Genomic DNA, 56,238 nt, shown 5'->3' on the forward strand with positions numbered 1-56,238 from the left:
AAGAGACTCGGAATGCTCATTTACAGCCGTAAACTCCGCTTCCTCGCCTCTTTTTGCCTTGCCTGACCTTCGCTCGGCGACTTTTCGTACAGAACCTAACACCACTGAAGGGAATCCCATGCGCAGGCTCTACATCGACACCGAATTCACCCAACTGGACGTGAGCCGTCGGCTGATCTCCCTGGCGCTGGTCGGCGACGACGGTCGTGAGTTCTACGTGGAGCTGGCCGACACCTGGACGGAAGCGGACTGCTCCGACTTCGTCCGGAAGATCGTGCTGCCGCAACTGGACCCGGATCGCCACGGCATGGGCCGGACCGAGGCCCGAGGGGCGCTGCTGCGCTTCCTGGCCGGCTGCGGCGAGGTGGAGATCATCGGCGACGCCCTGGAATGGGACTGGCCGCTACTCCTCGAACTGCTCGACCCGGTGGGGCTGCCCGACAACGTGTCCGGCTGCCGGCAGGTCGACGACCCGCTCTCCGCACTGCCCGCCGAGGCGGTGCCGCACCACGCGCTGCTCGATGCGCGGTTGATCCGCGATCTGTGTGAGGGTGGGACTTCGTCGTAGGGGATTTCTTCGGTGCGCGCGGCGCACCCTACGCAAACTCGTAGGATGGGTGAGCGTAGCGAAACCCATCGAGTCCGCCCGATGGGTTTCGTCGCAGGCTCTTCCACCCATCCTACGGGTTACGTGCTTTTGTAGGGTGCGCCGTGCGCACCGCGTGGCCGGTTCGGTGTGCAGAAGACTGCCTACCACAGCGCCAGGCTGTAGCTGAGGATCAGCCGGTTCTCGTCCAGGTCGTTGCCGAAGTTCGTCGAGCGCACCGTGGCGTTGCGCCACTTGATGCCGAGGTTCTTCAGCGGGCCGCTTTGCACCACGTAGCCGATGTCGGTGTCGCGTTCCCATTCCTTGCCGTCCGGGCGGCCGGCGCCCAGGTCGATGCCGTCGCCGGACAGGTAGCGGGTCATGAAGGTCAGGCCGGGCACGCCGAGGGCGGCGAAGTCGTAGTCGTAGCGGAGTTGCCAGGAGGTCTCGTCCTGGTTGGCGAAGTCGCCGATCTGCACGAAGTTGACCAGGTAGGCATCGGCGCCGTTGACGTAGGCGAAGCCGGTGTCGCCGCGCATCGCCTGGTAGCCGGCGGCGAAGGCGTGGGCGTCGAGCCTGTAGGTGAACATCGCGCCGAAAGCCTTGTTGTCGACGTTGCTGCCGCCGTCGTCGCTGGAGCGGGCGAAGCGCAGGTCGCTCTTCAGCGACTGGCCGTCGCCGAGCGGCAGGTTGTGTTGCAGGGTCAGATAGTGCTGGCGGTAGAAGTTGTCCAGGCCGCCGTAGGCATAGCCGGTGGTCAACCGCTCGTTCCACTGGTAGCTGGCGCTGGCGAAGTCGAAGCGGTCGCTGGTGGTGTGGCGGGTACGGATGTTCTTGGCGCCGAGGGTGGTGATGGCCATGTCCTCGTGGTCGCTGGAGTCGCGCTGGTTGACCTGGGTGAGGCGCCCGGCGTCGAGGGTCAGGCCGGCGATTTCCCGCGAAGTGAGCTGGCCGCCCCGGAAGGTCTGTGGCAGCAGGCGCGAGTCGTTGGGCATGATCACCGGCAACCTGGGAATCAATGTGCCGACCTTGAGCACGCTGTCGGAGGCGCGCAGCTTGGCGGTCAGGCCGAGGTCGGAGTAGGCGTCCTGGGCGCGCCTCGGCGCTTCGCGGTCGCGCTGCAGCAGGCCGGAGCCGGCGCGGTCGGGGCTGGAATCCAGCTTGACGCCGAGCAGGCCGATGGCGTCGACGCCGACCCCGATGGGGCCGTCGGTGAAGCCGGATTCGTAGCGCAGCAGGAAGCCTTGCGCCCATTCCTCGGCCTTCGACTGGGCGGCGCCGTCCTGGCGGAAGTCGCGGTTGAAGTAGAAGTTGCGCAGCTCCAGGCCGGCCTTGCCGTCGGCGAGGAAGTCCGCCGCCGCCGGAGTAGCCACGGCGAGGCCGCTGGCGGCCAGCAGTAGGTTGCGGGTGAGGGTGGTGCGGTGCATGGATGTGCCTCTTTGTTGTTGTTGTGGAAAAAGGCCTCCCGCGCCGGGCCCGTGGAAGCCCGGCGAAGAAGGTAAAGGAGATGTCAGCGCCCGATCAGCGGCGCGGTGCCCTGGCCGCGCGCAACGGCGCGGCTGGCCGAATAAAAAGCGCGATGCCCAACGGGAGGCACCGCGTCACGCTAAAAGGCTTCAGAACTGTTCGGCGGCCAGGCCGTACAGCGGTGCGCTGCCGGCGCGGATGCTCGCCTCCAGGCTCAGGGTGCGCGGCAGCAGGCGGCGGAAATAGAACTCGGCGGTGGCCAGCTTGGCGCCGTAGAAGTCGCGGTCCTCGTCGAGACGCTGCTGGGCGACCGTCGCCATGCGCGCCCAGACGTAGGCGTAGGCGACGTAGCCGAACAGGTGCAGGTACTCCACCGAGGCGGCGCCGACTTCGTGCGGATCGGCCTTGGCCTGCTCCAGCAGCCAGCCGCTGAGCGCTTCCAGGCGTTCCAGTTCGGTCAGCAGTTCGCTGGCGTATTCGCTCTCGTGGCGGTGGGCGAAGTCGCGTACCTCGGCGGCGAACAGGCGCAACGCGGCGCCGCCATTGGCGACCACCTTGCGGCCGAGCAGGTCGAGGGCCTGGATGCCGTTGGTGCCTTCGTAGATCTGCGCGATGCGCACGTCGCGCACCAGTTGCTCCTGGCCCCATTCGCGGATGTAGCCGTGGCCGCCGAACACCTGCTGGCCGTGCACGCAGCTTTCCAGCCCGCTGTCGGTGAAGAACGCCTTGGCCACCGGGGTGAGCAGGGCGACCAGGGCTTCGGCGTCGTTCTTCTCATCGGCGTCGGCGCTGAACTTGGCCAGGTCGAGCTGCTGGCCGACGTAGCAGGCGAAGGCGCGGCCGCCCTCGGTCATGGCCTTGATGGTCAGCAGCATGCGCCGCACGTCGGGGTGCACGATGATCGGGTCGGCGGCCTTGTCCTTCGCCACCGGGCCGCTCGGCGCGCGGCTCTGGATGCGCTCGCGGGCGTAGGCCACGGCGTTCTGGTAGGACGCCTCGGCGCAGCCGATGCCCTGGATGCCGATGGACAGGCGCTCGTAGTTCATCATGGTGAACATCGCCGCCAGGCCCCGGTTCGGCTCGCCGACCAGGAAGCCGGTGGCGCCGTCGAAGTTCATCACGCAGGTGGCCGAGGCCTTGATGCCCATCTTGTGTTCGATGGACCCGCAGGACACGGCGTTCTTCCCACCCAGCGAACCGTCTGCGTTGACCAGCACCTTGGGCACCAGGAACAGCGAGATGCCCTTCGGCCCGGCCGGCGCGTCGGGCAGCTTGGCCAGCACCAGGTGGACGATGTTCTCGGTGAGGTCCTGCTCGCCGCCGGTGATGAAGATCTTGCTGCCGGTGATGGCGTAGCTGCCGTCGGCCTGCGGCTCGGCCCGGGTGCGGATGATGCCGAGGTCGGTACCAGCGTGGGCCTCGGTCAGGCACATGGAGCCGGCCCAGCGGCCCTCGTACATCGGCGGCAGGTAGGTGTTCTTCAGCTCGTCGCTGGCGTGGGCGTCGATGGCCAGGCAGGCGCCGGAGGACAGCGCCGAGTACAGGGCGAAGCTGGAACCGGCGGCGTAGAGCATTTCCTCGAAGGCCACGGCGAGCATCTTGGGCATGCCCATGCCGCCGCATTCGGGGTTGCCGGAAAGGCCGACCCAGCCTCCCTCGATGTAGGTGGCATAGGCCTCGCGGAAGCCTTTGGGCGTGGTCACCACGCCGGCCTGCCACTGCGCGCCTTCCTCGTCGCCGCTGCGGTTGAGCGGGGCGATCAGTTGCCCGGTGACCTTGGCCGCTTCTTCCAGGATGGCATCGGCGGTGTCGCCGTCCACCGTCCCGGCCAGGGCCGGCAGGCGCGCCCACAGGGCGGGGGCGTCGAAGACCTCGTGGAGGACGAAGCGCATGTCGCGCAGCGGGGCGTTGTACTCGGGCATTGCGGAACCTCGTTGTTATGGTTGGCGAAGGGCGCGGCCCGGTCCGGCGGGCCGCGCCATGCGGTCAATGGCTGCTGGCGGCCGCCGCGCCCAGGCCGGTCTGGGCGCGCACGAACTGGTCCTCGAAGGCGTCGCGTTCGCGAGCGGCGCGGGTACTGGTATCGAGCTTAGACACCACCACGATGACCAGGAACGCCAGCGGCATGGAGAACAGCGCCGGGTGGTCGTAGGGGAAGATCGCCTCGGCGTTGCCCAGCACCGTCACCCACACCGCCGGCGACAGGATCACCAGCACGAGGGCGCTGGCCAGGCCGGCGAAGCCGCCCCAGAGCGCGCCACGGGTGGTCAGGTCCTTCCAGTACATGGCCATGATCAGCACCGGGAAGTTGGCCGAGGCGGCGACGCCGAAGGTCAGGCCGACCAGGAAGGCGACGTTCATCTGCTCGAACAGGATGCCGAGGCCGATGGCCACCAGGCCGAGGCCGACGGTGGCGATGCGGGTCACGCGCATCTCGTCGCGCTCGCTGGCGCGGCCCTTCTTCAGCACGGTGGCGTAGAGGTCGTGGGAGATCGCCGAGGCGCCGGCCAGGGCCAGGCCGGCGACCACCGCGAGGATGGTGGCGAAGGCCACGGCGGACAGGAAGCCGAGGAACAGGTTGCCGCCCACCGCCTTGGCCAGGTGCATGGCGACCATGTTGCCGCCGCCGATCAGCGCGCCCGAGGTGTCGCCGCCGACGAAGTACTGCGGGTCGCTGCCGACGATGACGATGGCCGAGAAGCCCAGCACCATCACCATCAGGAAGAAGAAGCCGATGAAGCCGGTGGCGTAGAACACCGACTTGCGCGCTTCCTTGGCGTTGGGGACGGTGAAGAAGCGCATCAGGATGTGCGGCAGGCCGGCGATGCCGAACACCAGGCCGAGGGACATCGACGCGGCGTTGATCGGGTCGGCCAGCATCGAGCCGGGGCCCATGATCGCCTCGCCGATGGCGTGCGCGTCCACCGCGCGGCCGGCGAGGTTTTCCAGGCTGAAGCCGAATTCGCCGAGGGCCATGATCGCCAGGGTAGTGCCGCCGGCGAGCAGCAGCACGGCCTTGATGATCTGCACCCAGGTGGTGGCGATCATCCCGCCGAAGATCACGTAGACCAGCATCAGCGCGCCGACCACCACCACCGCCACCGGGTAGTCGAGGCCGAACAGCAGCTTGATGAGCTGGCCGGCGCCGACCATCTGCACCACCAGGTAGCAGCACACCACGGTCAGCGAGCCGAACGCGGCGAAGGTGCGGATGCGGGTCTGGTCGAGGCGGTAGGAAACGATGTCGGCGAAGGTGAAGCGGCCGAGGTTGCGCAACCGCTCGGCCATCAGGAAGGTGATGATCGGCCAGCCGACGAAGAAGCCGATGGTGTAGATGAAGCCATCGTAGCCTTTGGCGAACACCAGGCTGGAGAGGCCCAGCAGGGTCGCCGCCGACATGTAGTCGCCGGCGATCGCCAGGCCGTTCTGGAAGCCGGTGATGCCGCCGCCGGCGGTGTAGAAGTCGGCGGTGGAGCGGGTCTGGCGGGCGGCCCACCAGGTGATCGCCAGGGTGCCGAGGACGAACACGAAGAACATGCCGATGGCGTGCAGGTTGAGTGGCTGCTTCTCGGCCACCACGGGCGCGGCGACGGCGGCCAGGGGCGAGAGGGCGGCGAGGGCGGGGAGGAGGCGCTTCATGCCTGGCTCTCCTCGACGATTTCCGCGCTCATGGCGTCGAAGCGGGTGTTGGCGCTGCGCACGTACCAGCCGGTGAGCAGCCAGGACAGCACGATGATCGCCGCGCCGACCGGGATGCCGACGCTGAGCTGGCCGCCGTCGCGCAGCGGCGCGTGCAGCCAGCCGGGGGCGAAGGCCACCACCAGCATGTACAGGTAGTAGGTGCCGAGCACCAGGGCGCTCAGCGACCAGGCCAGCCGCGCACGCTGGCGGGCGAGGCGCTGGAACTTCGGGTTGGCGCGGATGCGCCGGCAATCCTGGGCGTGGCGGGTTGGGTCGTTCATGGGTGTGGCCTCCGTTTGTTGTTGTTGTCGATGCCTGGACCGTCGCGTTTCGCGGGCGTGCGACGGCCCTCCGGCCCTCCGGGAAGGGCCGCTGTGGTTCTCTATGCGTGGTGCGGTGCGGGGATCAGAGCGCCTTGGCCATGTCCCTCAATACGTACTTCTGGATCTTGCCGGTGGAGGTCTTCGGCAACTGGGTGAAGACCACCGTGCGCGGCACCTTGAAGCCGGCCAGGTGCTCGCGGCAGAAGCCGATGATGTCCGTCTCGCGGGTTTCCTGGTGGTCGGCCTTGAGGGTGACGAAGGCGCAGGGCGTCTCACCCCATTTCTCGTCCGGGCGCGCCACCACCGCGGCTTCCAGCACCGCCGGGTGGCGATAGAGCACGCCTTCCAGCTCGATGGTGGAGATGTTCTCGCCGCCGGAGATGATGATGTCCTTGAGGCGGTCGCGGATTTCCACGTAGCCGTCCGGGTGGCAGACCGCCAGGTCGCCGGTGTGGAACCAGCCGCCCTCGAAGGCTTCGGCGGTGGCGCTGGGGTTCTTCAGGTAGCCCTTCATCACGGTGTTGCCGCGCATGAAGATCTCGCCGATGGTCTGGCCGTCGCGCGGCACCGGTTCGAGGGTCTTCGGGTCGGCCACCATCACGCCTTCCAGGGTCGGGTAGCGCACGCCCTGGCGCGCCTTGATCTGCGCCCGCTGCTCCAGCGGCAGCTCGTCCCATTCGGCGTGCCAGGCGCACAGGGTCACCGGGCCGTAGACCTCGGTGAGGCCGTAGACGTGGGTGACCTGGATGCCCATTTCCTCCACCGCGCCGATCACCTTGGCCGGCGGCGCGGCGCCGGCGACCATGGCCTTGACCGGGTGGTCGATGGCCGCCTTGGCCGATTCCGGCATGTTCACCAGGGCGTTGAGCACGATGGGCGCGCCGCACAGGTGGGTGACCTGGTGCTCGCGGATCTGGGTGAGGATCTTCGCCGGGTCGACGCGGCGCAGGAACACGTGCACGCCGGCCAGCGCGGTGATGGTCCAGGGGTAGCACCAGCCGTTGCAGTGGAACATCGGCAGGGTCCACAGGTAGACCGGGTGGTTGCCCATCGCCCAGGTCATCTGGTTGCCCAGCGCGTTCAGGTAGGCGCCGCGATGGTGGTAGACCACGCCCTTGGGATTGCCGGTGGTGCCGGAGGTGTAGTTCAGGCTGATCGCCTGCCATTCGTCGTCCGGCCACTGCCAGGCGAACTCCGGGTCGCCCTCGGCGAGCAGCGCCTCGTAGTCGAGATCGCTGACCGCCTGGCCCTCGCCGTACTCGGGGTCGTCGACGTCGATCACCAGCGGCGGGTGGTCGAGCATGCCCACGGCGGCATGGATCACCTCGTGGAACTCGCGGTCGGTGATCAGCGCCTTGGCTTCGCCGTGCTGGAGCATGAAGGCGATGGCCTCGGCGTCCAGGCGCACATTGAGGGTGTTGAGCACCGCGCCGATCATCGGCACGCCGAAGTGCGCTTCCAGCATCGCCGGGATGTTCGGCAGCATCACCGCCACCGTGTCGCCCTTGCCGATGCCACGGCCGGCCAGTGCCGACGCCAGGCGGCGGCAGCGCGCGTAGGTCTCGGCCCAGGTGCGGCGGATCGATCCGTGGATCACGGCGGGGTAGTGGGGGTAAACGCTGGCGGTACGCTCGATGAAGCTGAGCGGGCTCAGGGCGATATGGTTCACGGCGGCAGGGGCAAGGCCCTGTTCGAAGATCGACATGCTGGACACCCGGTGGCTGATTGTTAGCTCTTTGTATTGCCGTCTTCCGGATAGGGGGGCGGAAGACTGGCTAATCGTTCAGGGTGATTTATATACCGTTGTGGTTGTTTTATGGAAGTACTACCTGTGTCTTATCGTATATTTACTATATTTTGATTGGATCTTGGTAGGGTGGATATCATCGATGCCCCCGCCTGGCGCTATGCTTGTTCCCCCTTCGACATGGGAGCCCCGATGACGCCACCTCCGGTCCGCCTGCATACCTGGCTGCGCCTGCAACGCGAGGGCGTGCCCCTGGGCGCCCGTGCCGACGCCCTGTGCCGCGCGCTGCGCGGCTGTGCCGAGGTACGCCAGGCGTTCTACCTGGGCTGGCAGGAAGCGGCGCGCATCTACAGCCACGAAGGTTCCGGCCAGCACTTGCCGCCGGGGCAGGGCGATCCGCTGGAGGCCAGCGACCAGCGCCTGTTCGACTGCCTGGCCGGTGCCGGGCACCTGGGCCTCGACCAGGTGCGCCAGCTCGATTGCTGGCTCTCCGGACGCCTGCGCCGCGCCGCCATCAGCCACGGCCAGGCGTTCGACCTGGCGCTGGAAGAGGGGCGGCCGGGCCTGCTGCTGGTGGAGGTGCACGAAGGCGTTTCGCTCGACTGGCTGGGCTGGGTCCACGAATTGCTCGACACCCTGCTGGCCGTGTCCAGCGGCCTGCAACGCGGCTCGCCGCTGCTCGGCCTCGACCCGCAGCCGAGCCTGCTGCTGGATGCCGAGGCGCGCCCGCTGGAGCTCAACGCCGCGCTGCTGGCGCTGCTCGGCGACCGGCCGCTGGGCGAACTGGCCGGCTACCTGCCGGTCAACCAGCGTTCGCTGGTGCACGCCTGCCTCGACCAGCGGCGCGCCATCGAGAACGTCGAGGCGCAATGCGGCGAGCGCATCCTGGTCTGGACCTTCATCCCCGACCCGCAGGAAAGCCGCGTGCTGGCCCGCTGCCGCGAGGCCACCGAGCAGGTGCTGGCCGAGCGCGAGGCGGCGCGGGCGCGGCGGTTGTACCGGCTGATCACCGAGAACACCACCGACCTGATTTCCCGCCACACCCCGGACGGCCGCTTCCTCGACGCCTCGCCGGCCTCCTGGACGCTGCTCGGCTACTGGCCAGAGGAACTGCGCGGCAGGCCGGCCCAGGGCCTGTTCCACGCCCAGGACCTGGCCCTGCTGGTGCAGCGTGCGAGCGACGCGCTGGAGCAGGACGGCTATCACACCATGACCTTCCGCATCCGCCACCGCGATGGCCATTACCTGTGGTTCGAGACCGCCAGCCGGGCGATCCGCGAGACCTACACCGGCGCGGTGGTCGAGGTGGTCAGCGTGTCGCGCGACATCACCGCGCGGGTGCAGGCCGAGGAGAACCGCCGGCGCCTGGCCGAGGTGGTCGAGGCCAACACCGACCCGGTGCTGTTCCTCGATGCGGACGGGCGCATCACCTACCTCAACCCGGCGGCGCGGCGCACCCTGCTCCTCGACGAGGAACAGCCGCTGCCGGCGCTGGCCGAGCTGTTCTCCGCCGACGAACTGCTGCGCCTGCACGAGGAAGGTCGCCGCGCCGCCGAGAGCTGCGGCGTGTGGACCGCCGACGCGCGCCTGCAACCGCCGGGCGGCGGTGCCTCGGTGCCGGTGTCGCTGGTGCTGCTGGCCCACCACGCGGCCGGTGGCGAGCGCTACTACTCGCTGGTGGCGCGCGACATGACCGAGCGCGAGCTGCGCGAGGCCCAGCAGCGCCGCCACCAGGACGAGCTGGCGCACACCGCGCGGCTGGTGACCCTCGGCGAACTGGCCTCGGGCATCGCCCACGAGATCAACCAGCCGCTCGCCGCGGTGGTCAACTACGCCAGCGCCAGCCAGCGCTACCTGCAGTCGCTGGGGCGTAATCCGCAGGCCGCCGAGCGGGTGGCCCAGGGCCTGGAGCGCATCACCGAGCACGCCAACCACGCCTCGGAAGTGATCAAGCGCCTGCGCGCCTTCCTGCGCAAGGGCCAGCGGCGCATGCAGGCCCTCGACGTCGCCGAGGTGGCCCGCGAGGCGGTGCGCCTGTGCGCCTGGGAGGCCGGCGCCAAACAGGTGGCGATCGTCGAACGCTTGCCGGACAATCTGCCGCCGGTCTACGCCGACCGGGTGCTGCTCGAACAGGTGCTGCTCAACCTGCTGCGCAACGCCATCGACGCCAACGCCGAGGCGCATCCGGGCCAGCCCTCGCAGGTCGAGCTGGAGGCCCGCGCGGGGGAGGGTGGCTGGCTCGACATCGAGGTCCGCGACCAGGGGCCGGGCCTCGGCGATGCCGAGCTGGAAAGGGTGTTCACGCCGTTCTACACCAGCAAGCCGGAGGGCCTGGGGCTCGGCCTGTCGATGAGCCGCAGCATCGTCGAAGGCTTCGGCGGCGCCCTCGACGGCCAGCGCGGGGAGCCCGGCGGCCTGGTGATGCGCTGCCGGTTGCCGGTCCATTGATAACGACAAGATGGGGAATCATTCGATGAATCAGGTGGTGTACGTGGTGGACGACGATCAGGGCATGCTCGACTCCACCGTCTGGCTGCTCGACTCGGTCGGCCTCAAGGCGCTGCCGTTCACCAACGGCCGGGCCTTCCTCGAAGCCTGCGACCCCAGCCTCAACGCCTGTGTCCTGCTCGACGTGCGGATGCCCGGCATGGGCGGCCTGAACGTGCAGGAAGAAATGCGCGCGCGCGGCATCGACCTGCCGATCATCTTCGTCAGTGGTCACGCCGACGTGCCCATCGTCGTCCGCGCCTTCAAGGCCGGTGCCCGCGATTTCATCGAGAAGCCCTACAACGAACAACTGCTGCTCGACAGCGTGCAGCAGGCCCTCGACAGCCAGCAGCAGCGCCGCAGCACCGACGTCGTCGACGCCGACCTGCAACGCCGCCTGGACAGCCTCACCCCGCGCGAGCGCGACGTGCTGCTGCCGCTGGTGCAGGGCTACACCAATCGCGAGATCGCCGAGCAACTGGACATCAGCGTCAAGACCGTCGACCTCTACCGCTCGCGGGTGATGAAGCGCATGCAGGCCGAGCACCTGCCGGACCTCGTCGGCATGGCCATCGCCGCGGGACTCGTGAAGCCGCTGAACCTGCGCGGGTAGGGTGCGCTCCAGCCCTTCGGCACCAACCGCGAGATCGCCGAGCACCTGCCAGCCCTCGTCGGCATGGCCATCGCCGCCGGGCAGGGTGCGCCGTGCGCACCGCTGTGGGCGCGGCGCCGGGCGTTCCGGTCGTGCTCCGTGCGGGCTCCCGGGTAAACGGTGCGCGCGGCGCACCCTACGCTCCGCTCCGGCCCTTCAACACCTTGACCACCTCGGCGACGAACTTCACCACCATCGCCCGTTCTCCTTCCTCCAGGCTCTGGATCATCTCGCTGATGCTCTCCGCCTGGTCGTAGATGTCGGTGGAGCCCGTGCGGAACAGGTCGCTGAGCGAGCAGTCGAGTACGTCGGCTATCTGTTTCAGGCGCGACAGTGTCGGTGAGATCACGCCGTTTTCCATGCGGCTGATGGTCTCCTTCTCCACGCCCATCGCCTCCGCGACCTGTGCCTGAGTCAACCCTTTCGTCTTGCGGCGGACAGCGATCGCGCTGCCTACCTCGTGTGCCAGGCCCCTGCCTTTCATTCGAACAACCTCTTACGTCGATATACATAACGTTTGAGGCCATTCTCCGGGCATATATTTCAGGCAAGAACGACATATGGAGTCATATCAGTTGATTCTAAAAGTCATTGACTTGTTGACTTGCGTCAATGATGGAAATAAAAAGTGGCGTCAATATGCCATTACCTATCATTGACGCGCGGCACCACGCCGCCCTGTCGATGGAATGGCCAGGGTTCCCTTGCGAAGGATGCACATAGATGTTGCCCGACCTGAAAATACGTACAGGCATGCTCGGAGTCCTGGCCCTGCTGACCGCCGCGCTGTTGATCTCGACCCTTACCGGCTGGTGGGGGGCGCGCAGCAGCGATACGCAGATCCAGGGGTTGCACGATATCGGCGTGGAACGCGCGGCGCAGTTGCAGACCGCCTACGTCCGCCTGCTGCGCGCCCGCCTGGGGATGGCCGGCGCCTTCCTGGAGACGCGCGTGGGCGAGGTCGACAAGGCCAGGGTCAGCCTGCGGCGCTCCGAGGAGCTGTTCAACGAGTCGGTCAGGTCCTTCGAGTCCTTCGCCCGGGAGAGCGGGGGAGACGCCTGGCAGGCCCTGGAGCGGGACCTGGGCGAGTCGTTCGGCGCCTATAGGGCGACGCTCGAGGAGCAGATGCGCGCCCTGGAGGAAGGCTCCGAGGCGCGCTACATCGAGGTCAACCTGGCCGCCCGTGCGGCGAACGACACGTTCGAGCAGGCGGTGCAGGCCTTCAACCGGCAGGTGGAGAGCTACACCGGCTCGATCATGACGGACGCCCATGCACGCGCCGAACTGGCCGTGATCGAGGCCGTCCTGCTGTTGGTCGCCACGCTGTTGCTGGCCGCCGGCTGCTGGTGGTTCATCGGCACCCGTGTGCTGGCGCCCCTGCGCGAGGCCGGCCGGCACTTCGAGCGCATCGCCCGGGGCGACCTGAGCGTGGACGTCGAAGTGACTTCCAGCAACGAGATCGGCCAACTGTTCGCCGCCCTTCAGCGCATGCAGGAAAGCCAGCGCGAGACCATCGGCCGGATCACCGGCTCGGCCAACCAGTTGGCCTCGGCGGCCGAGGAACTCAGCGCGGTCACCGAGGAAAGCAACCGTGGCCTGCATCGCCAGCACCAGGAGCTGGAACAGGCCGCCACCGCGGTCAACGAGATGACCGCCGCGGTGGAAGAGGTGGCGCGCAATGCGGTTTCCACCTCGGAAGCCTCCAGCCGCTCCAATCAACTGGCCCAGCAGAGCCGCACGCAGATTCGCGCGACCCTAGACGAGATCGGCGCCATGAGCGACGACATTCAGGCCACCTCGGACCAGGTCCAGGCGCTCGCCGTTCAGGCCCGCGACATCGGTACGGTGCTCGACGTGATCCGCTCGGTGTCCGAGCAGACCAACCTGCTGGCCCTCAATGCCGCCATCGAGGCGGCCCGCGCCGGGGAGGCCGGGCGCGGTTTCGCGGTGGTCGCCGACGAGGTGCGCACCCTGGCCCACCGCACCCAGGAATCGACCCGCGAGATCGAGCAGATGATCGGCGACATCCAGAGCGGCACCGACCAGGCCGTCGCCTCGATGCTCGCCAGCACGCGCCGGGCCCAGACCACGCTCGACGCGACCCAGGTCTCCGGGCAGTCGCTGGAGGAAATCTTCCAGGCCATCAACCTGATCAGCGAACGCAACCTGGTGATCGCCAGCGCGGCCGAGGAACAGGCCCAGGTGGCCCGGGAAGTGGATCGCAACCTGGTGAACATCCGTGACCTGTCCACCAGCGCGGCGGCAGGCGCCAACCAGACCAGCGCGGCGAGCGGGGAGCTGTCGCGCCTGGCGGTGGAATTGAACGGCATGGTGGTACAGTTCAAGCTCTAGCCGGGGCGGCGCGGCGTGTTTTTCCGGGCTGCTCGCGGCAGGCCTCCTGAAGGGCGTCGGTGCGTTCGCGAGCGCTGGAGCCTCGTCCACGTCATCCCCGCGAACGCGGGGACCCAATAAACGAAGGCCGCGACCCGGATGCGATCCGGGGGTGGCATGACGATCCAGGATCAATGGCAGCCGTCGTCCATGTCTACGCCACTCAATCTTTCCGAAGTATTCGTCCAGACGCTGGAGCAGGCGGTCGATGCCGTCGTGGTCATCGACAGCGACAATCGCATCATCCTCTTCAACCGGGCGGCCGAGCAGCTCTGGGGGCTGGTCCGCGAGGAAGTCCTCGGGCTGAACGTCAAGGCGCTGGTGCCCGAGGAACTGCGGGCGGAGCACGATTGCTACATCGAGGCCAATCGGCGCACCGGTGTCAACCGGATCGTCGGCACCAGCCGCGACGTGCCCATCGTGCGCAGGAACGGCGAGCGGCGCTGGGGCTCCATGTCGATCTCGAAGATCGAGGCGGACGGCGGGATTCTCTACACCGCCTTCGTCAAGGACGTCACCCGCCAGCACGAGGAAAGCGAGAAGCTGCACCTGCTGTCCCTGGTGGTCGACCATACCGACAACGCCATCGTCATCACCGACGACCAGTGGCGGACCATCTATACCAACCCGGGCTTCTGCCAGATGTTCGGCCATGCGGCCGAAGACGTGATCGGCCGCACGCCCATATCGGTGATCGCCCCCTATTTCGCCGAGGACGCCCGCGAGGAACTGCACCGGCGTTTGGCCATGGGGCAGCCCTACCACGCCGAGGAGATCGCCTACGCCCGGGACGGCCAGCGCATCTGGTGCAAGTTCGCCACCAACCCGGTGCTCGACCGCGACGGCCGCTTGCTGAGGACCGTCACCGTGCTCACCGACATCACCCACGCGAAGATGCACGAGGTGCTGCAAGGCTGCATGCTCCAGGCCATCGCCCAGGAAGAGCCGCTGGAGAAGCTGATGGAACTGGCCTGTCGGGAGGTCGAGCGCCTCGCCCCCGAGGTGAGCGCATCGGTCCTGCGGGTCGATGACCAGGGATACCTGCGCCCGCTGGCGGCGCCGAGCCTGCCGGCCAGCTACTCCCAGGCCCTCGACGGCCTGCGCGTCGGCCCCGACATTGGCTCCTGCGGCACCGCCGCCTTCCTCGGCGAGGCGGTGCTCTGCTCGGACATCGAGCGGGACCCGCGCTGGGCGGCCTTCAGGTCGCTGGCCCTGCCGCTCGGCCTGCGGGCCTGCTGGTCCGTGCCGATCAAGTCCAGCGACGGCCGGGTACTGGGCACCTTCGCCTTCTACTTCCGCGAGGCGCGCAGCCCCAGCCCGCTGCACCGGCGGCTGGTCGAAGTCATCGTGCATCTCTGCGCGCTGGCCCTGGAGCGCGAGGAATCCCGCTCGCACATCCGCCAACTGGTGTTCTACGACGGCCTGACCGGCCTGCCCAACCGCAGCCTGCTGCACGTCAAGGCCGAGCAGGCACTGGCCGAGGCCGAGCGGCAGGGGACGCCGCTGTCCGTGCTGTTCGTCGACATCGACCGTTTCAAGCAGGTCAACGACTCCCTCGGCCCGACCGCCGGCGACGAGCTGCTGCGGGTGGTCGCCGAGCGGCTTGGCCAGCATCGCCGCCACTCCGACATCGTCAGCCGCCTGTCCGTCGACGAATTCGTGCTGGTCCTGCCGCGTTGCGGCAGCGGGCAGATCACCGATGTGGTCGAGCATCTCAAGGCGACCCTGACGGCGCCCGTCTCCATCGCCGGGACGACGTTCAACCCCTCGGCCAGCATCGGCATCAGCCTGTATCCTGGCGACGGCCAGGATATCGGCACGCTGATCCACCGCGCCGACATGGCCATGTACCAGGCGAAGCACTCCGGGCGGGGCAGCTTCCGCTTCTTCAGCCATGAGATGAACCACCTGGCCCAGGAGCGCCTGGCGCTGGAGAACGCCCTGCGCGAGGCTTTGGCCGATGGCGGCCTGCAACTCTACTACCAGCCGCAGGTCCGCCTGACGGACGGCCGCCTGTATGGCGTGGAAGCGCTGGCGCGCTGGCGGCACTCACGGCTCGGCGATATTTCCCCCGCGCGCTTCATCCCGCTGGCGGAGGAGTGCGGGCTGATCGGCGGCCTGGGCCTGTGGGCATTGCGCGAAGCTTGCCGGCAACTCGCCGACTGGCGCCGGCGGGGCCTGCGCGTGCCGTCGGTGTCGGTCAACCTTTCGCCGACCAACTTCCACGACCCCGGGCTGCCGGCGATGATCGCCCAGACCCTGGAGAGGCACGGGTTGCCGGCCGGCGACCTGACCCTGGAGATCACCGAGGGCGTGCTGATGGACGCCAACCCGAGCACCCTGGAAACCCTCCAGGCGGTGCACGAGCAGGGCGTGCGGCTGTCCATGGACGACTTCGGGACCGGCTATTCGAGCCTCAGCTACCTGCGCCGCCTGCCGATCCGCGAGCTCAAGCTGGATCGCAGCTTCGTCCTGGACCTGGAACACGACGCCACCAACCGGGCGCTCAGCGAGGCGGTCATCCGCCTCGGCGAAAGCCTGCGACTGACCGTGGTGGCCGAGGGTATCGAGACCGAGTCCCAGCATCGCCTGCTGCGGGAACAGGGCTACCACGTGGCGCAGGGCTACCTGTTCTCCCGACCCGTGCCGGCGGCGGAACTGGAGGAATGGCTGGCGACCCGGATGCCGTTGAACGCCGGTGGTTGAATTCCCCCGCCCGGATGCAGTAAGTTCCTTCACATCGTCACGGAGATAGCCATGTCGTCCATTCGCAACCTTTCGCTCCTTGCCCACAGCGCCGTGCTGGCCTGCGCGCGTCCGGCTGCCGCTGGTTATTTCTTTTATGGGTATTGGTTTAGCCACGGGCGCGCCTGATACCCCACAGGCGCCCTAGCAAGCAGGGTCGCCACCAGACAGTTCCCCCAAACCCCCGGTCGGCCACCCGACCGGGGGTTTTGTTTTTCCGGCCGAAAAAGCCGACAGCACGAGGACCGCACCATGTACGCCTATCGCACCTACCACGCCTATGCCCGCTACGACTGGCGATTTAGCAGCCGCGCCGCCGTCCATACGCCATCGACCCGAACACATCGCTAGTGCCGGCGCGTCCTCATCGCGCCGGCCGAGGACACCCAGATCATGAATTCATCCGTTTCCGCCCAGATCGCCACCGCCCATCCCCACGCCGCGCCGGCCAGGCGCAGCGCCCAGCCACTGCCCAGCCCCGCCGTGCTGCGCCAGCGCCTGCCGCTGGCGGCCGAACTCGCCGACAAGGTCCAGGCCGACCGCGCCGCCATCCGTGCCGTGCTCGACGGCAGCGACCCGCGCCTGCTGGTGGTGGTCGGCCCTTGTTCCCTGCACGACCCCGAATCCGCGCTCGACTACGCCCGGCGCCTCGCCGCGCTGGCGCCCGAGGTCGACGACCAGTTGCTGCTGGTGATGCGCGCCTACGTCGAGAAGCCGCGCACCACCGTGGGCTGGAAGGGCCTGCTCTACGATCCGCACCTGGACGGCAGCGGCGACATGGCCGAAGGGCTGGCGCTGTCGCGCCGGCTGATGCTGGACATCCTCGCCCTTGGCCTGCCGCTGGCCAGCGAACTGCTGCAACCGCTGGCCGCCGGCTACTTCGACGACCTGCTCGGCTGGGCGGCGATCGGCGCGCGTACCAGCGAGTCGCAGGTGCACCGCGAACTGGTCAGTGGCCTGGACCTGCCGGTGGGCTTCAAGAACGGCACCGACGGCAGCCTGTCCATCGCCTGCGACGCGATGCGCGCGGCGGCCCACGGCCACCGCCATTTCGGCGTCGACGACCTCGGCCATCCGGCCCTGCTGGAAACCCGTGGCAATCCGGACACCCACCTGGTCCTGCGTGGCGGTCACTGCGGCCCCAACTACCGCCCCGATGACATCGCCACCGCCTGCGTCGCCCTGGAGCGCCAGGGCATCGCCGCGCGGATCATGGTCGATTGCAGCCACGCCAACAGCGGCAAGGATCCGTTGCGCCAGCCCGATGTGCTGGACAGCGTGATCGCCCAGCGCCTGGCCGGCGCCCAGTCGCTGCGCGGCGTGATGCTGGAAAGCCACCTGTTCGACGGCTGCCAGCCGCTGTCCGGCGAACTGCGCTACGGCGTGTCGATCACCGATGGCTGCCTGGGCTGGAGCGGCACCGAACAGGCGCTGCGCCGCGCGGCGGAAGCCTTGCGCGGGTGAGTGGGTGCATGACCTCCAGCCCCGGATGGGCGTAGGCTGGAGGTCTGGCAGACATACACCGGAGGCCGCCATGCGTCATCTGCTTGTCGCCGCCGCATCGCTGATGCTCGGCGCCTGCGCCGCGCCCCTGCCGCAACCCGATCCACGGCAGGCGTGGGTCGAGCTGTACACGCCAGCCGTCAACCTGCTGATGGCCGACCGCCTGGACCGCAAGTACTGGCCCGACGGCCGCTACTTCCAGGTCAGCCCCGGCGCCCACGAACTGGAAGCGCGCTTCCAGTTCGAAGCCGGCCGCGGTGGAATCGGCATGGACCGCGACTCGACCCGGATCACCTGCGATATCCGCGTGCGCTACGACGACTTCGCCGCCGGCCAGCGCTACCGCCTGGAAGCCGACTCCATGGGACTGACCGTGCGCGCCTGGTTGTACGACAGCCAGCGCAATCCGCTGGTGGAGGGAGAGGTGACCCGCTGCGGTCCTTTCTGAGTTGTTGTTTCGTGTGCCTGCGGGTTTCGTGCGTGATGCTGGGTTGAAAAAGAGACTCGGAGGTTGTTTGTGGTCTGGGGCTGTCATTGACCCCGTCCCTCACCCCCAACCCTCTCCCGGAGGGAGAGGGTTGGGGGTGAGGGGCTGAGTGTCGCCACAAGACAAGACAAGACATGGCCTGGCCAGACTCACCCCCTCTTTTTTGCTTTACCAGAACTTCCCCCCGACTCTTCGCACGGAACCTAATCCATCCCATCATCGATAACGATCCCCTGGGCGCGCATTCGCTCGATCAGGCCGGCGCGTTCCTGGGGCAGGTTGAGCATGGTGTCGTGGCGGATCGCGGCGATTTCCTCGGCGGTGTAGGGGCGGTAGTCCGCCGGCATGCTCTTGCCGGCCATGCCGTCCTCGCGCAGCAGCCAGTTGAGCAGGTCGGCCAGTTGCCCGTCGTTCAGGGCCGACTGTGCCATGCCCGGTACGCGGACCAGGAACTCGCGGCCGCCCGGCACCTTGAGGAAGTGACCGACGAAGTCCTTCATCCGCGGCGTGTCGTTGGCGCGCGAGCCTTCGCCGTCGTCCAGGTGGCAGCCGGCGCACTGCAACTGGTAGTTGGTCGCGTTGCTGTAGCCGGCCTGGGCGATGGGCGTCTGTGCTGACTCGTTGCCCGGCGCGGGCCGCTGGTTCGGGTCGGGGATGGCGCGCGCCAGGGCGAGCGGAGCCGCCATGGCGCACACCAGTCCGACGATCAACGGATGACGCATGGCCGCTCCCCCTCGGCTAGACCGCGATGCCGCGGATGATGGCCACGGTGCAGTTGTACATGTGCGACTTGGCGGCCAGGCACCAATTGATGTCGTTGTTGTTGAACGGACGATAGGCCGGTTCCTCGCTGTCGTTGCGGGTGCAGGTGCACTGGCTGCAACTGTGCTTACCGCAGCAGTCGTTGTAGGAAATGATGTAGTCCTTGCCATCGGCCGGGTTGCGGCAGGTGCCGATCCAGGTCACCGAGGACGACTCGGTGCCCGGCGGGCAGGAGGTCACCGAGCCGCCGCAGCAACTGCACAGGAAGCCGTCGATCGAGCAGTAGCGCCAGTAGTCGCAACTGGTCGGATCGCCGGGATCGCCGGCCTTGGCGGGTTCGGCGGCCAGCGCCTTGCTGGTGCGGTCGATCGGCAGCAGCACCGGCAAGGCGGCACCCGCGACCATCAGCGAGCCGATGCGGGCGAGCAGCTTGCGCCGCGAGGTGGTGTCGGCGACGTGGCGGCTGGAGCGCTCGAACAGCAGGTCGAGGAATTTCATGGAAGGCTTCCTTCTGGTCAGTGGGCGTTGTGGACGTGCGGCTGGCGATGCAGGTACTGCTGCAACGTGGCGCTGCCCAGGTGCTCGGTCTCGAACAGGCTGTCGAGGTGCTCGCGGGAATTGACCAGGCCCTTGGCGCGCAGCACCCCGGCCTTGTCGATCAGCGCGGCGTAGGGCAGCTTGCCGATCTGGTAGGTCATGCCGACTTCCGGGCCGACCACGTAGGTGGCGTTCTCCAGCTTGTGCTCGGCGATCAGCGCCTGCTGCGCCTCGGGGTCGCCGTCGCTGACGTACACCACTTCCAGACGCTCGGCCTGCTCCTTGGCGATCGACTTGATCGCCGGCAGCAGCGACTTGCAGATCGGGCAGGTCGGCGAGAGGAAGAACAGCAACTGGGCCTTCTCGCCGGCATAGCCGAAGTTGACCGGACGACCGTTGCGGTCGGCGGCGGTGACCTGGGGAGCGGGCTCGTTGACGGCCACGCCCTTGTCGACCATCAGCGCGCCGGCCGGGGCGATGCGCCCGTGCAGGACGCCGATCTGGCGTACCAGGCCCATGACCACGAAGACCAGTGCCAGCAGCAGGCACCAGAGCAGGATGTTGGAAACGATCAGGCCTTCCATATTTCACCTTCCAATGAGTTTGAGCAGACGGGGAGCGTTGGCCAGCAGGCCATCGGTGGCGACGTAGAGGAGCAGGGCGGCGGCGCTGGCGGCGACCACCACGAAGCCGTCGAACAGGCCGAGCTCGCGTGCCTGCGGCGCCAGGCTGGCAAGAAGCGCGAGGGCGACCAGCACGGCGTTGCGCAGCAGCAGTGACGGACGCAGCGGCTGGGCCTGCTCGGGGCCGGCGCAGCCGCAGTCGATGTCGCGCCGGCCGCGCCAGAGGTTGATGCCGATTGCGGAGGCATAACCGGCCAGCAGCGCCGCCGCGCCCAGTGCCGCCGGATGACGGCTGGCCGGGACCAGCAGCGCCAGGGCGAGCGCCGCCTCCAGCAGTGGGATCAGCCGGGTCGCCGCGCCGAGCAAGGCTTGTGGCAGCAGCCGATAGTCCTCCAACTGGCGGGCGAAGCGCCGGGGCGCACGCAGCTTGTGCGAGGCGGCGCTGGCCAGGATCGCGGCGACCGTGAGGGCGCCGGCAAGGGTGTAGATCGGGTCGGGTTGCATGGCCACCTCGTCAGTGGTTGAGGACCAGGGTCGCGCTCTTGACGAGCTTTTCCATGGTGCCGGTGTGCTTGCCGCTCTTCAGGTCGAAGATCTCCAGGCCGCCCTCGATATTGCTGCCGAGCAGCAACGGCTGGTCGTCGCCGGTGGCGTTCATGCTCCAGATCGGCGTGGGCGCCTCCAGCTCGCCGACCTTCTTGCCGGTAGCGAGATCGAAGGCCCAGATGATCGGGCTCGGGTCTTCCCACTTCATCGGTTCGTGGGCGTCGTGCATCAGCGCATACAGGCGGTTCAGCTTCGGTGCCACCGCCAGCAGTTGCCAGCCGCCCGGCGCCCAGCCGGCCTTCTGCTCCTCGGCGGTGGTCAGCGACCAGCTCGGCAGCACCTTCGGCTCCTTGCCGGAGAAATCCACCGGACGCACGGTGCCGGTGGTGGTGACGAAGTAGTAGGTGTCGCCGACGTGGGTGGCGCGCTCGACCAGCCTTTCCGCGTTCGGGTCGAAGAACGCCGTGCGGCTGCGCGAGGCTTCCTTGCCGGTTTCGTCGAGGGTGATCAGTTGCAGGCTGCCGTCGCCGCACAGCGAGGCGAATCCACGCTTGCCGACCGGGTAGCTGAGCACGCATCCGGGGATGGAGAGTTCGCCGGCGACCGTCTTGCTTTTGCTGTCCACCACGGTGACCGAGGTCGACGGTGTGAAGTTGTAGATGTAGACGAAGCGGTCGTCGCCGCTGGTGCCAAGGCTGTAGCGCTGGGTCAGCGCCAGGGAGCGCTTGTTCGGGATGACCACTTCCCAGATCGGCGCCAGGGTCGAGGTGTCCCAGGCGGTCAGCACGTCGGTGCGAGTGCCGCGTGTGCCGCGCGAGTAGAACAGGTCGGCGCTGTAGAGGATGCGCTGGTCGCGGCTCAGCACCGATGGCGCGGCGAAGCCGGTGCTGATCATGCCCAGGTAGCGCTTCTGGTCGGGATCGACCACCACCACGCGGCCGGCGACGAGGTTTTCGAATTCCACGTCCACCACGTAGGTGCGGTGTGGCTCGGGGGGAAACGGCAAGGTGGTCTGGCCGATGGTCTCCACGGGCAGGTCGGCGAAGGCGTGTCCGGCGAGCGATACGCCAAGTGCCATGACGGCCTGCATGAGAGTCCGGGTTGTTCGCATGGGGTTCTCCTTGTTCTTGGTATGGCGGATCGGCGGACGATTGAAGGACAGGAGCCTCTACGGTGCTGAAAAGCCTGGCCGCCATCTTGTAAGTGGCTGCAAGAAACTTGTACCTGCCTGCCAGAGTGATGGCGCGGCGGGCAATCTGGCAGGCAGAGGCAAATGAATGGCACGCAGATGAAAGAGCGCCTGGAGGCGGCGGCCTTAGCGTCAGCGCTGTGCTCATTCCAGTGCCAATCGGGGAAGTCCTTATGTCCAAGCCGCCGTTGTTTCGCCTCTCCACCCTTGCCCTGCTGATCGGAACCGCCCTGCCGGCGGGTGCCTACGAGCTTTACGCCGATGACGACAGCCACCTGAATGCCAACATCGAAGCGGTGTTCGGCGTGTTCCACAGCCAGGAGAACTACGCCATGAGCGGCCGGTTGGGCGAGGGTTCGTCGTCCTGGCGCGAGGGCTACATCAAGTATGGGCTGAGTTTCGACCAGGGCCTCGGCGGCGCCGGCACCGGCTATGGCGCCTTCGCGCTGCTCAGTTCCGGCTCCTGGGGCGACGGCGACGCCGCCGGCTTCACCGATGGCTCGGAACGCACCACCAAGATCGAGGACGCCTACCTCGGCTGGCGTTCCGGCAGCCTGTTCGAAGCGCTCGGCGAGGACGGCGTGGACCTGTCCTTCGGCCGCCAGAACGTCATGGTCGGCGATGGTTTCCTGATCAACGGCGATGCCCTGAACTTCGGCAATGGCATCGCCGATGGAGAGCTCAACCGGGGCGGCGGCTACTACCTGGCGGCGCGCAAGAGCTTCGACCAGACCGCCATACTGCGCCTCGGCGGCAAGGATGGCTGGCGCGGCGACCTGATGTGGTTGAAGTCCGACAACCGCGCGCAGGCCAGGAGCGAGCTCTACGTCGGCACCCTCGAACACGTCGCCGAGGCCGGCACCGTCGGCCTGACCTACATAGACGTGACCGACGTCGACGAGCAGTACGCCTCGCCGGCCCAGCTCGAACGCGACGGCATGAAGACCTACAGCCTGCGCGGCCAGGGCAACGCCGGCGTGGAAAACCTGTTCCTCTCCGGCGAATACGCCTGGCAGGACACGGAGCACGGCGGCAACGAGAACGCCTGGTACCTGGAGGCCGGCTGGACGTTCGCCGACGTGGCCTGGTCGCCGAGCGTCAACTATCGCTACAGCCGCTTCTCGGAAACCTTCGACCCGCTGTTCTATGGCTTCAGCCGTGGCTACGGCACCTGGTTCCAGGGCGAGGTGGCGGGCAACTACGCCGGGCCGTTCAACGGCAACGCCCGCGTCCACCACATCGGCGTCAGGGCCACGCCGCTGGAGAACCTGAGCGTCGGCGCGCTGTGGTTCGACTTCGACAGCCTCGACCGCGACCTGGGCGACTTCAGCGGCCGCGAGCTGAACCTCTACGCCGAATGGGGCGTTACCGAGAACCTGCTGGTGATGCCGGTGGTCGGCCTCTACCAGCCGAAGAAAAGCGCCGAGGAAGGCGGCGCGCAGCTCGGCACCGACGACCGCAACCTGTACAGCCAGTTGGTGCTCGCCTTCATGTTCTGAGCCTGCGCGGCGGCCCGCGCAGGCCGGTCGCCGTACGCGATGCGCGCGTCCCGCTATCGTTGGCGGGCGCGCGAATGTACCGTTCGAGGTGGAACGACGACTGGAAATACCTATCATCGCGCCTCGGAATCATCGAAGCGGTCCGCCCCATGACAGTTCCCAAGAAGTATCGCAATCGCTACAACCCGGCCAGCGAAGACTTCCACAAGGAAGACTTTCCGTTCTATTGGCTGGCGCGCGTCCATGCCCGCTACACGATGAACATGGAAAAACTGCTGAAGAAGGTCGACCTGGATATTCCCCGCTGGCGCGTCCTCAACATCCTCTACGAGAACCAGGAAGCCAGCATCTCGGAGATCTCCGAGCACGCCATCGCCAAGCTGTCGACCATCACCAGGATCGTCTACCGGATGAAGGACGACGGCCTGGTGGAAACCCGCCAGAGCGCCCAGGATGGCCGCGTCACGCAGGTCTCCATCACCGACGAGGGCCGCCGGGCCTTCATCGCCATGCACGAGGTGACTGAGGGGCTGTTCCACACCGGCTTCAAGGACCTGAGCGAGGCGCAGATCCGCAAGCTCAACCAGACCCTGTCGAAGATATTCGACAATCTTTCCGACACCTGAAGCGGCACCTGCCCATGCCCCCGGGCAGGCGAGTCGCGCTCAACGGCCGCTTGCCGCGCTCCGCGCTTGCCCGCGCAGCGCCTCGGCCCTGTAGGTCTTCGGCGAAAGGCCGTAGTGCTGCTTGAACACCCGGGAGAAGTGCGCCGAATCCGTGAAGCCCCACTTGTAGGCGATGGTGGTGATCGGCAGCGCGTTGCCGCTGGTGTCCTCCAGCTCGCGGGCGCTGCGCTCCAGGCGCTGGCGCTGGATGTAGCGGCAGATGCTGTCGCCGTCGATCTCGAACTGCCGGTAGAGCTTGCGTACCGAGACGTTCAGGCGGGCCGCGAGCTCGGTGGGCGTCGGTGCTTCCGGCAGGGATTCGTTGATCAGCTTTTCCGCCAGCCGCCGCAGCGGGCGGCCGACCTCGGGGAGCTGTTCATCGTTCAGCGACGGTTGCAGCAGCGCGATCAGCGCGTCCTGCAGCGCGGCGCCGTGCTGGCTGTCGGCGGCCGGGCTCATGTCGCCGGTGGCGATCTGTTGCAGCATGCCGCGCAACAGCCGGCCGGTGGGGCTTTCCTGTTCCAGCTTGCCGAAGCGCCGCGCCGAGGCCGGCAGCAGGCGATCCACCGCGTCGCGGCAGAGGTGGATGGAGAGCTGCTTGATCAGCCCCTGGGGGCGCATCTCGAAAGCCTGCACCGAGTCGAGCAGGGCGATGTCGCCGGGTTGCAGCACGAACTGCTGGATGCCGTGGTTGATCGCCATCACGCCCTGGCGCTGCATGACCAGGAAATAGTAGCGATCATCTGCCCGGGCCGGATTGCCGCGCTCCCGGCTGATGGCGATGGCGTTGGTGCTGATGTCGGCGAAGTTCAGGCCGCCCACGTCGCGGTGCTGGATATCGCCTACGAAGGCGTCGCTGTGCCAGGCCCGCTGGGTGACGAAGCGCCCGCAGACGGCCTGGACGGCATGGTTCCAATGGTCGAAATCGTGGAGTGTTTGCACGGTCACGGGGCACCTTGTTTTATTTTTCGATGTTCTTTGGTGCGCAGTTGGGTGGATTCTGCACACGTGGCAAATAACGTGAAAATTCAAGCATTATTTGCGCCAGAATCGCCGCTGGGCCGATGCGCGGTCGCTCGTCTCGCGCAATGCCGCGCCAGCGCCGGCCTGGCCGGAAGGCAGTGCGCTCGCGGGGTTGAGCCGTGCACGGGCTCGCGGGCGCGAGGGAGTGTCGAACGGAAACGGAGCGAGCCGATACGGGGCGCGTATCGGCTCGCGAGGGTGTTTCAGTAGCGGATCATCACCGACTTGAGTTCCGTGTAGTCGTCGATGAAGGCGCTGCCGAACTCGCGCCCGGTCCCCGAAGCCTTGATGCCGCCGAACGGCACCGACGGATCGAGGAAGGTGTGCATGTTGACGTACACCGTGCCGGCCTCGATCTGCGGGATCAGGCGCAGCGCCCGGGACAGGTCGTTGGTCCAGATGCTGGCGGTGAGGCCGAACGGCGAGTCGTTGATGAAGGCGGGCAGTTGTTCCACCTCGTCATAGGGCAGCACGCAGAGGATCGGCCCGAAGGTTTCCTCGTGCAGCAGGCGGTCCTGGGGACTCCTGGCCAGCACCACGGTCGGCTCCACGAAATAGCCGGGCCGCGCCAGCGCCTTGCCGCCGCAGACCACCTGGCTTTCGGCGCCGGCCAGTTGCAGGTACTGCACCACCTTGTCGAACTGCGGCTTGTTGGCCAGGGGGCCGAACTGCACGCTCTCGTCCAGCGGCGAGCCGATGTTCATGCCTTGCAGGGCGGCCGCGAATTTCGCCAGGGTCTCCTCCAGGCGCGAGCGGTGCACGTAGATCCGCTCTGGCGCCGCGCAGACCTGGCCCTGGTGCACGTAGCCGGTCTGGATCAGGCCGGCTACGGCGGCGTCGATGTCCGCATCGGGCAGTAGCGCGGCGGCGTTCTTGCCGCCCAGCTCCAGGGTCACGCGGGTGAGGTTGGCGGCCATGGCGCTCTGGCCGACCTTGAGGCCGGTCGGCACCGAGCCGGTGAACGACACCTTGGCCACGTTCGGGTGTTCGATCAGCTTCGCGCCGACTTCGCCGGTGCCGTTGAGCACGTTCAGCGCCCCGGCGGGAATGCCCGCCTCGATGGCCAGCTCGGCCAGCCGCAACAGGGTCAGCGGGGTGAACTCGCTGGGCTTGAGGACCAGCGTGCAGCCGGTGACCAGTGCCGCGGCGATCTTCCACACGCCGATCATCACCGAGAAGTTCCACGGCACGATGCCGGCCACCACGCCTACCGGTTCGCGCCGGGTGAAGGCGGTGTAGCGCTCGCCCGCCACGGACGGAAACGAGGGACTCATGGTCTCGCCGTTGATCTTGGTCGCCCAGCCCGCGTAGTAGCGCAGGAACGCCGCGCTCTGGCCGACCTCGAACATCCGCGACAGGTGGATGGACTTGCCCGAGCAGAGGGTCTCCAGTTGCGCCAGCTCCTCGCCGTTGGCCTCGATGAGGTCGGCGAGCCGGTTGAGGATCATGCCCCGCTGGTAGGGCGAGGTTTCCGCCCAACTGCCCGTGAAGGACGTGCGCGCCGACGCGATGGCCGCCGCGATGTCGGCTTCGCCGGCACCGGCGACCTGCGCGATGACCTGGCCGTTGGCCGGGTCGATGATCGGGAGGCGTGCGCCGTCGGCGCTGGCGCGGTACTGGCCGTCGATGAAGTGGGCGTGGTCGCGCTGAAGGAACTCACGCACCTGGGGCAGTAGCTGGATTTCGCTCATGGTGACTCCGAGGCAGATGGAAGCGGGCTCGAAAGACGCGGAAACCGTCGCCTTCCGACTGGCGGATCGGCGATGGCCGAAACGCTGATCACGACATGCCCGGGACTGCCCTGGGGAAGCCCTGGCGATGGATCGTCATGGCTCCATTCATAACGGCGCGCGGCGCGAAGGAATTGATCGTGCCGGACAAGTTGTTGTACGTGGTTGCCAGTTCGTGGATCGGGGGCGTCGCCGATGTTGTCTCCCATTCATGGGAGAGGGGCCGGGGGAGGGCAATGGTGGCACGCCCTTCCCGGATTGCATCCGGGCTACCGGGTAGGGTGCGCCGAGTCGTAGGGTGGATGTCGCTTTTCACATCCACCCTACGGGATATGGGCCGCTACGCGCCGATCATCCCGTCGTCTTCCCGGGTGATGGCGATCACCGTCGAGCGTGGCCGCATGCCGGGCTGGTGGTCGGGGAAGCTGGAGCCGCCTTCCTCGCCCGGGTGCTGGATGCCGACGAACATCGTCCTGTGGTCCGGCGAAAACGCCAGGCCGGTGACCTCGCAGCCGACCGGACCGACCATGAAGCGACGTATCTCGCCCGTGCCAGGATCGGCGCACAGCATCTGGTTGTTGCCCATGCCGGCGTAGTCGCCTGCGTTGCTGAACTTGCCATCGGTCAGCACCCAGAGCCGGCCGGCGTCGTCGAAGCCGAGGCCGTCGGGGCTGTTGAACATGTTGTCGGCGTTGATCTGGTGCGAGCCCGCGTTCGGGGTGCCGGGATGGACCACCGGGTTGCCGGCGATGATGTACAGGTCCCATTCGAAGGTGCTGGCGCCGGCATCGTCGCCGGCCTCTCGCCAACGCAGGATCTGGCCGTAGAGGTTGTTCTCGCGCGGGTTGGGGCCGCCGACCGGCTGGCCGTCGCCGCCGCGCTTGCTGTTGTTGGTCAGGGTGCAGTAGACCTGTCCGTCCTTCGGACTCACGGCGATCCATTCCGGGCGGTCCATGCGCGTGGCGCCGACCTGGGTGCCGGCCTGGCGGGCGCGGATCACCACGTCGCCCTGGCTGGCGAAGCCATTCTCGGCGGTCAGGCCGTTCTTGCCGGCGGTCAGTTCCAGCCACTGGCCACGGCCTTTCGGATGGTCCGGGTCGCCGTTGCCATCGTCGAAACGCGCCACGTAGAGCGTGCCGTGATCGAGGATGTCACGGTTGGCCTTGAGATCCCGGGTGTCCAGGCGATCCCGGGTCACGAACTTGTAGATGAACTCGCCGCGCTCGTCGTCGCCCATGTAGACGACTACCCGGCCATCCTTGGTCGTGGCCAGCGCGGCGTTCTCGTGCTTGAAGCGGCCGAGGGCGGTGCGCTTGATCGGCTTGGAGTCGGGATCGAACGGATCGATCTCCGTCACCCAGCCGTGCCGGTTCAGTTCGTTGGGGGTCTTCGACACGTCGAAGCGGGCATCGTGCAAGTGCCAGTAGTTGTCGTTGACACTGGCGTGCTCGACGCTGAAGCGCTTCTGGTCGGGTGTGAATTCTAAGTTGGCGTCGCTGCTGCCGAAGCAGTCGGAGAAGTTCTCCTCGCAGGTCAGGTAGGTCCCCCACAGTGTCTGGCCACTGGAGCAGTTCTGGAACGTGCCGAGGACTTCGACACCCTGCGGATCGGCCTCGGTCTTGAGCAGATCGTTCCCGCGCGCCGGACCGCTGACCGCGATCGGCAGGTTGGCGTGGATGCGACGGTTGTAGGGCGAGCCCTGGACGAAACGCCATTCGCCGCCTTCCCTGCGTACCTCGATCACCGTCACGCCCACGGCGGCCTGCGCCTTGCGCACGTCTTCCAGCGACTGCGGATGCTCGCCGTGCGCCAGCAGATAGGGATAGTTGAGGTACTCGTTGTTGATCGCCATCAGCGCGCGGTTCGCGTCGCCGGGCCAGGGGAAGAAGCTCATGCCGTCGGTGTTGTCGCCGAACTGGGTCAGTTGCTCGGCGGCGGAATGACTGCCATCGCCGCGATAGGGCACGCTGTCGGCATGCAGCGGCTGTCCCCAACTGATCAGCGGACGGAAGCGATAGCCCGGAGGCAGCGTGACGGTGTCGGCGGTCGAAGCGGGTACGTTGGCGAAACCCATCAACGGACTGCCACTGGCGGCGGCAACGCCCTCGGCCAGCGCGCTGCGGCCGAGCAATCCACCGCCGAGAAACAGGGCGGCACCCGCCAGCGCGCCGGCTCCGATGAAACGGCGGCGGGAAAGAACCAGGCGTTCGAGATCGGTCAACTGTTCATCGTGCATCACGGTCGTCCTTGTGTTTTTTAAGGACAGGGATGCTATGGCACGAGGATGATGATTCGATGACAGGCGATGTCGGCGGGGCGACAGCCAAAACTGAAAGGCCCTGCAATGCAGGGCCTCGGGAATTCTGGAGCGGGCGAAGGGAATCGAACCCTCGTCATGAGCTTGGGAAGCTCAGGTAATGCCATTATACGACGCCCGCCTGACGCGGGTGCCTTTGTACCAGAACTGTGCCGGGAATTGAAGCCCGCTCCGAGTAGTCGATGCTCGGGACTGCCGGGCCTGGTTCCGGTCGTTCACATCGCCATCGCCGGTTGCAGGTCGGTGAACGGCAGGCGGTGCTGGCGGCTGGGCGAGGCTTGCAGGAAGCCCAGCAGGGTGTGCTGCATCTGCAGCCAGGCATGCTTGTGCTCCATGTCGAGGAAGTGCCCCGCGTTCTCGATGGTCGCGAACTGGCAGTCGTTGACGTGGCGCGCGAACAGCCGCGCATCCTCGGGGGTGGTGTACTCGTCGCGATCGCCGTTGATGAACAGCAGCGGGATCTCGATGTTGGACAGGCATTCCAGTTGGCAATGGCTGTCGAGGTTGACCACCTTGTGGATGTGCGCGTGCATTTGCCGGTACTCGTGCTCGGCGAGACTGCTGATGTGCCGGTAGTTGTAGCGCTTGAACAACGAGGGCAGGTGCTTGCCGATGGTGTCGTTGACCAGCCGGCCGACGTTTTCGCGGTCGATCGATTGCAGGTAGCGGACCCCTTTGCCCAGGTAGTCGAGCATCGCCTCGTTGAGCAGCGGCGAGAAGGAGCTGATCACTGCCTTCTCGATGCGCTCGGGCTGCTGGGCGAGGGCCAGCAGGGACGCGACGCCACCCCAGGAGAACGACATCAGGTAGTTGACCTGGAAGTGCTCGATCAGCCCGAGGAGGATCTGTGCCTCGTCTTCCTTGGAGATCGGCTGGGCGTGGTGGTTGTACGGCTTCGACTGCCCCGAGTAGGGTTGGTCGTAGAGCACCACGTTGAACTGCTTCTGCAGGTATTTGACCGTCTGCGCGAATGAGGCGGTGGTTGCCAACGAGCCGTTGACCAGGATGATGGTCTTGCGGGCTGTCGGGCAGGAGTAGAACTCAGTGTGTACGTATTGGCTGTGTACATGAACGACAGCGGTTTCTGGCCTCATGTCGTCTTCCTCCTGGCGCAGTTTGGGCATGGCGGACGGGATCTCCGTTCACCGGGCTTCATCGGGGCAGTCAGCTAAGCGCCTGAACGTGACAGCAGGATGTCAGGCTGGAGGAGTTCTTATTGGGATGTGGCCCCAGGGTCAGGATCCGCAAAGGACCTTGCCGGCCGACGCCGTTCGGGCGTGTCGGGAAAGGCTTTGCGCAGGCAGGAATCCAGTTTGCGCCGAAGCGCGGGTAACCGAGGAAACGCTTAGATGGTCGTTGTGACTCTTGGGTCACACTCTGACCTTATGGCCTGATTTAAACAGGCCATCCTTGGGTTCGCAAGAAGCTTCAAGGGTTTTTTAAGGATCAATAAGGAATAAGCCCAGCGCTTTTCCATGTGCCGATTACACTGATTCTGAAGCCGGCAATGCGCCAGCCAGGTTGGTTTCGACTCTCCCCCGGACATGGATTTCAAGATGAGCGCGGATTCCTTCGCAACGGCTGTTCGCTGGACTCGTGGCTGGCCGGTAGTTGGGTTGCCGGGAGGGGGAGGGCGTGCCCGCGCTCCGCACCTGGCGGATGAATCGTCCGGTGCCGGCCCGGACGGAGGGTGTCGGCCATGAACAGCGCCGGTCGCGGTATTTCCCTGCAGGTGCTGATCGCCCTGGCGATCATGCTCAGTACCCTGGTGCTCGGCGGCGCGCTGGCGTGGCAGGGCTATCACGGCATCCAGCAGACCCTGGTCGCCGCCGCCGGCGACACCGCCCAGCAACTCGGCAAGACCATCAACGAGCGTGCGCGACGGTTGATCGACCCGGCGCAGAGTTCCATCCGCCTGCTGGCCTACGACTCGATCTCCGAGGCCGACGATCTGCCGCAGCGTCTCGAACGCCTGCCGCTGCTGGTGGAGAGCCTGGACGCCAACAGGATGCTCAGCGCGGTCTACATCGGCTACCCGAACGGCGAGTTCCTGCTCGTGCGCCGGCTGCGCGATGTCGAGATCCGGGAGCGTCTCGAGGCGCCGGAGAACAGCGAGTTCCTGGTGCAGAGCATGAGCCTCGGCGAGGACGGGGCGATGCTCGGCGAGTGGCGTTTCTACGATAGCGCCCTGACCCTGCTGAAGACCGAGGCGAGGCCCGACTACCGTTTCGATCCGCGCACCCGGCCGTGGTTCAGCGAGGGCATGGAGCGCGAGGACACCGTGCTGACCCGGCCCTACGTGTTCTTCACCACCCGCGAGATCGGCCTGACCCTGGCGCAGCGCACGGTCGACGGTGGGGCGGTGATCGGCATGGATGCCTCGGTGGACGACCTCGGCGGCGAGGTGCAGGACCTGCGCATGACCCCCGGGACCGAGATGGCGGTGGTCGACAGCGAAGGCAGCGTGGTGGCCTACCCGGACCTGCAGCGGGTGATCGTTGCCGAGGGTGAGCAGTTGCGCCTGTCGCGGATCACCGAGCTGGGCGTGGAGAGCCTGGTGCGGATGTTCGCCGAGCCGCCGGCGGGCAACTCGCCGCAGCGTTACCTGGTGGACGGCCAGGAGTGGTACGGGATGCAGACGCCGCTGTCGAGCTTCGCCCAGCAGGACGTGCGGGTGCTGATCGCCGTGCCGGCGGCCGAGCTGCTGGCCGGCGCGCGCCAGGCCCTGTTCGACCAGACGGTCTGGGCGTCGGTGCTGATTGCCCTGTTGCTGCTGATCGGCTGGGCGCTCGGCCAGCGCATCGGGCAGCCGCTGCGCGCCCTGGCCGATCAGGTGCGCGCCCTGGCCGGCTTCGACTTCAGCCGCGAGGTCGGGGTCAGCTCGAAGGTCACCGAGGTGGGCGAGCTCAGCCATGTGCTGCGCCGCATGTCGCGCACCATCCACAACTTCCAGGCGATCACCCTGACGCTCAGCCGCGAGACCCGCCTGGAGAGCATGCTCGGCGGCGTGCTCAACCGACTGGTCGAAGCCACCGGGGTGGATGGCGGGGCGGTCTACCTGCATGACGACGAGGCGGATGCCCTGCGGCTGTCCACCCATTGCGGCGAGAAGGCGTATCCCGAGGTGCTGCACCTGGTGGCGCGCAGCCACGAGGACCTGGCCGCGGCGGTGGCCCAGGCGCTGGAGAGCCAGGCGCACTACCTGGCGGTGGCGCTCAACGACCGCAGCCACGAACTGCTCGGCATCCTGGTCCTGCAACTGGCGCCCGAGCACCGGCAGGAGGGCGAGGTGCAGCAGCCGTTCCGGACGTTCGTCGAGGAACTGTCCGGCGCCGCCGCCGTGGCCATCGAGACGCGCCAGTTGATCGAGGCCCAGCAACGCCTGCTGGATGCGATCATCAAGCTGCTGGCCGACGCCATCGACGCCAAGAGCCCCTACACCGGCGGCCACTGCGAGCGGGTTCCGCAACTCGCCGAGATGCTGCTGGACAAGGCGGTCTCCGCCGAAACCGGGCCCTACGCCGACTTCAGCATGGACGAGGCCGAGCTCTACGAATTCCGCATCGCCGCCTGGCTGCACGATTGCGGCAAGATCACCAGCCCGGAATACGTGGTGGACAAGGCCACCAAGCTGGAGACCCTGTACAACCGCATCCACGAGATCCGTACCCGCTTCGAGGTGCTCTGGCGCGACGCCGAGATCGATTACTGGCAGGGCATCGCCAGCGGTGGCGACCAGGAGTCGCTGCAAATGGCCCTGGAGCGGCGCCGCGCCGAGTTGCAGGAGGAGTTCGCCTTCGTCGCCAACGCCAATATCGGCGGCGAGTTCATGAAGGACGAGGACGTCGATCGGCTGCGGGAGATCGGCAAGCGGCGCTGGTGGCGGCACTTCGACAACCGCATCGGCCTGTCCCACGACGAGGCCGAGCGGCTGGCGGCGGTGCCGCTGGCGCAACTGCCGGTGGAGGAGTCGCTGCTCGCCGACCGCCCCGAACACCTGGTGCCCTGGGGCGACCGCAAGCCGCCGGTGGACAAGGACGATCCGCGCAACGTCTGGGGTTTCGACATGCGCCTGCCGGCCCAGGCCTACAACTACGGCGAGCTGTACAACCTGGGCATCCGTCGCGGCACGCTGAACGAGGAAGAGCGTTTCAAGATCAACGAGCACATCGTGCAGACCATCATCATGCTCAACACCCTGCCGTTGCCGCGCCAGTTCAAGCGCGTGCCGACCATCGCCGGCAACCACCACGAGAAGATGGACGGCACCGGCTACCCACGGCGCCTGCGCAAGGAGGACATGGGCATCGCCGAGCGGGTCATGGCGATCGCCGACATCTTCGAAGCGCTGACCGCCGCCGACCGCCCCTACAAGGCGCCGAAAACGCTTTCCGAATCGGTGCGCATCCTCGGCTTCATGGCCCGCGACCAGCACATCGACGCGGACTTGTTCAGGCTGTTCCTGACTTCCGGGGTGTACCGCGAGTACGGCGAGAAATTCCTGCGCCGCGAGCAGCTCGACGAGGTGGACATCCGGCCTTATCTGGAGATGCTTGGTGGTTCGTGATGGGGCTGAGGTGGGCGTAGACGTAGGGTGGGCTTCAGCCCACCGGGTTGATGGGTTTCTCTTGATAGGCTTTGAGAGGGTGGGACAGTTGCTGACTGTTTGGTGAGTGCGATTGGGATACTCCGCCCCTCACCCCAGCCCTCTCCCGGAGGGAGAGGGCTGGGGTGAGGGAGCGTGCGTTCAGGCTACTACGAGGTTCAGGCGTACCCCGGATTCAATCCAGGAAAAACCATCACTTACTGGCAATCGTCTGCTCAGCCAGCGGGCAGCCCTGGGCGCTGAGGAAGCGGGAGTTCTTCAGCCATTCCTTCTGCGGGTAGTAGGCGAACACGTAGCTGCCGCGCTGCAGGGTGCTGATCAGCTTGCCGGCGATCGCCGGGCGTACCGCCGGGCAGCCCTGGCTGCGGCCGAGACGGCCGAGGCCGGGGACCACCTTGGGGTCGGCGTAGGCGGCGGCGTGCATGACGATGGCGCGCGACATGCTGTTGTCGTTGAAGCCCGGCTCCAGGCCTTCCAGGCGCAGCGAGCGGCCGTGGCGGCCGTGGTAGGTCTGCCCGGTGCTGAACAGGCCGAGGGACGACTGGTAGCTTTCCGGCACGTTGGAGAACGAGGTCGGCACGTCGGCGCCGCTGTTCTTGCCGTGGGTGACCCATTCCTCGAACAGCAGCCTCTTGGCCTTCAGGTCGAACACCCACAGGCGCTTGTCGCGCGAGGGCTTGGAATAGTCGATCACGGTCAGCAACTGGCCGGTGTCGCCCTGGCTGGCGCACTGGTAGGCGGTCAGCGCCAGGCGCAGGGCCGACAGGTTGGCATTCGGCGCCAGCCGCTGGAGTTCCTGGGCGCTGGGCAGCCTCTGGGCATGCGCGGATTGCCAGGCGCAGGTGGCTAGAAAAAGGCCGAAACTGGCCGCACAGAGCCGCAAGGCTCCCCCCAAACGGTCAATCATTCCCCAAACCCCAACGTCATTATGGTTATGAACCAACCGCGGCATTCTGCTTGAATTTTATACAGATTCCGATCATTTCTTGACCGACGGCACTCCGCGCGCCGTCCCTTCCGTGCTGATCACGGTGAGCTGGCCGTCGCCCCGGCTCTCGCGGGTGGAGGCCAGGTCGGTGATCACCAGGGTCGTGCCGACATCCATGATCCGGTGCAGGCGGTTCAGGAAATCCGGGTCGACGCTGATCTGGCCGAGCTGTTCGAGAGGCGTCTGGCCGAACTCCGGATTGCTCAGTTGCACTGCCGACCAGCGCAGCGACGGCGCCGGGGCGAACTCGCTGGCCAGGGGTTTCTGCAACAGCGAGAACACGGCCATGCCGGAGCGTTGTTCGCCGCTCGGCACGAATACCGGCGCGGAGCCGATCAACTGGCCGCCACGGAACACGTAGACGCGCAGGTCGGCGCGGCTGACCAGGATCGACAGCGGGCCCTGGTCGTTGCCGGGATCGTCGAGGTAGGCCTCGCCGCCGATCAGCGGCACGCCTTCGGGTTTGCCGTCCTCGACCAGCGGGGCGATCAGGCCGGGGTGGTTGACTTCCACCGGCGCGCTGTTGACGTCGGAGATGACCACCGTGGTGGAGCTGAAGCCGGTGATGCCGTACAGCGCCTTGGCGAAGTCCGTGGGCAGGCGGATGCAGCCGTGCGAGGCCGGATAGCCCGGCAGGTTGCCGGCGTGCAGGGCGATGCCGTCCCAGGTCAGGCGCTGCATGTAGGGCATCGGCGCGTCGTTGTAGAGGTCGGAGTGGTGGATGGTGCGCTTCTGCAGGATGCTGAACACGCCGGTCGGCGTACCGTGGCCGGGTTTGCCGGTGCTCACGGTGCTGACGCCGATGGCGACGCCGTTGCGGTACACGTAGGCGCGCTGCTCGGTGAGGCTGACCACCACGGTCACCGGGCCGCGTGGCGAAACCTGCGGCATCCAGATGAACTGGCCGGGCTTGAGCGCATCCAGTTGGCGCCTGAGTTCTTCGGTACTGGGCGCCTTGAGCGGCGCGGCGAAGGCGGGGAGGGTGGCCAGCAAGCCCAGGGCGAGGAGCAGGTGTTTCATCGGGGTCGTCCTTGATGGTCTCGTGGGCAGCTTAGACGGGGATTTTCGGGGGCGGCAAACTGGTGGGCAGGAGTGGTTGTCCTGGGTTTTCTGGATCCCCGCGAACGCGGGGACCCAATGAACACAGGGAATCCAGAAAACCGCACGAGGCCTTCAGAACGCAGCGATTTCCTGCGGAGTGAGCAGGCGGTAGCGGCCTTCTTCCAGGTCGCCCAGGTGCAGCGCGCCGATGCGCTCGCGGTGCAGGCGCACGACCTTGTTGCGGAAGTGGCCGAACATTCGCTTGACCTGGTGGTAGCGGCCTTCGTGCAGGGTCAGCCGGGCGCGGTGGCTGCCGAGGATCTGCAACTCGGCGGGGCGGGTGACGATGTCCTCGTAGCGGAAGTGCAGGCCACGGGCGAAGGTTTCCACGTATTCCTCGGCGATCGGCTGCTCGGTCTCGACCAGGTAGACCTTGGGCTTCTCGCTCTGCGGCAGGGTCAGGCGGCGCGACCAGTGGCCGTCGTTGGTGATCAGCACGAGGCCGGTGGTGTTGAGGTCGAGGCGTCCGGCCAGGTGCAGGTCGTGCCTGTCCGGCTCGTCGAGCAGGTCGAGCACGGTGCGGTGTTCGGGATGCTCGGTGGCGCTGACCACTCCGGCCGGCTTGTGCAGCATGAAGTAGCGCGCCGGCTTTCCGGCCTGCAACACCTGCCCGTCCAGCTCGACGCGGTTGAACTCGCGCACTTCCAGGCGGCCGTCGCGCACCGTGGCGCCATCCACCCGCACGTGGCCGGCGGCCAGGGCCAGGCGGGCGTCGCGGCGGTTGCCGTGGGGCAGGTTGCCGAGCAGGCGGTCGAGGCGCATCAGTCGTCCTGCCCGGGCGGCAGCCGTTGCGCGCAGTGCGGACACAGGCAGGCGCGCCGGCGCAGTTCGGGCGGGATGCGTTCCAGCGCCTGGGGATCGATCTCCGCGCTGAAGCACCAGCAGTCCTCGCCGCTGCGGTCGTTGGCGGCGACGCCACAGCGGTTGGACTGGCCGCACAGCGGGCAGCGGGTGGGGTCGAGATCGGTCATCGTGGCGCGGTGATGGTATACGGAACGGCAGTATGTAGGAGCGGCCCATGGCCGCGAAAGGCCGGCGGTCGGCCGGGCGGTCAGTGCCCGGCCGGCTCCACGCAGACCCGGTTGCGCCCGGACTGCTTGGCCCGGTACAGCGCGTGGTCGGCCCGCGAGATCAGGCTGTGCAGGGTGTCGTCGGCGCGCAGCTCGGTGAGGCCGAGGCTGGTCTCGACCTTGAGCTCGGCCTCGGCGAACCGGAAGCTGCTGTCGTTGATCCGCTGGCGAAGCTTCTCGGCCAGTTGATAGGCGGCGTGGTGATCGGTGTTCTTGAGCAGCACGATGAACTCCTCGCCGCCCCAGCGGCAGAGGATGTCGGACTGCCGCAGGCTGTCGCGCAGCCGGCTGGCGAAGCTGCTGAGTACCTGGTCGCCGGCCAGGTGGCCATGGCTGTCGTTGAGCGCCTTGAAGTGGTCGATGTCGATCAGCAACGCGCTGAGCGGTTCCTGGTTGCGCTGTGCCTCGCGCAGGGCCTGGCCGGCCAGCAGGTCGAAGCCGCGCCGGTTGGGCAGGCCGGTGAGCATGTCGGTGGTGGCCAGCGCTTCGATGTCCTGCTGGTAGCGGCGCACCAGCAGGCCGACCAGCGCCAGCACCACCAGGGTGATCAGCAGGCAGATCAGCATGTTCAGGTAGAGGCTCTGGCGGATGCCGGCCAGCGCGCTGCTGTCCTGCTTGTCGACGAACAGGTACCAGTCCAGCTCGGGGATGAAGCGCACGTTGAGGAAGTGGCCGCGGTCGTGTTCCTGGTACTCGTAGGTGCCGCTCTGCGGCTTCGGCAGTTTGCTGAGCAGGTTTTCCAGGCCGTCGATGTCCCGCAGCGACTGGCCGGTCCGCGCGCCGAACGGCCCGCCTTCGGCGCCGGTCAGGGTGATCTTGCCCTCGGTGTCGACGAAGTAGACGTTGCGCTCGTACTTGCGCTGGTACTCGTCGATCAGCTTGACCACTGCGTCGACGGTCAGGCCGACGCCGGTGGCGCCGAGGAAGTTGCCCTCGTAGTCGAGCACCCGGTAGTTGATGAAGAAGGTCAGGCGGTCCTGGTTGGCCATGTCGACGTCGACGTTGATCTCGTAGGGCTCGGCCATGTCGCGCACGCGGAAGTACCAGACGTCTCGCGGCTCGTCTTCCCGCACGGTCTTGAGGACGCCCTTGGCCTGGTAGTAGGTGTGGGTCTTCTCGGAAATGAAGAAGCTGGTGAAGGTGCCGTAGTGCTCCTGGACCTCGCGCAGGTAGCGAGTCATCTGGTCGACGTCGCGTTCGCCGTTCATCACCCAGTCGCGGACGAAGGTGTCGCGGCTCATCATCGAGGAGATCAGCACCGGGCGGACCAGGTCCTTCTGGATTTCCGAATACACGGTGTCCGAGGTCAGCGGCAGCTCGGTCTCGACGATGCTGGCGTGGATGGCGTCGCGCGAGGCGTAATAGCTGGCCAGCGAGGTGGCGAGGAAGCCGCAGATCAGCAGGAGGAACAGCAGCAGGAGCAGGGACAGCTTGGCGTGGTTCAGGGAACGCTGCGGCATGAAGGCATCCACGAGGAATTGTGGCGCAATGCTAGCGTGGCCCGAGTACAAGTGCCATCGCTTGTACGCCGGTACCAGACCAGCGTGATGGGGAAAGGCGGCCGGCGCTATCCGGGCCGGCCGCCGGATGGGCTCAGCGCCCGGCCAGGTAGGCGCGCCAGCCGCCGTGGCCGGTGATGTCCTCGGCGCCTTCCAGCCCATGGGGTTCGCAGATGAAGCCGGTCTCCCAGCGCCCGTCGATGAGCTGCACCTTGCCGAGCCCCAGCGGCGCCGGGATGCCGGTGAGGAACGAGCCCAGCTCGCCGCTCGGTAGCTCCCACACCTCCACTTCGATGGACGCGCCGCCGGTGGCGACGCGCAGCATGCCCGGACGGAAGGGCGGGCCTCCGGCCAGGGCGTAGAGCTTGTAGTCCGGCGAACTGCGCGTCGCCTCCAGCAGGCGGCCGCCGCGCTGGCGGAGTTGCCAGTTCAGCGGCAGGCCGTCCAGGTGGGCGCCACAGACCACCAGGCGGGCCCTGTCGTTGCGGGCGGGGTTGCCCGGCGCGGCGAGCTGCGCCGGGCGTCCGCCGGCCAGCGGCAGGTCGTGCTGGCGTTGCAGGGCGTCGGCCAGGCCGAGCAGGTACTGGTCGGTGAACGCGCGGCCGAACAGGGTCACGCCCCAGGGCAGTCCGTTGTCCATGAAGGCGCTGGGCACGGCGACGGCGGCGTAGTCCAGCAGGTTCATGAAGTTGGTGTAGTAGCCGAGGTCGGAATTGCGCGCCACCGGTTCGGCGTGCAGTTCGGCCAGGGTCACCGGACGCGGGTAGGCCGGGGTCAGCACGCAGTCGAGATCTTCGAGGATGCGGTCGCAGATGGCCTTGAGCGCTTGCAGGCGGTACTGGGCGCGGAAGGTGTCGACGCCGCTGACCTTCGGCGCCTGCTCCAGCACGGCGCGGATCACCGGCAGCACGGCTTCGGGGTTCTCTTCGATCAGCGAGCCGGCGACGCTGTAGCGCTCGGCCACCCAGGGGCCCTGGTAGAGCAGGCGTGCGGCTTCCAGGAACGGTTCGAAGTCGATCGGCACCGCTTCGCCGCCGAGCGCTTCCAGCCGTGCGACGGCCGCGGCGAACAGCGCCGGGCTTTCCGCGCAACCGAGGAACTCCAGTTGCGAGGGCACGCCGAAGCGGAAGCCCTGGCGCGGCGCGCCAAAGGCATCGCCGGCATTCCACAGCGGGTTGGCGCGGCTGTATTCGTCGCGCGGGTCGAGCCGGGCGGTCAGGGCGAGCAACTGGCTGGCTTCGCGAGCGGTGGCGGTGAGGTAGGTGACGCAGTCCAGGGTGCGGCAGGCCGGTACCACCCCGGCGGTGGAGAGCAGGCCCTTGGTGGCCTTGAGGCCGACCAGGTTGTTCAGCGCCGCCGGCACCCGGCCGCTGCCGGCGGTGTCGGTGCCCAGCGCGAAGCTGGCGACGCCGAGTGCCACCGCCAGCGACGAGCCGGAGCTGGAGCCGCCGGCCGGGTAGTCCGGGTGCACGCTGTTGCGGCAGGCGCCGTAGGGCGAGCGGGTGCCGTTGAGGCCGGTGGCGAACTGGTCGAGATTGGCCTTGCCCAGCGGCACCGCGCCCAGGGCGATCAACTGCTCGACCAGGGTGGCGCTGCGTTCGGGCACGTAGGCGTAGGCCGGGCAGGCGGCCGTGGTGGGAATCCCGGCCAGGTCGATGTTGTCCTTGATGGCGAAGGGCACGCCGTACAGCGGCAGGTCCGCCGGGGACTTGCCGTCCAGCGCGGCGAGGTAGGGCTCCAGTTCGTCCAGGCCGAGCAGGTGGATGAACAGGTGGTAGTCCGGGTTCAGCGCGGCGGCCTTGTCACGCAGGGCTGCGATCAACTGGCGCGGGGTGCTGCGGCCTTCGCTGTAGATGGCGCGGATGGTATCCAGGCGCAGATCGAATTGGTGTTGCATGTGTCGTGTCCTCCGTAGGGCGGATCGGGGCTACCCATCCACCATCGATGCCGGGGCATCGCAATTGGGGCGGCCGGCGGTCCGGCGGCCGTTTCAGACTTCTTCCATCACCACCACCCGCTGTCCCGCGCGCACCGGCGAGCCGGGCTGCACGCGCACTTCGCGGACCACGCCGTCGCGCGGCGCGGTGAGGGGGATTTCCATCTTCATGGACTCCAGGATGACCAGTACGTCGCCAGCCTTGACGCTGGCGCCGGCCTCCACCTGCACCTGCCAGAGGTTGCCGGCTATATGGCTTTCGATGGCGTGCTGGCCGGCGCCGAGCGGGGTGTCCTCGCCGAGCTCGGCGGCGACTTCCTCGCTGTCGAAATGCGCCTGGCCGGATTCGATCCAGCGCTGCCGCTCGGCGTCGAAGGCCGCCTGCTGGCGACCACGGAAGGCGGCGATGCCCTCGGCCTCGGCGGCCAGGAAGGCCTGGTAGTCGGCCAGGTGCAGATCGCTGTGCTCGATGCGCAGCGGGTAGCGACCGAGCGGGAAGTCGCGGCGGATGCGTAGCAGTTCCTCCGCGCTCACCGGGTAGAAACGGATCTGGTCGAAGAAGCGCAGCAGCCAGGGCTTGCCGTCGAAAGCCTCGACCGCGCGGTAGCGGTTCCACATCTGCAAGGTGCGGCCGACGAACTGGTAGCCGCCGGGGCCTTCCATGCCGTACACGCACAGGTAGGCGCCACCGATGCCCACCGAGTTTTCCGCCGTCCAGGTGCGCGCCGGGTTGTACTTGGTTGTCACCAGGCGATGGCGCGGGTCCAGCGGCGTGGCCACCGGCGCGCCGAGGTAGACGTCGCCCAGGCCCATCACCAGGTAGCTGGCCTCGAATACCGTGCGGTACACCTCGTCGAGGTCCGGCAGGTCGTTGATGCGGCGGATGAACTCCAGGTTGCTCGGGCACCAGGGCGCGTCCTTGCGCACCGTGGTCATGTATTTCTCGATGGCCAGTTGGCAGGCCGGGTCGTCCCAGGACAGCGGCAGGTGGACGATGCGCGACGGCACCTTGAGGTCGCCGGCGTTGCAGACGTCGTCCCACAGCCCGACGACGGTTTCCAGCAGGCTGGCCAGCGGCAGGGTTTCCGGCCGGTAGTGCACCTGCAGGGAGCGGATGCCGGGGGTGAGGTCGATCACTCCGGCGAGGTTCCTGGCCTCCAGCGCCTGCATCAGCGCGTGGGCGCGGAAGCGCAGCACCAGGTCCAGCTCGGGCTGGCCGATCTCCAGCAGCAGGTGGGTGTCGCCGGAAAGGCGGGCGACCAGGCGGGTGTCGGCCTCTCCTATGTCCAGCACGATGGGAGAGGTGAGCGGTGTAGGAGCGAGCTTGCTCGCGATCGGCGATGCCGAAGGATCGCCAGCAAGCTGGCTCCTACGGGCGGGTAGCCCGGATGCAATCCGGGAGGCGTCCGAGACACCGTCCTTTCCGGTTTGCACGGATAGGCTCCCTCTCCCATTCATGGGAGAGGGCTGGGCGGATTGTTGTGAAACGCCGTCCCTCTCCCCCGACCCCTCTCCCATAAACGGGAGAGGGGAGACAAGCGTGGTTTCGGCCTGGCGTATTTTCGCCAGCTCCCGCGCCATCCCGATATCCACCGGCACGAAGCGCACCTTGTCCCCGGCCTTGAGCTGGCCCAGTTGCCACAGGTCGGCCTCGATCACCGTCACCGGGCAGACGAAGCCGCCCAGGCTGGGGCCGTCCGGGCCGAGGATCACCGGCATATCGCCGGTGAAGTCCACCGCACCGATGGCGTAGGGGTTGTCGTGGATGTTGGACGGATGCAGCCCGGCCTCGCCGCCGCTCTCGCGTACCCATTCCGGTTTCGGGCCGATCAGCCGCACGCCGGTGCGGCTGGAGTTGAAGTGCACTTCCCAGGCGGTGGCGAAGAAGGTGGCGATGTAGTTTTCCGTGAAGTATTCCGGTGCGCCGTGGGGGCCGTAGATCACGCGGATTTCGCGGGTGGCGGGCAGGGTGGTGCGCAGCTCGGCCGGCAGGCTGGCGCTGGCGCTTGCATCGGCGAGGGGCAACAGGTGTAGCACGTCGCCGGCGCGCAGGGCGCGGCCTCCGTGGCCGCCGAACTGGCCGAGGGTGAAGGTGCTTTTCGAGCCCAGGTAGTCCGGCACCTGGATGCCGCCGCGCAGGCACAGGTAGCTGCGCGCGCCAGCGCCCTGGATGGTGCCGAGCGACAGGATGCCACCGGCCTTGACCCGCAGGGCGGTATCCATCGGTTGGTCGATGCCGTCGAGCTGCACCGGCAACGGCGCGCCGGTCACCGCCAGCACCGCGTCGGTGTTGAAGCGCAGGGTCGGACCGCTCATGGTGATTTCCAGCGCGGCGGCGTCTTCCTCGTTGCCCAGCAGGCGATTGCCCAGGCGCAGCGCGCGGTCGTCCATCGGCCCCGAAGGCGGCACGCCGACCGCCCAGTAGCCGAGGCGGCCGGGGTAGTCCTGCACCGTGGTCTGGGTGCCGGCGCCGAGCACTTCGACGGTGTCGGCCCGGTAGACGAGATTCTCCAGGCAGCGGGTCCAGGGCGCGCCGCTGGCGAAGGGGGCGTCGGCGAGGATCTGCCGCAGGTAGTCGCGGTTGGATTCCACCCCGTACAGGACGCTGTCGGCCAGCGCCTGGTCCAGCCCGGCGCTGGCCTGTTCGCGGTCCGGTGCCCAGGCGATCAGCTTGGCGATCATCGGGTCGAAGTAGGGCGGAATCTCGCAGCCGGCCTCGACCCAGGTGTCGATGCGCAGGGCCTTGCCGTCTGCCTCGGGGAACGCCACGGCGGTGAGCAGGCCGGGGCTGGGCTGGAAGTCGCGGCCCGGGTCTTCGGCGTACAGGCGCGCCTGGATGGCATGGCCGCTGGGCTCGAGGTCCTTGGCCAGTTCGGACAGCGGCGGCAGGTCGCCGGCCGCCAGCTCGACCATCCAGCGCACCAGGTCGACGCCCCACACCTGTTCGGTGACGCCATGCTCGACCTGCAGGCGGGTGTTCACTTCGAGGAAGTAGAAGCGCTCGGCCTCGCTGTCGTAGACGAACTCGACGGTGCCGGCGCTGCGGTAGTTCACCGCCCTGGCCAGCTTGATCGCCGCCGCGCAGAGTTCGTTCGCCATGCCGGCCGGCAGGTTCGGCGCCGGGGTTTCCTCCAGCACCTTCTGGTTGCGGCGCTGCACCGAGCAGTCGCGCACGCCGAGGGCGATGACTTCGCCCCGGCCGTCGCCGAACACCTGCACTTCCAGGTGGCGGGCGCGCTGGATGTATTTCTCGATGAACACCCCGGCGTCGCTGAAGTTGTTCTGGCCCAGGCGCTTCACCGCGTCGAAGGCATCGGCCAGCTCGGCGGCATCGCGGCACACGCGCATGCCGATGCCGCCGCCGCCGGCGGTGCTCTTGAGCATCACCGGGTAGCCGACCTGCTCGCCGGCCTCCAGCGCGGCGTCGAGGTTTTCCAGCAGCCCGGTGCCTTCCAGCATCGGCACGCCGTGCTGTTTGGCCAGCGCACGGGCAGTGTGCTTGAGGCCGAACACGCGCAGTTGTTCGGGCGTCGGGCCGACGAAGGCGATGCCGGCCGCTTCGCAGGCTTCGGCGAAGGCGGCGTTCTCGGAGAGGAAGCCGTAGCCGGGGTGGATGGCCTGGGCGCCGCTCTGCTTGGCGACGGCGAGGATCTTGTCGACCACCAGGTAGGTATTGGCCGCCGGGCCGTCGCCCAGGCTGTGCGCTTCGTCGGCCTGCTGGATGTGCAGGCTGGCGGCGTCCGCCTCGGAGTAGACGGTGACGCCGCCTACGCGCAGTTCACGGAGAGTACGCAGGATGCGGCAGGCGATGGCGCCCCGGTTGGCGATCAGGAGTTTGTCGAACATGGAGTCTGCCCCATGCAGTGGCGGGCCGTCCCGCCGCTATTCGGTCCGCACCCCGGTCGTCCGGGGTGGTTGATGCTTTGCTCCCTCTCCCATTTATGGGAGCGGGGGGTGATGCTGCGGCGTAGCCCGGATGCAATCCGGGGCTCCGGCGATCAGCGGCCGGTCAGCCCGCATCGCGAGCAAGCTCGCTCCTACAGGTTCTGCTTTGGCCTGGGATTTTGTTGCAGGCACTGCCCCGCGCGGCTCTGGCACAGCCAGAACAGCCAGCGCCGCAGCGCTTGCAGCGTGTCGCTTGAAGCTTGCGGCTGCTCCCTCAGTCCCATATCAGGATTTCCGCCGGCGTCGGGTTCCAGCCGTTGCACGGGTTGTTGAGCTGCGGGCAATTGGAGATCAGCACGATCACATCCATTTCCGCCTTCAGCTCCACGTACTTGTCCGGCGCGGAGATGCCGTCCTCGAAGGTCAGGCCGCCTTCCGGGGTGACCGGCACGTTCATGAAGAAGTTGATGTTGGCGCCGATGTCGCGCTTCTCCAGGCGGCCGTCGTGCAGGCTGGCGCGCAGGAAGTTGTCGCGGCAACTGTGCATGTAGCGCTTGTCCAGCGCGTAGCGCACGGTGTTGCTCTCCTGGGCGCAGGCGCCGCCGAGGGTGTCGTGGCGGCCGCAGGTGTCGGCGACGATGGTCAGCAGCGGGTTGCCGAGGTTGGAGTAGAGGACGCTGCCGGTGGTCAGGTACACGCGGTTCTGCCGGCGTAGGGTGCGTTGCGGGTCGTAGCGCTCGCGCGGGTTTTTCGCGCTGTAGAACAGGGTGTCGACCGCCTGGTTGCCTTCCAGGTCGAGCAGGCGCACGGTCTGCCCGGCCTTGACCTCGAACAGGAAGGGTTCGCCGGCCGGGATCACATGGCGGTAGGCGGCGGCTTCGGGGTGTTTGTCGCTGGTGGTGAGAGTCATCGGCGATGTTCTCCGGGGGTGTTTGTTCATTGGTTCCCCGCGTTCGTGGGGACCCAATCAATCAAATGAAAAGGCGTTCGGTGTTGTGGAAGCCGCGACCGTTCTCCGGGCGCGAGGTGCGGCAGAGGATGCTGATGCCATCGCTCTCCACCTTGCTCCAGCTCAGCCGGACCGGCTTGGGCGCGTATTCGGGGTTCGGGTCCATCGGGTGTGGCAGGGTGGTGAGCACTACCAGGGTGTCCATCGGCGCGTACAGCTCGACGTAGTCGCCGGCCCTGGAGTTGCCAGGCTCGAAGTGGAAGCAGCCGTCGCTGTCCACGGTCACCTTGCTGAACAGGTTGAGGACCATCAGCAGGTCCTGCAGGTTGAGGTTCCACTTGCCCATTTCCACCAGCAGGTTGTCCGTGCCGTTGCGGAAGAAGCCGTTGCGCAGTTCCTGGTAGCGGCCCTCGCCGTACTTCTCGCGGGTTTCCTCCGCGTTCAGCACGCCGCCGAAGCTGTCGTGCCAGCCGCAGGTGTCGGCGGTGATCGCCGCCAGCACGCGGCCCATGTCCGAGTACAGGCAGTGGCCGGCGGTGAGCCTGGCGGTGTGCTGGCACTTGAGGGTGTCCGGCAGGTTCAGGCGCTCGCTCTTTTCCTCGGCGTTGAGCAGCATCAGGCTGACGTTGGCGCCGCCTTCGAGGTCGGTGAGGCGCAGCAACTGGCCGCGCTTGAGGACGAAGGAGGTGTGGCCGCCGCCGGGGACGGTTTCCTCGTACAGGGTGGGGCGCAGGGCGAGAGAGGCAGTCATGCTCAGGCTCCTTGGATGGCGGGGTTCAGGCTGCCGGTGAGGTGTGCCGGCAGGGCTTCGACGGCGGCGCGCGCGGCGCGGCGGTCGCTGTTCAGGGGGATGTCGTAGGTGATCTGCGCGCCGTAGGCGTTGGGCGCGTGCGGGTCGTGGCGCGGCTTGTCGAACACCAGGATGCGGGTGCCCAGGCTGAAGCCTTCGGAGAGGTCGTGGGTGACCATGAACACGGTCAGCCGGGTTTCCTGCCAGAGCTTCAGCAGCAGCTCGTGCATGTCCTTGCGGATGCCCGGGTCGAGGGCGCCGAAGGGTTCGTCGAGGAGCAGTACGCGCGGTTTCATGATCAGCGCCTGGGCGATCGCCAGGCGCTGCTGCATGCCGCCGGAGAGCTGGCTCGGGTACTTGTCCAGGGCGTGGCCGAGGCCGACCTTCTCCAACAGCGCGGCGGCCTGCTCGCGGGCCTCGCGCTTGGCGTTGCCGAACAGGCGGCCGAGCAGCGGCGAGCGCGGCAGCTCCAGGCCGATGGCGACGTTGTCCAGCACGCTCAGGTGCGGGAACACCGAGTAGCGCTGGAATACCACGCCACGGCTGGCGTCCGGCTCGCCCGCCAGCGGCTGGCCGTCGAGCAGGATCTGCCCACGGCTGGCGCGCTCCTGGCCGAGCAGCAGGCGCAGGAAGGTGGACTTGCCGCAGCCGGAGGCGCCGACCAGGGTGCAGAACTCGCCCTCGGCGATGCTCAGGTTGAGGTTTTCGAGCACGATGTGGTCGTCGTACTCCTGCCAGACATTCTTCACGTCGATGAAACTCATGCCTTGGCTCCTTCATACCAGGGGAAGGCCAGGCGGGTGAGCTGGCGCAGGCCCAGGTCCATCAGCCAGGCGAGCAGGGTGATCCACGCCACGTAGGGCAGGATCACGTCCATCGCCATGTAGCGGCGGACCAGGAAGATGCGGTAGCCGAGCCCGTCGGTGGAGGCGATGGCCTCGGCGGCGATCAGGAACAGCCAGGCCGAGCCGAGCATCAGTCGCAGGGAGATCAGCAGGCGCGGCAGCAGTTGCGGCAGCACCACGCGGAGGATCAGCGTCCAGGTGCTGGCGCCGAGGGTCTGCGCCTTGATCAGCAACTCGCGCGGCAGCTCGCGGGCGCGCTGCTCGATGTCGCGGGCGATGCAGGGGGTGATGCCGATGACGATCAGCATCACCTTGGAGAGCTCGCCGAGGCCGAAGACGATGAACAGGATCGGCAGCACCGCCAGCGGCGGGATCATCGACAGCACGGTGAGCAACGGCGACAGCGGCGCGCCGAACAGCGGCACGGTGCCGGCGGCCAGCCCCAGGCACAGGCCGGCGAGGGCGGCGATGCCCAGGCCGATGCCGAGCCGGGTGAGGCTGGAGGCGGTGTCCTGCCAGAACAGGTACTGGCCGCTGCGCTTGTCCTCGGTGAAGGCCAGGCGCTCCACCGCGTCGATCATCTGCGCCGCGCTGGGCAGCAGCTTGTCGTTGGGGTTTTCCGTCAGCCGCGCCGCCGAGCCGGTGAAGTAGATGAACAGCAGCAGGGCGAACGGCAGGATCACCAGCAACAGACGGCTGGGGCGATCCGGGTGGCGGTTGATCAGGCGCATGGTGCTACCTCGGTTGGTGGGGCATTGGGTCCCCGCGTTCGCGGGGACCCAATAAAACAAGGGTTCAGAGCGTCCCTTCCGCCGCCATCCGCACGTAGCTCGGATCGAAGCGCAGCTTGACGTTGGCCTTGTCGCCGGTGACCACCTCGCGGGCGAAGCTCATGCCCACCGCCTGGGCATCGCTGGCGCCTTCGCCGAGCAGGCCGTGGGCGAAGGAGAACTCGGCGACCTTGGTCATGGTGGCCGGCAGCTTCGGGCTGGTGACGAACTCCAGCGCTTCCTGCGGCGTGTAGAACATCCGGGTGGTGGAGAGCTGCGCCTGGTAGCCGGCGAGGTCGGTGCCGGAGGTCTTGGCCATGTGTTCGAGGGCGGTCTTGCTTTCGTCGCCGTCGCCGCTCATCAGCGCCATCACCTCGAACCAGGCGCCGGTCAGCGCCTTGCCCAGGGCCGGGTTGCTGGCCAGGGTCGAGCTGTTGACCACCATCATGTCCATGATCTCGCCGGGGATCTGGCTGGAGTCGAACACCTCGCTGATGCCGGGCTTGGCCTTGATCTCGGCGAGCATCGGGTTCCAGGTGGCGACGGCCTGCACGTCGCGGGTGTCGAAGGCGGCGGCGATGTCGGCGTCGGAGGTGTTGATCACCTTGACGTCCTTCTCGCTCAGGCCGGCGCGCTCCAGGGCGCGGGCCAGGAAGTAGTGGGACACCGACAGCTCGACCAGGTTGATCGGCATGCCCTTGAGGTCGGCGAGCTTCTTGCCTTCGCCCTTGATCACCAGGCCGTCGTTGCCGTTGGAGAAGTCGCCGACGATCAGCGCGGTGGAGTCCACGCCACCGGCCGCGGGGATGGTCAGGGCGTCCATGTTGGTCATGGTGCAGCCGTCGAACTGGCCGGCGGTGTACTGGTTGATCGATTCGACGTAGTCGTTGAGCTGGGTGACTTCGATCTCGATGCCGTACTTCTTCGCCCACTTGTCGACGATGCCTTCGGTCGCCGCGTATTCCCAGGGCATCCAGCCGGCGTAGATGGTCCAGCAGACGTTGAACTTGTCTTTCTGCGCCGCGTGGGCGGAGAGGCCGAGGCTGGCGGCCAGGGCGGCGACGGCGAGCGGGAACAGACGGGGCTTGCGCATGTGGAACCTCCAGTTCTGGTTGTCGGCGGCAGGAGCGGCAGCACCTGACAGGTCAGGGTGCGTTCTCCCGGGCTTTTGTCCCGCCGTGTAACCTCGCTGGAGGTCGCCAGCTCTCGGACCAGTCGTTCGCTCGCGCGAACCGGAACCCTAGCCAGCCATTTGCAGATTGTGGTGCCGCGACCCGGCGTCCGGGCGACTCCTGCACGCCGGACACGAAGCGAAGGTCGTGCCAACTGCCGCGATTCCCCGTGGCAGGGGGCTCCGCGCCAACGGCGGGTGGATTTCGCAGGCGCATGTGCCCAGTGACGGGGCGGCGCGCACCATCCTGGCGCAGTCGGTGTAACAACTGGAAATGGAAGATCGCGATCGCCGGTCAGCACCGATCGGCGCGGGGGCATGTCCAATCAACTGAAGCCGGCCATCGCCGGCATCTTTCCTTGCGGTCGAAAGGAGGCCGCCATGATCAGTCGATTATTGCTTGTGATGCTGTGTGGCCTGGGGCTGTCCGCTTGCTCCTCCTACTATTACGACGATCGCTACGACCGCCATGGCGGCTATGTGGGGCAGCGCTACCATGATGGCGCCTACTACAGCGCCAACGACAAGTACCGTCGCTACGACAACAACTACCGGCGTTACGACAGCCGTTATGACCGGCGCTACGACCGCCGCTACGACGATCATCGCCGCTACTACCCGCAGCGCTACTACCGTGGCCAGGACGGCCACCTGCATCCCTATCGCCAGTACCAGGGCAAGGATGGCCCGCGCTACTACGTGGCGCCGCCGAAGAACGCCAAGTCGAAAACCCAGCGTTACCGCCAGGAGTATCGTCAGGAATATCGCCGTGACGGGCGGATACAGTCGCCGCGCTATGCGCCGCAGCGGTATTAGTTGAGTGGGCCGGAGACGGGGAGTTCTGGGTTGGACTCCGCCCCTGACCCCACTCCATACCTCCAGCCACTCACGCCGACAACTCTTCATCCTCCCGCAACACCAGGGCACGCAGGGCCTGGGCGGCCGGCGACAGACTGTGCCCGGCGCGGCTGACCAGCCCGTAGGCGGAGTTCCGGTTGGGGATGTCCGGTACCGGCGGCAGCACCGCCAGGCTGCCGTCCGCCACCGATTCGGCCACCACGTCCGAGGTCGCCAGGCCGAGCACGTCGCTGTGCTGCACCAGGTCCTTGAGCACCATGAAGTTGTCGCACTGGATGTCCGGCAACTGCTCGCGGCCGCTCAGTTTGCGTACCTGGTCGACCACTTCGTCCGGTAGTTGCGGACCGGCCAGCGGGTAGTCGGCGATGGCGTCCCGCGACAGGCGCCCGACCTCCAGCAGGGGATGGCCGGGCCGGCAGAAGTACAGGCCGGGGCGGGGCCGCAATGGCTCGACGGCCAGCAGCGGGTCGTCCAGCAGTTCCCGGCTCTCGGCGACGAACAGTTCGATGCCTTCGCCCAGCAGCCGCCGGCGCAGGCTGCGCCAGTCCTCGATCACCAGTTGCACGTGGATCTTCGGATAGCGCCGGGCCAGCCGGGCGAGCGCCCGTGGCACCAGGCGCGCCGCTGGGAAAGGGCCGGCGCCGAGGCACAGCTCGCCGGCTTCCAGGTTGCCGAGCTGGTTCACCGCGTTCTGCAGGGAACGGCTGCCGGCCAGCAGGCGCCGGGCATGCTCCAGCACCAGTTGGCCATGGGCGGTGAGCACGACGTGGCGCGTCCCCCGGTCGAACAGGCGGCAGCCGAGGCCGGCTTCCAGCGCCTGGATGCTGCGGCTCAACGCCGGCTGGCTGAGGTGGACCGCCGCTGCGGCACGGGCGAAGTGGCCGTGTTCGGCGACGGCGACGAAATGGCGGAGCTGACGTAGGTCATTCATGCGTTGCCTGCATGGAAGTTCGAATTGGAATGCATTGGAATTATTGACTGACCCTGCGCCATAGTGCGAGCCGTCTCTGTTTCCAATAACAACGCCTGGAGCGCCGATGATCCGTCTGTCCGCCGCTGTCCTGCTGGCCAGCCTCTGCCCCCAACTGCTGGCCGCCGAGGCCAGCGATCCCAAGCAACCGACTCCCTTCACCGTCCAGGCCCAGCAGCGGGTCAAGGCGGAGCTGCCGTTCGCCGACCGTGGCGACTTCGAGCGGGTGGAGAAGGGCCTGATCAAGCGTCCCGAGAACCTGGTGATCAGGAACGAGGACGGCAGCGTCGCCTGGCAACTGGGCGACTACGGCTTCCTCGACGCCGGGCAGGACATCGACAGCATCAACCCGAGCCTGCAACGCCAGGCGCTGCTCAACCTCAAGTACGGGCTGTACGAGGTCACGGAGGGGGTCTACCAGGTGCGCGGTTTCGACCTGGCGAACATCACCTTCATCGAAGGCCGGACCGGCTGGATCGTCATCGACACCCTGCTCACGCCAGCCACCTCCAGGGCGGCCTATGAGCTGGTGAGCGAGGAGCTGGGGCGCAAGCCGATCAGGACGATCATCTACACCCATGCCCATGCCGATCACTTCGGCGGTGTGGGCGGGCTGGCCAGTCGCGAGCAGGTGGCCAAGGGAGACGTCCAGATCATCGCGCCGGTGGGCTTCATGGAAGCGGCGATCAAGGAGAACGTGCTGGCCGGCAACGCCATGGCCCGCCGTACCACCTACCAGTACGGCGCCTTGCTGCCGAAGGGCCCGCAGGGGCAGGTCGACATGGCCATCGGCAAGGGCCTGGCGCGCGGCCCCATGAGCCTGCTGGCGCCGACCCGGCTGATCAGCGGCGACTACGAGGAACTGGAGATCGACGGGGTGCCCTTCGTCTTCCAGAACACCCCGGGCACCGAGTCGCCGTCGGAGATGAACATCTGGCTGCCCCGGCACAAGGCCCTGCTGATGTCCGAGAACGTGGTCGGCTCGCTGCACAACCTCTATACCCTGCGCGGTGCCGAGACCCGCGACTCGCTGGCCTGGAGCAAGTACATCAACGAGGCGCTGCACCGTTTCGGCGACCAGGCCGAGGTGCTGTTCGCCACCCACAACTGGCCGCGCTGGGGACGCGAGGACATCGTCCACACCCTGGAGAAGCAGCGCGACCTGTACGGCTACCTGCACGACCAGAGCCTGTACCTGGCCAACCAGGGGGTGACCATCGACGAGATCCACGAGCGCTTCAAGCTGCCGGACGAACTGGCCCACGAATGGTTCAACCGGGGCTACCACGGTTCGGTCAGCCACAACGTGCGCGCGGTGGTGAACAAGTACCTGGGCTACTACGACGGCAACCCGGCGACCCTGGACCCGCTCGCCCCGGAGGCGTCGGCGAAGAAGTACGTGGAATTCATGGGCGGCGCCGGACGCGTGCTGGAAATGGCCCGCCAGTCCTACGACAAGGGCGAGTACCGCTGGGTCGTGGAGGTGGTCAACAAGCTGGTCTTCGCCGACCCGGACAACCAGGCCGCCCGCCAGTTGCAGGCCGACGCCCTGGAGCAGCTCGGCTACCAGGCGGAGAACGCCGGCTGGCGCAACAGCTACCTGGCCGCCGCCGCCGAGCTGCGCAACGGCGTGCCGCGCCACCTGCCACCGCTGAAGAGCGCCAGCGCCGACGCCCTGGCGGCCATGGATACCGGCCTGCTGTTCGACTACCTCGGCGTGCGCCTGAACGCGGAGAAGGCCGAGGGCAAGGACATCCGCATCAACCTGGTCCTGCCGGACATCGGCGAGCACTACCTGCTGGAGCTGAAGAACTCGCACCTCAACAACATCCGTGGGGTGCAGCGCGAGGACGCCGGGCAGACCGTGACCATCGACCGCGCCGACCTCGACCGGCTGCTGCTCAAGGACGTCTCGGCGGCGCGGCTGGTGCTGGAAGGCCGGCTGAAGAGCTCGGGCAACCCGCTGCTGCTGGGCAGGCTGTTCGGCATGCTCGACGAGTTCGACTACTGGTTCGACATCGTCACGCCCAAGCGGGAGGGCTGACGGCGCCCGCAACGCCAGTCGAAAGTGCGGACGGCCCCGCCGCTGAAAGCCGGCAGACTGTCCGCACCCGATTCGCTGGAGGAACCCCGATGCACCTGCTGTCCTTCGCCAAGGGCGCCCTGGCCATGTTCTGGCTGGTCGCCGCGCTCAACGTCGTCTATCCCTTCGCCGCGCCGCTGCACGGCTGGCTGCTGGCCGCCACGGGCATCATCCTGCTGGCCCATGTCGGCGAACTGCTGCTGTTCAACCGCCGCCTGACCCAGCGCCCGCAGCCCTGGCTGGAACGGCTCCAGGTCCTGCTGTTCGGCTTCCTGCACCTGAAGTCGATCCGCTGATCCGGTGGGCCGGGGCGATGGGTATCGCTTCGCTCGACCCATCCTGCGGTTCTCCTCGTAGGATGGGTCGAGGAGCACAGCGACGATACCCATCATGGCGCGACCTACTCCTCGGGTGCGCCGAACAACGACTGCACCACCGAGAAGTCCTTCTTGCCCAGGCCCTGGCGCAGCAGCACGCGGTACAGGTGCAGCGCCAGGCCGCCCATCGGCGTGCTGCTGCCGCTGGCCAGCGCGGTTTCCTGGGCCAGGCCGAGGTCCTTGGCCATCAGCTCGCTCATGAAGCCGCCCTCGTAGTCGTGCGAGGCGGGGGTGGTTTCCATCACGCCCGGCCAGGGGTTGTAGCGCTCCAGCACCCAGTTGCCGCCGGAGCTCTGCCGCATGATCTCCGCCAGCACGCGCGGGTCTAGGCCGTTGGCCACGCCCAGGGCCATGGATTCGGCGGTGCCGATCATCTGTACGGCGAGCAACTGGTTGTTGCACACCTTGGCCAGTTGCCCGGCGCCGGCCGGGCCGGCGTGGAAGATGTTCTTGCCCATCGCCTGGAACACCGGGCGGGCCTTTTCCAGCGCTTCGGCGGCGCCGCCGACCATGAAGGTCAGGGTGCCCGCCGCGGCGCCGGCGGTACCGCCGGACACCGGCGCGTCGAGCAGGTCGATGCCCAGTTTCCCGGCGGCCTGGTGGACCTTCTTCGCCGAGTCCGGGGCGATGGTCGAGCATTCCAGCACCAGGGTGCCGGGGGCGATGTAGGCGAGCAGGCCGTCGTCGCCCAGGTACAGGCTTTCCACATGGCGGCTGGCGGGCAGCATGCTGATCACCACGTCGGCGTCCTGCACCGCGTCGTGGGCATCGTTGGCGGCGCGTGCGCCTTCGCCGGCAAGCTGCGCCACGGCCTCCGGCACGAGATCGTGGGCGCTGAGCGGGAAGCCGGCCTTGAGCAGGTTGCGGGCCATCGGCAGACCCATGTGGCCGAGGCCGATGAAGGCGATGCGGGTCATGGCTGTTCTCCTCGGATGGGCACTCTCATCACCAGAGTAGGTTGGGGTGGCGCACTTTGTGGGAGGGTTTGTCTTGTTCTCTTTCTGGGTCCCCGCGTTCGCGGGGACCCAATAAACGCGGATGCAGCCGGGTATCGACGCTACAGATCCTCCAGCGGATGCGCGCCGTTCCAGGCCGGCTGGAAGTGCGCCTCGATCACCGCCCCGGGGATGTTTTCCACCTCCGGCCAGTGCCAGCGTGGCGCGTTGTCCTTGTCGATCAGCCGGGCGCGCACGCCCTCGGGGAATTCCGGGTGGCGACAGCAGTTCAGGCTCATCGCGTATTCCAGGCGGAACACTTCGGCCAGGGACAGGTGCAGGGCGCGCTGGAGCTGTTCCCAGACCAGGTGCGCGGTCAGCGGGCAGCCGTTCGCCAGGGTCTTGCCCGCACGCGCCAGCAGCGGGTCGGGGTCGTCCTGCAGGGCGGTCAGCAGGCGCCAGGCGCTGGGCAGGTCGGCCACGTCGAGCAGGTGGTCGAGGTAGTCGCGGCGCGGCAGCAACTGCGCCTCGGGGCGATCCGCTTCGGCCTGGTGGGCCAGCGCCTGCAGCAGGCTGTTCAACTGCAGGGCCGACTGTTCCTGCCAGTTGAGCTGCTGCAGGCCCTTGAGCAGGTCGTCCTGCTGCTCGTCGAGCAGGAAGCGGTCGGCGAGGCCGAGGTCCAGGGCGTCGCGGGCGTTGACCTGGGTGGCGGTGAGACCGAGGAACAGGCCGAACTTGCCCGGCAGGCGGTTCAGGAACCAACTGCCGCCGACGTCCGGATACAGGCCGATGCCGATCTCCGGCATCGCCAGGCGGCTGCTCGGCGTGACGATACGCACCCCGGCGCCCTGCATCAGGCCCATGCCGCCGCCCATCACGTAGCCGTGGGCCCAGCAGATCAGCGGTTTCGGGTAGGTGTGGATGAGGTGGTCGAGGCGGTATTCGTCGGCGAAGAAGCGTGCCGCCAGCGGTGGTACCTCACCGGGATGGGCGCGGCAGGCCTCGACCAGTTGGACCACGTCGCCGCCGGCGCAGAAGGCCTTCGGCCCGTTGCCGCGCAACAGCACGCAGACGATCGCCGGATCGTCGGCCCAGGCGCGTAGTTGGCGGTTCAGCGCCTCGATCATCGGCAGCGACAGGGCGTTCAGACTGCGCTCGGCGTCCAGGCTGGCGATGCCGATACGGGCACCGTGCTGGCCGGGCAGCTCTTGGAAATGGACATTCATGGGAAACAGCAGCCTCAAGCTTCTAGCGTCAAGCGGCAAGCTGATCGGCGCCGTTCTCGTGGCTTGCAGCTTGCGGCTTGACGCTCAGGTTTCATTTATTGCGCCAACGGGCGTCGCGTTTCTCCAGGAAGGCGTTGACGCCTTCGCGGGTGTCCTCGGCGTCGAACAGGTCGACGAAACGCTCGCGCTCCTCGGAGAGCCAGGAGTTCGGGCCGCGTTCGCGGGCACCCTGGATCAGCGGCTTGATGGTGCGCACCGCCACCGGGCTCTGGCGCTCCACCTTGGAGGCGAGCAGCAGCGCATGGCCGCGCGAGTCGCCGCTGTCGACCACCTGCTCGACCAGGCCGATGCGCAGCGCGGTCTCGGCGTCCACCCGCTCGCCGCAGAGGATCATGCGCTTGGCCCAGCCTTCGCCGACCAGCCAGGGCAGCGCCTGGGTGCCGCCGGCGCAGGGCAGCAGGCCCACCGAGGCTTCCGGCAGGGCCATCTGCGCCTGCCGTTCGGCGATGCGGATGTCGCAGGCCAGCGCGCACTCCAGGCCGCCGCCCATGGCGTAGCCGTTGATCGCGGCGATCGACACGCCCCGGAAGTCGCGCAGCGCCTCGAAGGCTTCGCCGAAGCGCCGGGACATCTCGCGGGCGCGGGCCTTGTCGCCGTCGGCGAACAGCTTGAGGTCGGCGCCGGCGCTGAAGAACTTGCTGCCCTGGCCGGTGATCACCAGGGCGTAGATGTCGTCGTCGCGGTTGAGGTGCTGGATCACCTGCTTGAGGCCGATCAGCGAGTCGCGGTCCCAGGTGTTGGCAGGCGGATGGTTGATGGTCAGCAGGGCGGTGTGGCCATGCTTCTCCACGGTCAGCTTGTGGGTCAGGTCGAACAGGCCGGGGTGGTAGGGTTCTACGGCGTTGCTCATGCCGGGCTCCGTTTTCTGTTGTCGTCTGCGTACAGGTTTACAACAGTTGGCGGCGGAAGTCCCGTGCCGGGCCTCGTTCAGACCCGGGCGATGGTCGCCAGCCCGGTGGCGACGATCTTCTCCTCGCCATCCTTGATGGCGAACACGTCGGCGCGGCTCACCACCTGGCGCTGGCCGGCCTTGATCACCTCGCTGCGGCAGACCAGCCGGTCGCCGATGGCCGGCACCAGCAGGTTGACCTTGTACTCCGAGGTGACCACGTCGCCGACCAGCGAGGCGGCCGACCAGGCGCAGGCGCTGTCGATCATG

The 56,238-nt window shown here is 67.5% G+C and carries 45 protein-coding genes, 1 tRNA gene and 1 riboswitch (1 of these 47 only partly in view); of the genes, 13 read left to right on the top strand and 33 right to left on the bottom strand.

The genetic code is table 11. The features are described 5' to 3' along the window. Window positions 1-118 precede the first annotated feature (118 nt). Window positions 119-568, top strand: a complete 450-nt coding sequence (locus PSEWESI4_RS05750; RefSeq protein WP_187670233.1) for a 3'-5' exonuclease family protein — start codon at window positions 119-121, stop codon at window positions 566-568. 182 nt (window positions 569-750) lie between these two features. Here PSEWESI4_RS05750 and PSEWESI4_RS05755 read toward each other — a convergent pair whose 3' ends face one another. The 5 genes from PSEWESI4_RS05755 to PSEWESI4_RS05775 all read right to left on the bottom strand — a co-directional run bounded on the left by PSEWESI4_RS05755 (window position 751) and on the right by PSEWESI4_RS05775 (window position 7,762). Next, window positions 751-2,013: an OprD family porin gene (locus tag PSEWESI4_RS05755; protein WP_187670234.1), complete on the bottom strand. Its 1,263-nt coding sequence runs from the start codon at window positions 2,011-2,013 to the stop codon at window positions 751-753. A gap of 189 nt (window positions 2,014-2,202) precedes the next feature. Further along, a complete protein-coding gene (locus PSEWESI4_RS05760; protein ID WP_187670235.1) occupies window positions 2,203-3,975 on the bottom strand; it encodes an acyl-CoA dehydrogenase C-terminal domain-containing protein in 1,773 nt (590 codons plus the stop codon). Window positions 3,976-4,039: 64 nt separating this feature from the next. Next, window positions 4,040-5,692, bottom strand: coding sequence for a cation acetate symporter (locus tag PSEWESI4_RS05765; RefSeq protein WP_187670236.1), 1,653 nt, complete (start codon window positions 5,690-5,692; stop codon window positions 4,040-4,042). Next, window positions 5,689-6,015 (bottom strand): DUF485 domain-containing protein, encoded by a 327-nt coding sequence (locus PSEWESI4_RS05770; RefSeq protein ID WP_187670237.1) that lies wholly within the window; start codon window positions 6,013-6,015, stop codon window positions 5,689-5,691. The genes PSEWESI4_RS05765 and PSEWESI4_RS05770 overlap by 4 nt, the downstream gene beginning before the upstream one ends. A 124-nt stretch (window positions 6,016-6,139) precedes the next feature. Beyond that, window positions 6,140-7,762 (bottom strand): acyl-CoA synthetase, encoded by a 1,623-nt coding sequence (locus PSEWESI4_RS05775; protein ID WP_187670238.1) that lies wholly within the window; start codon window positions 7,760-7,762, stop codon window positions 6,140-6,142. 234 nt (window positions 7,763-7,996) lie between these two features. Between PSEWESI4_RS05775 and PSEWESI4_RS05780 the strand changes: the two genes are divergently transcribed. Next, window positions 7,997-10,252: a PAS domain-containing sensor histidine kinase gene (locus tag PSEWESI4_RS05780; RefSeq protein ID WP_187670239.1), complete on the top strand. Its 2,256-nt coding sequence runs from the start codon at window positions 7,997-7,999 to the stop codon at window positions 10,250-10,252. Between the two features lie 25 nt (window positions 10,253-10,277). Then, window positions 10,278-10,904, top strand: coding sequence for a response regulator transcription factor (locus tag PSEWESI4_RS05785; protein ID WP_187670240.1), 627 nt, complete (start codon window positions 10,278-10,280; stop codon window positions 10,902-10,904). Between the two features lie 175 nt (window positions 10,905-11,079). Here PSEWESI4_RS05785 and PSEWESI4_RS05790 read toward each other — a convergent pair whose 3' ends face one another. Next, complete coding sequence (locus PSEWESI4_RS05790) at window positions 11,080-11,427, bottom strand: helix-turn-helix domain-containing protein (protein ID WP_187670241.1); 348 nt, start codon at window positions 11,425-11,427, stop codon at window positions 11,080-11,082. A gap of 239 nt (window positions 11,428-11,666) precedes the next feature. Here PSEWESI4_RS05790 and PSEWESI4_RS05795 point away from each other — a divergent pair, with 239 nt between their 5' ends. The 4 genes from PSEWESI4_RS05795 to PSEWESI4_RS05810 all read left to right on the top strand — a co-directional run bounded on the left by PSEWESI4_RS05795 (window position 11,667) and on the right by PSEWESI4_RS05810 (window position 18,030). Next, complete coding sequence (locus PSEWESI4_RS05795) at window positions 11,667-13,295, top strand: methyl-accepting chemotaxis protein (RefSeq protein ID WP_187670242.1); 1,629 nt, start codon at window positions 11,667-11,669, stop codon at window positions 13,293-13,295. A gap of 189 nt (window positions 13,296-13,484) precedes the next feature. Next, window positions 13,485-16,040: an EAL domain-containing protein gene (locus PSEWESI4_RS05800; protein ID WP_187670243.1), complete on the top strand. Its 2,556-nt coding sequence runs from the start codon at window positions 13,485-13,487 to the stop codon at window positions 16,038-16,040. 432 nt (window positions 16,041-16,472) lie between these two features. Beyond that, complete coding sequence (locus tag PSEWESI4_RS05805; RefSeq protein ID WP_187670244.1) at window positions 16,473-17,543, top strand: 3-deoxy-7-phosphoheptulonate synthase; 1,071 nt, start codon at window positions 16,473-16,475, stop codon at window positions 17,541-17,543. Window positions 17,544-17,613: 70 nt separating this feature from the next. Then, window positions 17,614-18,030 carry a PA0061/PA0062 family lipoprotein gene (locus tag PSEWESI4_RS05810; protein WP_187670245.1) on the top strand — a complete coding sequence of 139 codons (417 nt, stop codon included), beginning with the start codon at window positions 17,614-17,616 and terminating at the stop codon, window positions 18,028-18,030. Window positions 18,031-18,272: 242 nt separating this feature from the next. On the opposite strand, the gene PSEWESI4_RS05815 is transcribed toward PSEWESI4_RS05810, so the two are convergent. From PSEWESI4_RS05815 to PSEWESI4_RS05835, 5 genes are read right to left on the bottom strand one after another with little or no spacing between them, the layout of a single operon-like run. Beyond that, on the bottom strand, window positions 18,273-18,791 hold the full coding sequence (locus PSEWESI4_RS05815) for a cytochrome c family protein (RefSeq protein WP_187670246.1): 519 nt from the start codon (window positions 18,789-18,791) through the stop codon (window positions 18,273-18,275). A 16-nt stretch (window positions 18,792-18,807) separates the two neighbouring features. Then, on the bottom strand, window positions 18,808-19,329 hold the full coding sequence (locus tag PSEWESI4_RS05820) for a methylamine dehydrogenase light chain (protein ID WP_187670247.1): 522 nt from the start codon (window positions 19,327-19,329) through the stop codon (window positions 18,808-18,810). Between the two features lie 17 nt (window positions 19,330-19,346). Beyond that, on the bottom strand, window positions 19,347-19,952 hold the full coding sequence (gene mauD / locus PSEWESI4_RS05825; RefSeq protein ID WP_187670248.1) for a methylamine dehydrogenase accessory protein MauD: 606 nt from the start codon (window positions 19,950-19,952) through the stop codon (window positions 19,347-19,349). 3 nt (window positions 19,953-19,955) lie between these two features. Beyond that, window positions 19,956-20,495, bottom strand: coding sequence for a MauE/DoxX family redox-associated membrane protein (locus PSEWESI4_RS05830; protein WP_187670249.1), 540 nt, complete (start codon window positions 20,493-20,495; stop codon window positions 19,956-19,958). A gap of 10 nt (window positions 20,496-20,505) precedes the next feature. Further along, window positions 20,506-21,648 (bottom strand): amine dehydrogenase large subunit, encoded by a 1,143-nt coding sequence (locus PSEWESI4_RS05835; protein ID WP_187670250.1) that lies wholly within the window; start codon window positions 21,646-21,648, stop codon window positions 20,506-20,508. Window positions 21,649-21,899: 251 nt separating this feature from the next. Between PSEWESI4_RS05835 and PSEWESI4_RS05840 the strand changes: the two genes are divergently transcribed. Then, complete coding sequence (locus PSEWESI4_RS05840; protein ID WP_187670251.1) at window positions 21,900-23,225, top strand: alginate export family protein; 1,326 nt, start codon at window positions 21,900-21,902, stop codon at window positions 23,223-23,225. A 149-nt stretch (window positions 23,226-23,374) separates the two neighbouring features. Continuing rightward, window positions 23,375-23,851 carry a MarR family winged helix-turn-helix transcriptional regulator gene (locus PSEWESI4_RS05845; RefSeq protein WP_187670252.1) on the top strand — a complete coding sequence of 159 codons (477 nt, stop codon included), beginning with the start codon at window positions 23,375-23,377 and terminating at the stop codon, window positions 23,849-23,851. 39 nt (window positions 23,852-23,890) lie between these two features. Here the strand turns inward: PSEWESI4_RS05845 and feaR are convergent, their stop codons facing one another. From feaR to PSEWESI4_RS05870, 5 genes are all read right to left on the bottom strand, one after another. Next, the gene (gene feaR / locus PSEWESI4_RS05850; protein ID WP_235978881.1) at window positions 23,891-24,838 is read right to left on the bottom strand and encodes a transcriptional regulator FeaR; all 948 of its coding nucleotides are present in this window, start codon (window positions 24,836-24,838) and stop codon (window positions 23,891-23,893) included. Between the two features lie 278 nt (window positions 24,839-25,116). After that, on the bottom strand, window positions 25,117-26,604 hold the full coding sequence (locus PSEWESI4_RS05855; RefSeq protein WP_187670253.1) for an aldehyde dehydrogenase family protein: 1,488 nt from the start codon (window positions 26,602-26,604) through the stop codon (window positions 25,117-25,119). Window positions 26,605-26,983: 379 nt separating this feature from the next. Beyond that, on the bottom strand, window positions 26,984-28,879 hold the full coding sequence (locus PSEWESI4_RS05860) for a PhoX family protein (RefSeq protein WP_187670254.1): 1,896 nt from the start codon (window positions 28,877-28,879) through the stop codon (window positions 26,984-26,986). 128 nt (window positions 28,880-29,007) lie between these two features. After that, a tRNA-Gly gene (locus tag PSEWESI4_RS05865) sits at window positions 29,008-29,081 on the bottom strand. A 94-nt stretch (window positions 29,082-29,175) separates the two neighbouring features. Next, window positions 29,176-30,054 carry an alpha/beta fold hydrolase gene (locus tag PSEWESI4_RS05870; RefSeq protein ID WP_187670255.1) on the bottom strand — a complete coding sequence of 293 codons (879 nt, stop codon included), beginning with the start codon at window positions 30,052-30,054 and terminating at the stop codon, window positions 29,176-29,178. Between the two features lie 605 nt (window positions 30,055-30,659). On the opposite strand from PSEWESI4_RS05870, the gene PSEWESI4_RS05875 reads away from it, so the two are divergent. After that, on the top strand, window positions 30,660-33,527 hold the full coding sequence (locus PSEWESI4_RS05875) for an HD domain-containing phosphohydrolase (RefSeq protein WP_187670256.1): 2,868 nt from the start codon (window positions 30,660-30,662) through the stop codon (window positions 33,525-33,527). A gap of 232 nt (window positions 33,528-33,759) precedes the next feature. Here the strand turns inward: PSEWESI4_RS05875 and PSEWESI4_RS05880 are convergent, their stop codons facing one another. The 12 genes from PSEWESI4_RS05880 to PSEWESI4_RS05935 all read right to left on the bottom strand — a co-directional run bounded on the left by PSEWESI4_RS05880 (window position 33,760) and on the right by PSEWESI4_RS05935 (window position 48,492). Continuing rightward, a complete protein-coding gene (locus tag PSEWESI4_RS05880; RefSeq protein ID WP_187670257.1) occupies window positions 33,760-34,473 on the bottom strand; it encodes a murein L,D-transpeptidase catalytic domain family protein in 714 nt (237 codons plus the stop codon). Window positions 34,474-34,545: 72 nt separating this feature from the next. Continuing rightward, window positions 34,546-35,574: a L,D-transpeptidase gene (locus tag PSEWESI4_RS05885; RefSeq protein WP_187670258.1), complete on the bottom strand. Its 1,029-nt coding sequence runs from the start codon at window positions 35,572-35,574 to the stop codon at window positions 34,546-34,548. Between the two features lie 153 nt (window positions 35,575-35,727). Next, a complete protein-coding gene (locus PSEWESI4_RS05890; protein ID WP_187670259.1) occupies window positions 35,728-36,417 on the bottom strand; it encodes a pseudouridine synthase in 690 nt (229 codons plus the stop codon). Beyond that, window positions 36,417-36,626, bottom strand: coding sequence for a cysteine-rich CWC family protein (locus PSEWESI4_RS05895; protein ID WP_187670260.1), 210 nt, complete (start codon window positions 36,624-36,626; stop codon window positions 36,417-36,419). Before PSEWESI4_RS05895 ends, PSEWESI4_RS05890 begins: the two co-directional genes overlap by 1 nt. Before the next feature lie 80 nt (window positions 36,627-36,706). Then, entirely contained in the window at window positions 36,707-38,185 is a 1,479-nt protein-coding gene (locus PSEWESI4_RS05900) for a sensor domain-containing diguanylate cyclase (protein ID WP_187670261.1), read from the bottom strand. A 133-nt stretch (window positions 38,186-38,318) separates the two neighbouring features. Next, window positions 38,319-40,121 carry an allophanate hydrolase gene (gene atzF / locus PSEWESI4_RS05905; RefSeq protein ID WP_187670262.1) on the bottom strand — a complete coding sequence of 601 codons (1,803 nt, stop codon included), beginning with the start codon at window positions 40,119-40,121 and terminating at the stop codon, window positions 38,319-38,321. Window positions 40,122-40,214: 93 nt separating this feature from the next. Then, on the bottom strand, window positions 40,215-44,006 hold the full coding sequence (locus PSEWESI4_RS05910) for an urea carboxylase (protein WP_187670263.1): 3,792 nt from the start codon (window positions 44,004-44,006) through the stop codon (window positions 40,215-40,217). A gap of 313 nt (window positions 44,007-44,319) precedes the next feature. Then, the gene (locus PSEWESI4_RS05915) at window positions 44,320-44,955 is read right to left on the bottom strand and encodes an urea amidolyase associated protein UAAP2 (RefSeq protein ID WP_187670264.1); all 636 of its coding nucleotides are present in this window, start codon (window positions 44,953-44,955) and stop codon (window positions 44,320-44,322) included. Window positions 44,956-45,016: 61 nt separating this feature from the next. Next, window positions 45,017-45,745, bottom strand: coding sequence for an urea amidolyase associated protein UAAP1 (locus tag PSEWESI4_RS05920; RefSeq protein ID WP_187670265.1), 729 nt, complete (start codon window positions 45,743-45,745; stop codon window positions 45,017-45,019). A 2-nt stretch (window positions 45,746-45,747) separates the two neighbouring features. Continuing rightward, window positions 45,748-46,548: an ABC transporter ATP-binding protein gene (locus PSEWESI4_RS05925; protein WP_187670266.1), complete on the bottom strand. Its 801-nt coding sequence runs from the start codon at window positions 46,546-46,548 to the stop codon at window positions 45,748-45,750. Beyond that, window positions 46,545-47,360 (bottom strand): ABC transporter permease, encoded by an 816-nt coding sequence (locus tag PSEWESI4_RS05930; protein ID WP_187670267.1) that lies wholly within the window; start codon window positions 47,358-47,360, stop codon window positions 46,545-46,547. Before PSEWESI4_RS05930 ends, PSEWESI4_RS05925 begins: the two co-directional genes overlap by 4 nt. A gap of 64 nt (window positions 47,361-47,424) precedes the next feature. Continuing rightward, entirely contained in the window at window positions 47,425-48,492 is a 1,068-nt protein-coding gene (locus PSEWESI4_RS05935; protein WP_187670268.1) for a putative urea ABC transporter substrate-binding protein, read from the bottom strand. A gap of 62 nt (window positions 48,493-48,554) precedes the next feature. Then, window positions 48,555-48,654: riboswitch (guanidine-I (ykkC/yxkD leader) on the bottom strand. A 297-nt stretch (window positions 48,655-48,951) separates the two neighbouring features. Between PSEWESI4_RS05935 and PSEWESI4_RS05940 the strand changes: the two genes are divergently transcribed. After that, a complete protein-coding gene (locus tag PSEWESI4_RS05940; RefSeq protein ID WP_187670269.1) occupies window positions 48,952-49,386 on the top strand; it encodes a hypothetical protein in 435 nt (144 codons plus the stop codon). 70 nt (window positions 49,387-49,456) lie between these two features. On the opposite strand, the gene PSEWESI4_RS05945 is transcribed toward PSEWESI4_RS05940, so the two are convergent. Next, window positions 49,457-50,359, bottom strand: coding sequence for a LysR family transcriptional regulator (locus tag PSEWESI4_RS05945; protein ID WP_187670270.1), 903 nt, complete (start codon window positions 50,357-50,359; stop codon window positions 49,457-49,459). 106 nt (window positions 50,360-50,465) lie between these two features. On the opposite strand from PSEWESI4_RS05945, the gene PSEWESI4_RS05950 reads away from it, so the two are divergent. Together PSEWESI4_RS05950 and PSEWESI4_RS05955 are read left to right on the top strand one after the other, a co-directional pair. Next, the gene (locus PSEWESI4_RS05950) at window positions 50,466-52,442 is read left to right on the top strand and encodes an alkyl/aryl-sulfatase (protein ID WP_408004278.1); all 1,977 of its coding nucleotides are present in this window, start codon (window positions 50,466-50,468) and stop codon (window positions 52,440-52,442) included. Window positions 52,443-52,531: 89 nt separating this feature from the next. After that, window positions 52,532-52,777 carry a DUF1145 domain-containing protein gene (locus PSEWESI4_RS05955; RefSeq protein WP_187670271.1) on the top strand — a complete coding sequence of 82 codons (246 nt, stop codon included), beginning with the start codon at window positions 52,532-52,534 and terminating at the stop codon, window positions 52,775-52,777. 104 nt (window positions 52,778-52,881) lie between these two features. Here PSEWESI4_RS05955 and mmsB read toward each other — a convergent pair whose 3' ends face one another. The 4 genes from mmsB to PSEWESI4_RS05975 form a co-directional block, all read right to left on the bottom strand. Then, complete coding sequence (gene mmsB, locus PSEWESI4_RS05960; protein ID WP_187670272.1) at window positions 52,882-53,775, bottom strand: 3-hydroxyisobutyrate dehydrogenase; 894 nt, start codon at window positions 53,773-53,775, stop codon at window positions 52,882-52,884. Window positions 53,776-53,915: 140 nt separating this feature from the next. Continuing rightward, the gene (locus tag PSEWESI4_RS05965) at window positions 53,916-55,019 is read right to left on the bottom strand and encodes an enoyl-CoA hydratase/isomerase family protein (protein ID WP_187670273.1); all 1,104 of its coding nucleotides are present in this window, start codon (window positions 55,017-55,019) and stop codon (window positions 53,916-53,918) included. A gap of 91 nt (window positions 55,020-55,110) precedes the next feature. Continuing rightward, window positions 55,111-55,929, bottom strand: a complete 819-nt coding sequence (locus PSEWESI4_RS05970; protein ID WP_187670274.1) for an enoyl-CoA hydratase — start codon at window positions 55,927-55,929, stop codon at window positions 55,111-55,113. A gap of 77 nt (window positions 55,930-56,006) precedes the next feature. Then, window positions 56,007-56,238 carry the 3' portion of a PaaI family thioesterase gene (locus PSEWESI4_RS05975; RefSeq protein WP_187670275.1) on the bottom strand. Its footprint extends 182 nt past the window's final position, so 232 of the gene's 414 nt are visible here — the last part of the coding sequence; its start codon lies off the right edge, out of view; its stop codon occupies window positions 56,007-56,009.

The organism is Zestomonas carbonaria, assembly GCF_904061905.1.
Taxonomy (GTDB): domain Bacteria; phylum Pseudomonadota; class Gammaproteobacteria; order Pseudomonadales; family Pseudomonadaceae; genus Aquipseudomonas; species Aquipseudomonas carbonaria.

What these genes read in the sequence shown, in the direction of transcription:
- mmsB (WP_187670272.1), bottom strand. Translation starts at nt 53,775, where the DNA reads ATGACCCGCATCGCCTTCATCGGCCTCGGCCACATGGGTCTGCCGATG.
- PSEWESI4_RS05950 (WP_408004278.1), top strand. Translation starts at nt 50,466, where the DNA reads ATGATCCGTCTGTCCGCCGCTGTCCTGCTGGCCAGCCTCTGCCCCCAA.
- PSEWESI4_RS05920 (WP_187670265.1), bottom strand. Translation starts at nt 45,745, where the DNA reads ATGACTGCCTCTCTCGCCCTGCGCCCCACCCTGTACGAGGAAACCGTC.
- PSEWESI4_RS05925 (WP_187670266.1), bottom strand. Translation starts at nt 46,548, where the DNA reads ATGAGTTTCATCGACGTGAAGAATGTCTGGCAGGAGTACGACGACCAC.
- PSEWESI4_RS05955 (WP_187670271.1), top strand. Translation starts at nt 52,532, where the DNA reads ATGCACCTGCTGTCCTTCGCCAAGGGCGCCCTGGCCATGTTCTGGCTG.
- PSEWESI4_RS05900 (WP_187670261.1), bottom strand. Translation starts at nt 38,185, where the DNA reads ATGCCGCAGCGTTCCCTGAACCACGCCAAGCTGTCCCTGCTCCTGCTG.
- PSEWESI4_RS05875 (WP_187670256.1), top strand. Translation starts at nt 30,660, where the DNA reads ATGAACAGCGCCGGTCGCGGTATTTCCCTGCAGGTGCTGATCGCCCTG.
- PSEWESI4_RS05795 (WP_187670242.1), top strand. Translation starts at nt 11,667, where the DNA reads ATGTTGCCCGACCTGAAAATACGTACAGGCATGCTCGGAGTCCTGGCC.
- atzF (WP_187670262.1), bottom strand. Translation starts at nt 40,121, where the DNA reads ATGCAACACCAATTCGATCTGCGCCTGGATACCATCCGCGCCATCTAC.
- PSEWESI4_RS05890 (WP_187670259.1), bottom strand. Translation starts at nt 36,417, where the DNA reads ATGCGCCTCGACCGCCTGCTCGGCAACCTGCCCCACGGCAACCGCCGC.
- PSEWESI4_RS05870 (WP_187670255.1), bottom strand. Translation starts at nt 30,054, where the DNA reads ATGAGGCCAGAAACCGCTGTCGTTCATGTACACAGCCAATACGTACAC.
- PSEWESI4_RS05755 (WP_187670234.1), bottom strand. Translation starts at nt 2,013, where the DNA reads ATGCACCGCACCACCCTCACCCGCAACCTACTGCTGGCCGCCAGCGGC.
- PSEWESI4_RS05750 (WP_187670233.1), top strand. Translation starts at nt 119, where the DNA reads ATGCGCAGGCTCTACATCGACACCGAATTCACCCAACTGGACGTGAGC.
- PSEWESI4_RS05970 (WP_187670274.1), bottom strand. Translation starts at nt 55,929, where the DNA reads ATGAGCAACGCCGTAGAACCCTACCACCCCGGCCTGTTCGACCTGACC.
- PSEWESI4_RS05860 (WP_187670254.1), bottom strand. Translation starts at nt 28,879, where the DNA reads ATGCACGATGAACAGTTGACCGATCTCGAACGCCTGGTTCTTTCCCGC.
- PSEWESI4_RS05965 (WP_187670273.1), bottom strand. Translation starts at nt 55,019, where the DNA reads ATGAATGTCCATTTCCAAGAGCTGCCCGGCCAGCACGGTGCCCGTATC.
- PSEWESI4_RS05800 (WP_187670243.1), top strand. Translation starts at nt 13,485, where the DNA reads ATGTCTACGCCACTCAATCTTTCCGAAGTATTCGTCCAGACGCTGGAG.
- PSEWESI4_RS05910 (WP_187670263.1), bottom strand. Translation starts at nt 44,006, where the DNA reads ATGTTCGACAAACTCCTGATCGCCAACCGGGGCGCCATCGCCTGCCGC.
- PSEWESI4_RS05785 (WP_187670240.1), top strand. Translation starts at nt 10,278, where the DNA reads ATGAATCAGGTGGTGTACGTGGTGGACGACGATCAGGGCATGCTCGAC.
- PSEWESI4_RS05775 (WP_187670238.1), bottom strand. Translation starts at nt 7,762, where the DNA reads ATGTCGATCTTCGAACAGGGCCTTGCCCCTGCCGCCGTGAACCATATC.
- PSEWESI4_RS05935 (WP_187670268.1), bottom strand. Translation starts at nt 48,492, where the DNA reads ATGCGCAAGCCCCGTCTGTTCCCGCTCGCCGTCGCCGCCCTGGCCGCC.
- PSEWESI4_RS05880 (WP_187670257.1), bottom strand. Translation starts at nt 34,473, where the DNA reads ATGATTGACCGTTTGGGGGGAGCCTTGCGGCTCTGTGCGGCCAGTTTC.
- mauD (WP_187670248.1), bottom strand. Translation starts at nt 19,952, where the DNA reads ATGGAAGGCCTGATCGTTTCCAACATCCTGCTCTGGTGCCTGCTGCTG.
- PSEWESI4_RS05770 (WP_187670237.1), bottom strand. Translation starts at nt 6,015, where the DNA reads ATGAACGACCCAACCCGCCACGCCCAGGATTGCCGGCGCATCCGCGCC.
- PSEWESI4_RS05805 (WP_187670244.1), top strand. Translation starts at nt 16,473, where the DNA reads ATGAATTCATCCGTTTCCGCCCAGATCGCCACCGCCCATCCCCACGCC.
- PSEWESI4_RS05940 (WP_187670269.1), top strand. Translation starts at nt 48,952, where the DNA reads ATGATCAGTCGATTATTGCTTGTGATGCTGTGTGGCCTGGGGCTGTCC.
- PSEWESI4_RS05895 (WP_187670260.1), bottom strand. Translation starts at nt 36,626, where the DNA reads ATGACCGATCTCGACCCCACCCGCTGCCCGCTGTGCGGCCAGTCCAAC.
- PSEWESI4_RS05760 (WP_187670235.1), bottom strand. Translation starts at nt 3,975, where the DNA reads ATGCCCGAGTACAACGCCCCGCTGCGCGACATGCGCTTCGTCCTCCAC.
- PSEWESI4_RS05930 (WP_187670267.1), bottom strand. Translation starts at nt 47,360, where the DNA reads ATGCGCCTGATCAACCGCCACCCGGATCGCCCCAGCCGTCTGTTGCTG.
- PSEWESI4_RS05780 (WP_187670239.1), top strand. Translation starts at nt 7,997, where the DNA reads ATGACGCCACCTCCGGTCCGCCTGCATACCTGGCTGCGCCTGCAACGC.
- PSEWESI4_RS05855 (WP_187670253.1), bottom strand. Translation starts at nt 26,604, where the DNA reads ATGAGCGAAATCCAGCTACTGCCCCAGGTGCGTGAGTTCCTTCAGCGC.
- PSEWESI4_RS05790 (WP_187670241.1), bottom strand. Translation starts at nt 11,427, where the DNA reads ATGAAAGGCAGGGGCCTGGCACACGAGGTAGGCAGCGCGATCGCTGTC.
- PSEWESI4_RS05810 (WP_187670245.1), top strand. Translation starts at nt 17,614, where the DNA reads ATGCGTCATCTGCTTGTCGCCGCCGCATCGCTGATGCTCGGCGCCTGC.
- PSEWESI4_RS05885 (WP_187670258.1), bottom strand. Translation starts at nt 35,574, where the DNA reads ATGAAACACCTGCTCCTCGCCCTGGGCTTGCTGGCCACCCTCCCCGCC.
- PSEWESI4_RS05820 (WP_187670247.1), bottom strand. Translation starts at nt 19,329, where the DNA reads ATGAAATTCCTCGACCTGCTGTTCGAGCGCTCCAGCCGCCACGTCGCC.
- PSEWESI4_RS05945 (WP_187670270.1), bottom strand. Translation starts at nt 50,359, where the DNA reads ATGAATGACCTACGTCAGCTCCGCCATTTCGTCGCCGTCGCCGAACAC.
- PSEWESI4_RS05915 (WP_187670264.1), bottom strand. Translation starts at nt 44,955, where the DNA reads ATGACTCTCACCACCAGCGACAAACACCCCGAAGCCGCCGCCTACCGC.
- PSEWESI4_RS05845 (WP_187670252.1), top strand. Translation starts at nt 23,375, where the DNA reads ATGACAGTTCCCAAGAAGTATCGCAATCGCTACAACCCGGCCAGCGAA.
- PSEWESI4_RS05835 (WP_187670250.1), bottom strand. Translation starts at nt 21,648, where the DNA reads ATGCGAACAACCCGGACTCTCATGCAGGCCGTCATGGCACTTGGCGTA.
- PSEWESI4_RS05830 (WP_187670249.1), bottom strand. Translation starts at nt 20,495, where the DNA reads ATGCAACCCGACCCGATCTACACCCTTGCCGGCGCCCTCACGGTCGCC.
- PSEWESI4_RS05840 (WP_187670251.1), top strand. Translation starts at nt 21,900, where the DNA reads ATGTCCAAGCCGCCGTTGTTTCGCCTCTCCACCCTTGCCCTGCTGATC.
- PSEWESI4_RS05815 (WP_187670246.1), bottom strand. Translation starts at nt 18,791, where the DNA reads ATGCGTCATCCGTTGATCGTCGGACTGGTGTGCGCCATGGCGGCTCCG.
- PSEWESI4_RS05765 (WP_187670236.1), bottom strand. Translation starts at nt 5,692, where the DNA reads ATGAAGCGCCTCCTCCCCGCCCTCGCCGCCCTCTCGCCCCTGGCCGCC.